This is a genomic window from Vreelandella malpeensis (assembly GCF_020622355.1).
In the GTDB taxonomy this organism is placed as follows: Bacteria; Pseudomonadota; Gammaproteobacteria; order Pseudomonadales; family Halomonadaceae; genus Vreelandella; species Vreelandella malpeensis.
The window spans coordinates 227903-282231 of record NZ_WHVL01000003.1 but is presented as its reverse complement, the minus strand read 5'-3'; the positions used below and the strand labels follow the sequence as shown (position 1 = coordinate 282231).

General features: G+C 65.0%; 53 protein-coding genes (2 of these 53 running past the window's edge). 20 read left to right on the top strand and 33 right to left on the bottom strand.

Annotated elements, in window-relative coordinates; all coding sequences use genetic code 11:
• Positions 1-528, bottom strand: the 5' portion of a protein-coding gene (locus GEV37_RS09555; RefSeq protein WP_227390006.1) for a thiazole synthase. Its footprint begins 267 nt before the window's first position; 528 of the gene's 795 nt are visible here — the first part of the coding sequence; it begins with the start codon at positions 526-528; its stop codon lies off the left edge, out of view.
• Positions 529-554: 26 nt separating this feature from the next.
• Complete coding sequence (gene thiS, locus GEV37_RS09550) at positions 555-776, bottom strand: sulfur carrier protein ThiS (protein WP_227390005.1); 222 nt, start codon at positions 774-776, stop codon at positions 555-557.
• 93 nt (positions 777-869) lie between these two features.
• Between thiS and GEV37_RS09545 the strand changes: the two genes are divergently transcribed.
• Positions 870-1277: a DUF423 domain-containing protein gene (locus GEV37_RS09545; RefSeq protein ID WP_264477740.1), complete on the top strand. Its 408-nt coding sequence runs from the start codon at positions 870-872 to the stop codon at positions 1275-1277.
• On the opposite strand, the gene GEV37_RS09540 is transcribed toward GEV37_RS09545, so the two are convergent.
• The gene (locus GEV37_RS09540) at positions 1274-2281 is read right to left on the bottom strand and encodes a LacI family DNA-binding transcriptional regulator (protein ID WP_227390004.1); all 1008 of its coding nucleotides are present in this window, start codon (positions 2279-2281) and stop codon (positions 1274-1276) included. The genes GEV37_RS09545 and GEV37_RS09540 overlap by 4 nt on opposite strands.
• Before the next feature lie 391 nt (positions 2282-2672).
• Between GEV37_RS09540 and GEV37_RS09535 the strand changes: the two genes are divergently transcribed.
• The 5 genes from GEV37_RS09535 to GEV37_RS09515 all read left to right on the top strand — a co-directional run bounded on the left by GEV37_RS09535 (position 2673) and on the right by GEV37_RS09515 (position 8486).
• Positions 2673-3761 (top strand): sugar phosphate isomerase/epimerase family protein, encoded by a 1089-nt coding sequence (locus GEV37_RS09535; protein WP_227390003.1) that lies wholly within the window; start codon positions 2673-2675, stop codon positions 3759-3761.
• Positions 3754-4920 (top strand): Gfo/Idh/MocA family protein, encoded by a 1167-nt coding sequence (locus tag GEV37_RS09530; RefSeq protein WP_227390002.1) that lies wholly within the window; start codon positions 3754-3756, stop codon positions 4918-4920. Before GEV37_RS09535 ends, GEV37_RS09530 begins: the two co-directional genes overlap by 8 nt.
• Entirely contained in the window at positions 4913-6460 is a 1548-nt protein-coding gene (locus GEV37_RS09525; RefSeq protein WP_227390001.1) for a sugar ABC transporter ATP-binding protein, read from the top strand. The genes GEV37_RS09530 and GEV37_RS09525 overlap by 8 nt, the downstream gene beginning before the upstream one ends.
• A complete protein-coding gene (locus tag GEV37_RS09520) occupies positions 6457-7443 on the top strand; it encodes an ABC transporter permease (protein ID WP_227390000.1) in 987 nt (328 codons plus the stop codon). The genes GEV37_RS09525 and GEV37_RS09520 overlap by 4 nt, the downstream gene beginning before the upstream one ends.
• 74 nt (positions 7444-7517) lie before the next feature.
• Positions 7518-8486, top strand: coding sequence for a substrate-binding domain-containing protein (locus GEV37_RS09515; protein WP_227389999.1), 969 nt, complete (start codon positions 7518-7520; stop codon positions 8484-8486).
• Between the two features lie 57 nt (positions 8487-8543).
• On the opposite strand, the gene GEV37_RS09510 is transcribed toward GEV37_RS09515, so the two are convergent.
• Together GEV37_RS09510 and GEV37_RS09505 are read right to left on the bottom strand one after the other, a co-directional pair.
• Positions 8544-9119: a nucleotidyltransferase family protein gene (locus GEV37_RS09510; RefSeq protein WP_227389998.1), complete on the bottom strand. Its 576-nt coding sequence runs from the start codon at positions 9117-9119 to the stop codon at positions 8544-8546.
• A complete protein-coding gene (locus tag GEV37_RS09505) occupies positions 9109-10080 on the bottom strand; it encodes an XdhC family protein (protein WP_227389997.1) in 972 nt (323 codons plus the stop codon). The genes GEV37_RS09510 and GEV37_RS09505 overlap by 11 nt, the downstream gene beginning before the upstream one ends.
• A gap of 181 nt (positions 10081-10261) precedes the next feature.
• Here GEV37_RS09505 and GEV37_RS09500 point away from each other — a divergent pair, with 181 nt between their 5' ends.
• From GEV37_RS09500 to paoC, 3 genes are read left to right on the top strand one after another with little or no spacing between them, the layout of a single operon-like run.
• Positions 10262-10819, top strand: coding sequence for a 2Fe-2S iron-sulfur cluster-binding protein (locus GEV37_RS09500; RefSeq protein WP_227389996.1), 558 nt, complete (start codon positions 10262-10264; stop codon positions 10817-10819).
• The gene (locus GEV37_RS09495) at positions 10816-11766 is read left to right on the top strand and encodes an FAD binding domain-containing protein (protein ID WP_227389995.1); all 951 of its coding nucleotides are present in this window, start codon (positions 10816-10818) and stop codon (positions 11764-11766) included. The genes GEV37_RS09500 and GEV37_RS09495 overlap by 4 nt, the downstream gene beginning before the upstream one ends.
• 3 nt (positions 11767-11769) lie before the next feature.
• Complete coding sequence (gene paoC, locus GEV37_RS09490) at positions 11770-13947, top strand: aldehyde oxidoreductase molybdenum-binding subunit PaoC (RefSeq protein WP_227389994.1); 2178 nt, start codon at positions 11770-11772, stop codon at positions 13945-13947.
• Here paoC and GEV37_RS09485 read toward each other — a convergent pair.
• Together GEV37_RS09485 and GEV37_RS09480 are read right to left on the bottom strand one after the other, a co-directional pair.
• Positions 13944-14360 carry a PaaI family thioesterase gene (locus GEV37_RS09485; RefSeq protein ID WP_227389993.1) on the bottom strand — a complete coding sequence of 139 codons (417 nt, stop codon included), beginning with the start codon at positions 14358-14360 and terminating at the stop codon, positions 13944-13946. The genes paoC and GEV37_RS09485 overlap by 4 nt on opposite strands.
• An 86-nt stretch (positions 14361-14446) precedes the next feature.
• A complete protein-coding gene (locus GEV37_RS09480; RefSeq protein WP_227389992.1) occupies positions 14447-16621 on the bottom strand; it encodes a malate synthase G in 2175 nt (724 codons plus the stop codon).
• Between the two features lie 190 nt (positions 16622-16811).
• Here GEV37_RS09480 and GEV37_RS09475 point away from each other — a divergent pair, with 190 nt between their 5' ends.
• Both GEV37_RS09475 and GEV37_RS09470 read left to right on the top strand, forming a co-directional pair.
• A complete protein-coding gene (locus GEV37_RS09475) occupies positions 16812-17852 on the top strand; it encodes an alpha/beta hydrolase (RefSeq protein ID WP_227389991.1) in 1041 nt (346 codons plus the stop codon).
• Positions 17833-19074, top strand: a complete 1242-nt coding sequence (locus tag GEV37_RS09470) for an MFS transporter (RefSeq protein ID WP_227389990.1) — start codon at positions 17833-17835, stop codon at positions 19072-19074. The genes GEV37_RS09475 and GEV37_RS09470 overlap by 20 nt, the downstream gene beginning before the upstream one ends.
• Before the next feature lie 9 nt (positions 19075-19083).
• Here GEV37_RS09470 and GEV37_RS09465 read toward each other — a convergent pair whose 3' ends face one another.
• A complete protein-coding gene (locus GEV37_RS09465; protein WP_227389989.1) occupies positions 19084-20247 on the bottom strand; it encodes an MFS transporter in 1164 nt (387 codons plus the stop codon).
• Between the two features lie 110 nt (positions 20248-20357).
• Here GEV37_RS09465 and GEV37_RS09460 point away from each other — a divergent pair, with 110 nt between their 5' ends.
• Positions 20358-21188 (top strand): sulfurtransferase, encoded by an 831-nt coding sequence (locus GEV37_RS09460; protein ID WP_227389988.1) that lies wholly within the window; start codon positions 20358-20360, stop codon positions 21186-21188.
• A gap of 9 nt (positions 21189-21197) precedes the next feature.
• On the opposite strand, the gene GEV37_RS09455 is transcribed toward GEV37_RS09460, so the two are convergent.
• The gene (locus GEV37_RS09455) at positions 21198-22709 is read right to left on the bottom strand and encodes a YifB family Mg chelatase-like AAA ATPase (RefSeq protein ID WP_227389987.1); all 1512 of its coding nucleotides are present in this window, start codon (positions 22707-22709) and stop codon (positions 21198-21200) included.
• 156 nt (positions 22710-22865) lie between these two features.
• On the opposite strand from GEV37_RS09455, the gene GEV37_RS09450 reads away from it, so the two are divergent.
• Positions 22866-24914, top strand: coding sequence for a TonB-dependent siderophore receptor (locus tag GEV37_RS09450; RefSeq protein ID WP_227389986.1), 2049 nt, complete (start codon positions 22866-22868; stop codon positions 24912-24914).
• Here the strand turns inward: GEV37_RS09450 and GEV37_RS09445 are convergent.
• The 4 genes from GEV37_RS09445 to GEV37_RS09430 all read right to left on the bottom strand — a co-directional run bounded on the left by GEV37_RS09445 (position 24898) and on the right by GEV37_RS09430 (position 29546).
• Positions 24898-25782, bottom strand: a complete 885-nt coding sequence (locus GEV37_RS09445; RefSeq protein ID WP_227389985.1) for an ABC transporter substrate-binding protein — start codon at positions 25780-25782, stop codon at positions 24898-24900. The two genes, GEV37_RS09450 and GEV37_RS09445, sit on opposite strands and share 17 nt — an antisense overlap.
• A 118-nt stretch (positions 25783-25900) precedes the next feature.
• Complete coding sequence (locus GEV37_RS09440; protein ID WP_227389984.1) at positions 25901-28003, bottom strand: TonB-dependent siderophore receptor; 2103 nt, start codon at positions 28001-28003, stop codon at positions 25901-25903.
• A gap of 156 nt (positions 28004-28159) precedes the next feature.
• The gene (locus GEV37_RS09435; RefSeq protein WP_227389983.1) at positions 28160-29062 is read right to left on the bottom strand and encodes a helix-turn-helix transcriptional regulator; all 903 of its coding nucleotides are present in this window, start codon (positions 29060-29062) and stop codon (positions 28160-28162) included.
• Between the two features lie 97 nt (positions 29063-29159).
• Entirely contained in the window at positions 29160-29546 is a 387-nt protein-coding gene (locus GEV37_RS09430; RefSeq protein WP_227389982.1) for an accessory factor UbiK family protein, read from the bottom strand.
• 328 nt (positions 29547-29874) lie between these two features.
• Here GEV37_RS09430 and GEV37_RS09425 point away from each other — a divergent pair, with 328 nt between their 5' ends.
• From GEV37_RS09425 to glnK, 3 genes are all read left to right on the top strand, one after another.
• Positions 29875-30213: a P-II family nitrogen regulator gene (locus GEV37_RS09425; protein WP_227389981.1), complete on the top strand. Its 339-nt coding sequence runs from the start codon at positions 29875-29877 to the stop codon at positions 30211-30213.
• Positions 30214-30307: 94 nt separating this feature from the next.
• Positions 30308-31555: an ammonium transporter gene (locus GEV37_RS09420; RefSeq protein ID WP_227389980.1), complete on the top strand. Its 1248-nt coding sequence runs from the start codon at positions 30308-30310 to the stop codon at positions 31553-31555.
• Between the two features lie 161 nt (positions 31556-31716).
• Positions 31717-32055 (top strand): P-II family nitrogen regulator, encoded by a 339-nt coding sequence (gene glnK, locus GEV37_RS09415; RefSeq protein WP_227389979.1) that lies wholly within the window; start codon positions 31717-31719, stop codon positions 32053-32055.
• A gap of 73 nt (positions 32056-32128) precedes the next feature.
• Here glnK and GEV37_RS09410 read toward each other — a convergent pair whose 3' ends face one another.
• A complete protein-coding gene (locus tag GEV37_RS09410; RefSeq protein WP_227389978.1) occupies positions 32129-32905 on the bottom strand; it encodes a ferredoxin--NADP reductase in 777 nt (258 codons plus the stop codon).
• A 188-nt stretch (positions 32906-33093) separates the two neighbouring features.
• Here GEV37_RS09410 and GEV37_RS09405 point away from each other — a divergent pair, with 188 nt between their 5' ends.
• The gene (locus tag GEV37_RS09405) at positions 33094-34020 is read left to right on the top strand and encodes a LysR family transcriptional regulator (protein ID WP_227389977.1); all 927 of its coding nucleotides are present in this window, start codon (positions 33094-33096) and stop codon (positions 34018-34020) included.
• Between the two features lie 101 nt (positions 34021-34121).
• Here the strand turns inward: GEV37_RS09405 and GEV37_RS09400 are convergent, their stop codons facing one another.
• The 5 genes from GEV37_RS09400 to phnD form a co-directional block, all read right to left on the bottom strand.
• The gene (locus GEV37_RS09400; RefSeq protein ID WP_227389976.1) at positions 34122-34553 is read right to left on the bottom strand and encodes a host attachment protein; all 432 of its coding nucleotides are present in this window, start codon (positions 34551-34553) and stop codon (positions 34122-34124) included.
• An 89-nt stretch (positions 34554-34642) separates the two neighbouring features.
• On the bottom strand, positions 34643-35452 hold the full coding sequence (gene phnE / locus GEV37_RS09395) for a phosphonate ABC transporter, permease protein PhnE (RefSeq protein WP_227389975.1): 810 nt from the start codon (positions 35450-35452) through the stop codon (positions 34643-34645).
• On the bottom strand, positions 35446-36252 hold the full coding sequence (gene phnE, locus GEV37_RS09390) for a phosphonate ABC transporter, permease protein PhnE (RefSeq protein ID WP_227389974.1): 807 nt from the start codon (positions 36250-36252) through the stop codon (positions 35446-35448). Before phnE (GEV37_RS09390) ends, phnE (GEV37_RS09395) begins: the two co-directional genes overlap by 7 nt.
• Positions 36239-37036 (bottom strand): phosphonate ABC transporter ATP-binding protein, encoded by a 798-nt coding sequence (gene phnC, locus GEV37_RS09385; RefSeq protein WP_227389973.1) that lies wholly within the window; start codon positions 37034-37036, stop codon positions 36239-36241. Before phnC ends, phnE (GEV37_RS09390) begins: the two co-directional genes overlap by 14 nt.
• A gap of 55 nt (positions 37037-37091) precedes the next feature.
• Positions 37092-38084, bottom strand: coding sequence for a phosphate/phosphite/phosphonate ABC transporter substrate-binding protein (gene phnD, locus GEV37_RS09380; RefSeq protein WP_227389972.1), 993 nt, complete (start codon positions 38082-38084; stop codon positions 37092-37094).
• A 150-nt stretch (positions 38085-38234) separates the two neighbouring features.
• Between phnD and GEV37_RS09375 the strand changes: the two genes are divergently transcribed.
• Positions 38235-38825 carry a histidine phosphatase family protein gene (locus GEV37_RS09375; RefSeq protein ID WP_227389971.1) on the top strand — a complete coding sequence of 197 codons (591 nt, stop codon included), beginning with the start codon at positions 38235-38237 and terminating at the stop codon, positions 38823-38825.
• On the opposite strand, the gene GEV37_RS09370 is transcribed toward GEV37_RS09375, so the two are convergent.
• From GEV37_RS09370 to GEV37_RS09310, 13 genes are all read right to left on the bottom strand, one after another.
• Positions 38822-39550, bottom strand: coding sequence for an amino acid ABC transporter ATP-binding protein (locus tag GEV37_RS09370; RefSeq protein WP_227390135.1), 729 nt, complete (start codon positions 39548-39550; stop codon positions 38822-38824). The two genes, GEV37_RS09375 and GEV37_RS09370, sit on opposite strands and share 4 nt — an antisense overlap.
• Before the next feature lie 61 nt (positions 39551-39611).
• Positions 39612-40712 carry an amino acid ABC transporter permease gene (locus GEV37_RS09365; protein ID WP_227389970.1) on the bottom strand — a complete coding sequence of 367 codons (1101 nt, stop codon included), beginning with the start codon at positions 40710-40712 and terminating at the stop codon, positions 39612-39614.
• 19 nt (positions 40713-40731) lie between these two features.
• Positions 40732-41922, bottom strand: coding sequence for an amino acid ABC transporter permease (locus GEV37_RS09360; protein WP_227389969.1), 1191 nt, complete (start codon positions 41920-41922; stop codon positions 40732-40734).
• Between the two features lie 98 nt (positions 41923-42020).
• Entirely contained in the window at positions 42021-43046 is a 1026-nt protein-coding gene (locus GEV37_RS09355) for an amino acid ABC transporter substrate-binding protein (RefSeq protein ID WP_227389968.1), read from the bottom strand.
• A 253-nt stretch (positions 43047-43299) separates the two neighbouring features.
• Entirely contained in the window at positions 43300-44325 is a 1026-nt protein-coding gene (locus GEV37_RS09350) for an amino acid ABC transporter substrate-binding protein (protein ID WP_386111342.1), read from the bottom strand.
• Between the two features lie 101 nt (positions 44326-44426).
• Complete coding sequence (speE, locus tag GEV37_RS09345; protein ID WP_227389966.1) at positions 44427-45287, bottom strand: polyamine aminopropyltransferase; 861 nt, start codon at positions 45285-45287, stop codon at positions 44427-44429.
• Positions 45284-46390, bottom strand: a complete 1107-nt coding sequence (gene hemE / locus GEV37_RS09340) for a uroporphyrinogen decarboxylase (protein WP_227389965.1) — start codon at positions 46388-46390, stop codon at positions 45284-45286. Before hemE ends, speE begins: the two co-directional genes overlap by 4 nt.
• Positions 46391-46505: 115 nt before the next feature.
• Positions 46506-46919: a monovalent cation/H(+) antiporter subunit G gene (mnhG, locus tag GEV37_RS09335; protein ID WP_227389964.1), complete on the bottom strand. Its 414-nt coding sequence runs from the start codon at positions 46917-46919 to the stop codon at positions 46506-46508.
• Complete coding sequence (locus GEV37_RS09330) at positions 46916-47194, bottom strand: K+/H+ antiporter subunit F (RefSeq protein WP_301282930.1); 279 nt, start codon at positions 47192-47194, stop codon at positions 46916-46918. Before GEV37_RS09330 ends, mnhG begins: the two co-directional genes overlap by 4 nt.
• Positions 47195-47206: 12 nt before the next feature.
• Positions 47207-47701 carry a Na+/H+ antiporter subunit E gene (locus tag GEV37_RS09325; RefSeq protein WP_227389963.1) on the bottom strand — a complete coding sequence of 165 codons (495 nt, stop codon included), beginning with the start codon at positions 47699-47701 and terminating at the stop codon, positions 47207-47209.
• A complete protein-coding gene (locus GEV37_RS09320) occupies positions 47698-49317 on the bottom strand; it encodes a monovalent cation/H+ antiporter subunit D (protein ID WP_227389962.1) in 1620 nt (539 codons plus the stop codon). The genes GEV37_RS09325 and GEV37_RS09320 overlap by 4 nt, the downstream gene beginning before the upstream one ends.
• Positions 49317-49658, bottom strand: a complete 342-nt coding sequence (locus tag GEV37_RS09315) for a Na+/H+ antiporter subunit C (RefSeq protein ID WP_227389961.1) — start codon at positions 49656-49658, stop codon at positions 49317-49319. The genes GEV37_RS09320 and GEV37_RS09315 overlap by 1 nt, the downstream gene beginning before the upstream one ends.
• The gene (locus tag GEV37_RS09310; RefSeq protein ID WP_227389960.1) at positions 49658-52564 is read right to left on the bottom strand and encodes a monovalent cation/H+ antiporter subunit A; all 2907 of its coding nucleotides are present in this window, start codon (positions 52562-52564) and stop codon (positions 49658-49660) included. The genes GEV37_RS09315 and GEV37_RS09310 overlap by 1 nt, the downstream gene beginning before the upstream one ends.
• Before the next feature lie 215 nt (positions 52565-52779).
• On the opposite strand from GEV37_RS09310, the gene ribA reads away from it, so the two are divergent.
• Positions 52780-53415, top strand: a complete 636-nt coding sequence (gene ribA, locus GEV37_RS09305; protein WP_227389959.1) for a GTP cyclohydrolase II — start codon at positions 52780-52782, stop codon at positions 53413-53415.
• Here the strand turns inward: ribA and GEV37_RS09300 are convergent.
• On the bottom strand, positions 53412-54044 hold the full coding sequence (locus GEV37_RS09300; RefSeq protein ID WP_227389958.1) for a glutathione S-transferase family protein: 633 nt from the start codon (positions 54042-54044) through the stop codon (positions 53412-53414). The genes ribA and GEV37_RS09300 overlap by 4 nt on opposite strands.
• A gap of 183 nt (positions 54045-54227) precedes the next feature.
• Between GEV37_RS09300 and GEV37_RS09295 the strand changes: the two genes are divergently transcribed.
• Positions 54228-54329: the 5' end (the start) of an FdhF/YdeP family oxidoreductase gene (locus GEV37_RS09295; protein ID WP_227389957.1), read on the top strand. 2223 nt of this gene lie beyond the right edge of the window; the window shows 102 of its 2325 coding nt (coding positions 1-102); it begins with the start codon at positions 54228-54230; the stop codon falls past the right edge of the window.

Genomic DNA, 54329 nt, shown 5'->3' with positions numbered 1-54329 from the left:
GTTGTAGGGGTTCTGGATGCCGTGGCCGGAACCGATCAAGGACCCCAGCGGCATGATCGCGCAGCAGCCGATCGCCTCGAGCTCGCGGGCGACGATCGGGTCGTCGCTGGTGTAGACCATCACGTCGAAGCCGTCGTCGACCAGCGTCTTCGCCGCGCTCAGGGTCTCGACCACGTTGGGGTAGAGCGTGGCGTCGTCGCCCAGCACCTCGAGCTTGACCAGGTTGTGGCCATCGAGAAGCTCCCGGGCGAGCCGGCAGGTGCGTACCGCGTCGCGGGCGTTGTAGCAGCCGGCGGTGTTGGGCAAGAGCGTATAGCGGCTGGGCGGAATCACGTCCAGCAGATTCGGCTCGTCCGCGTTCTGGCCAAGGTTGGTGCGGCGCACGGCGAAGGTGACCACCTCGGCGCCGCTTTCAGCCACGGCTTGGCCGGTTTCGGTCATGTCCTTGTACTTGCCGGTGCCGACCAGAAGGCGCGAGGCGAAGGTGCGTCCGGCCACGGTAAAGGGCGTATCATGCGATGTTGTCATAAGAAAATCCTCAAGCGAAGGCGGCGCTAGCCGCCGCCGATGGCGTGAACCACTTCGATCTGGTCGCCGTCATGGAGCGCGGTGGCGCCGAGCTGGCTCTTGGGTACGATCTGCTCGTTGATCTCCACGGCGATGCGCCGCTCGGTCAGGCCGAGCTGGTCGATCAGATCCGCCGCCGTCAGCCCTTGGGTGATGGCGTAAGGTTCGCCGTTGAGCCTAAGCTCTATGGAGACGTGGGGAGTCGACATGGGCGATGAGTATCCCTGATAAAGGTAAACAGCCCCCATTGTAGCGGTTTCGCGCCTCGCGAGGTATGTCACCTGATGGCAAGGGGGCATGAGATGCCCACACGACTCAAGGAGCGCAACGTGCAGCAAGCCGATAAAGGATGGTGGAGTTGGGTGGCGCTTTCCGGCGCCTCGATGGTCGCACTCGGCGCCTACGCCGCCCACGGCCTGCCCGCGCGGGTGAGCGCCGACTTGGTCAGCGCGGTGGAGACCGGCGTGCGCTACCAGGCCTGGCATACGCTAGCCATGCTGGCGCTGCTGGTTTGGCGCACCCAGCGCGCGCGAGCGGGCCAGCGCCTGGTACTGGCGCTGTGGCTTCTGGGTACGCTCGCCTTTTCCGGATCGCTCTACGCCATGGCGCTTCTGGGGCTGAACCTGGGCATCGTCACCCCCATCGGTGGGGTGGCGCTGATCGGCGGGTGGCTATCGCTTCTGCTGGTGGTGGTGCTGGCGCGCGATTAGCGGGGTTCGGGCTGTCCGGTGCTCTGGCGCACGATCAGCCGGGTTTCCAGCACCTGCTGGCGCTCGACCGGCTCATCGTGGATCAGCCCCAAGAGCAGGCGCATCGCGGCCTGGCCGATCTGCGCCCGGGGCTGGCTGATGGTGGTCAGCTCCGGGTCGCAGTACTCGCTCAGGCGAATGTTGTCGAAGCCGATGATCGATACGTCGCGTGGTACCTCGAGCCCGAGCTGGCGCGCGGCCTTGATTACGCCGATGGCCATTTCGTCGCTGTGGCAGAAGATCGCCGTCGGGCGGCTGTGCAACGGCGTCAGAAGCGCAAGCCCTTGAACGTAGCCGGAGTGGACGCCGAAGTCGCCGGCCAGGGTTTGCGCGCCGCCCGCCAGGCCATGGGCGGTGAGCGTGTCGCTCACACCGCGCTCGCGTTCGCGGCAGATCGGGTTGTGGACCGGCCCTGTGAGCGTGGCGATGCGACGATGGCCGAGGGCGACCAGGTAGTCGATCGCCTGACAAGCGGCGCGGTAGTTGTCCACCGTGACCGTGGGCAGGTCCCGGTCATCGAAGAACTCGCAGGCCATGACCAGCGGAAAGCGCCCGCGGCGGCGGGCGTCGTCGAGCAGGGCGCGCGGCACGTCGGCGGTGAGCAGCAGCATGCCATCGGCCTGGTTGGCGGGCAGCAGGTCGAAGTAGGCGCCGGCACGCTGCGGGTCGCGTTCGCAGTCGCCGATCAGCACCCGGTAGCCGGCCTGGTGAGCGACGTCCTCGATGCCGTTGATGATCTCGGAGAAGAACGGGTTCGAGATATCCGGCAGCAGCGCCACGATGGTGCGCGATTCGCGCCGGCGCAGGCTGCGTGCGGCGCCGTTGGGGGTATAGCCCACCTCGGCGATGGCGCGGGCGACGCGGGCGCGGGTCGCCTCGCTCACCTTGTCCGGGGTGGCCAGTGCGCGCGATACCGTGGCGGTGGAGCAGCCGGCAGCGCTTGCGACTTCCTTGATCGTACTCATGGCAGGGCATCTGGGTTGAAGAGGCGCTAGCTTAGCGCGGGGAGGCGACGACGGTAACGCCTGTGTGGCGCGAGTCGCTGCCCTCATTATTGTAAACGATTACACCATCGGGTCGAAAAAGACAGGGCCACGTATCAGAAACACCCGTCGGTGGCCGCTTTTGGAAGCTTTGTCGTCATACTTTGGTCGCTGGGCCCTGTTGGCGGCTTGCCATATATTCTCATTAAATCATTTGCTTGTCGGTTTTTAGGCAAATCGGGAACGCACTGGGTCCGCTTGACCGTTTCTCGTCGCTTTGCTGCAATGTAATCCATTACATTGGCCTCTCGGGTCTGGCTTTCATAACGACAATCACAACGACGATTACAACGACAATGTGTCAGGATATCCCATGAAGACCATCAAGGGCCCCGCCCTCTTTCTAGCGCAGTACGCAAGCGACGAGCCGCCTTTTGATACCCTCGACGCCATCGCCGGCTGGGCGGCATCCCTGGGGTTCAAGGCGGTGCAGATTCCGAGCTGGGACACGCGGCTGATCGATCTCGAGCGCGCTGCCCGTGAGCCCGACTACTGCCGCGAAATCAAGGCGACGCTTGCCCGCCACGGTCTCTCGATCAGCGAGCTTTCGTGTCATCTGCAGGGGCAGCTGGTGGCGGCGCACCCCACCTACGATAGCCTCTTCGACGGCTTCGCCCCCGCGCACCTGCACGGCGACCCGCACGCCCGCCAGGCCTGGGCGGTGGAACAACTCATGCTGGCCGCCCGCGCCAGCGCCAACCTGGGACTCACCGCCGTGGGCACGTTTTCCGGGGCGCTTCTGTGGCCGTTTCTCTACCCCTGGCCGCAGCGCCCGCCGGGGCTGGTAGAGGAGGGCTTTACCGAGCTCGCCCGCCGCTGGCGGCCGATCCTCGACGCTTATGAGGCGGCCGGGGTGGATCTATGTTTCGAGATCCACCCGGGGGAGGATCTGCACGACGGCGCCACCTTCGAGCGCTTTCTGGCGGCGGTCGATCACCATCCGCGCTGCCATATCCTGTACGACCCGTCGCACCTGCTGCTCCAGCAGCTCGACTATCTCGGCTTTCTCGACCGCTACCGCGAGCGCATCCGCATGTTTCACGTCAAGGATGCCGAGTTCACCCCGTCGGCGAGCCAGGGTGTCTACGGTGGCTACGCGTCCTGGGCCGAGCGCGCCGGGCGCTTTCGTTCGCTGGGCGATGGTCAGGTCGACTTCAAGGCGATTTTCTCGAAGTTCGCCCAGTACGACTTCGAGGGCTGGGCGGTGCTCGAGTGGGAGTGCGCGCTGAAGCACCCGGAGCAGGGGGCACGCGAGGGCGCGCGCTTCATCGCCGAGCACATCATCTTCGTCACCGACCGGGCGTTTGATGACTTCGCCGACGCCAGGACCGACTGCCACGCCAACCGCACGCTGCTGGGGCTTGCGCCCTTGGCGCCCCACGCCGGAGCCCGCCATGAGTGATTCGCCCATTTCACGACGCCTGCGCGTGGCCATGGTCGGCGGCGGCCAGGGAGCGTTCATCGGCGCGGTACACCGGATGGCGCTGCGCCTGGACGACCGCTTCGAGCTGCTCGCCGGTGTCTTTTCCTCGCAGCCCGAGCGCAACCGGCAAAGCGCCCGCGAGCTGCATGTCGCGCCCGAGCGCTGCTACGCCGACGTGGCCGCGCTGATCGAAGGCGAGGCGGTGCGCGAGGACGCCATCGAGGCGCTGATCATCGTCACGCCCAACCACCTGCACTTCGACGCCGCGCTCGAAGGGCTAAAGGCGGGGCTTCACGTGGTGTGCGAAAAGCCCATGACCCTGACCGCCGCCGAGGCAGAGCGGTTGAAAGCTGCGGCGGCACGAAGCGCCGGACATTTTCTGCTTACCCACACCTACGCCGGCTACCCGATGATCCAGCACGCCCGCGAGCTGGTCGCGAAGGGCGAGCTCGGCGCGCTTCGCCATGTGCAGGTGGAGTACGTGCAGGAGTGGCTGAGCGTCGCCCAGAATGACGACAACCGTCAGGCCGCCTGGCGCACCGACCCGACGAAGGCCGGCGCCGCCGGGTGTCTCGGTGATATCGGCGTGCACGCCTTTCAACTGGCGCAGTTCGTCACCGGCCAGAAGGTGGCCCGGGTGAGTGCTTCGCTTTCCACCGCCGTGGCGGGGCGCGCGCTCGATGACAGCGTGCAGGCGCTGTTGCGCTTTCAGGGCGGCGCCAGCGGCATGCTCTGGGCCAGCCAGTGCGCCCCGGGGTTCGAAAACGAATTGACCCTGCGCATCGTGGGCGAGAAGGCGAGCCTGTCCTGGGCCCAAGAGCACCCCAACGAGCTCTGGCTCAAGCCGCTCGACGCCCCGAGCCAGCGCCTGACCCGCCGCAGCGATGCGGTAAGCGAGGCGGTGGCGCGCAGCATACGCCTGCCCGGCGGCCATCCGGAGGGCTACATCGAAAGTTTCGCCAACCTCTACCGCGCCTTCGCCGACGACGTTCAGGGCGATGGACAGGCATGGCTGCCCGGCATCGAGGATGGCGTCGACGGCATGCGCTTCATCGAGGCGGCGATCGCCTCCAGCGCTGGCGACGGCGTCTGGACGGCGCTCGATGGCGATGAACGTAAGGGTGGGCGCAATGGCTGAGCCGCTGCTGCGCCTCGAGGGCATCGGCAAGTCCTTCGGCCCGGTGACGGTGCTCGAGGGGATCACGCTCGATATCGCCCAGGGCGAGGTGCTGGGCGTGCTGGGCGAGAACGGCGCCGGCAAGTCGACGCTTCTCAAGATCATCAGCGGTATCTACACGCCGAGCACCGGGCGCATTCTCATCGACGGCCAGCCGTTTGCCGCACTGGACCCGATTGGCGCGCGGCGCCTGGGCATCGCGATGATTCCCCAAGAGTTCAACCTGGTGGCCTCGCTCAAGGTGTACGAGAACGTCTTTCTCGGCCAGGAGCTTCGTCGCGGCGGCTTTCTCGACCATGCCCGCATGCGCGAGCAGACCCGGAAGCTTCTCGATTCGCTCGAGGTGCATCTCGACCCCAACCAGACCATCGAGCGCTTGAGCGTGGCGCAAAAGCAGATGGTCGAGGTGGCCCGGGTGCTGGTCAACGACGCGCGCATCGTGATCCTCGACGAGCCGACCACGGTGCTGACAAGTCACGAGACCGCGGTGCTGTTTCGCGTGGTGAAGGCGCTAGTCGCCCGGGGCGTCACCGTGCTGTTCATCTCCCACAAGCTGAAGGAGGTGAGGGAGCTCTGCGATCGCCTGCTGATCCTGCGCGATGGGCAGCTGGTCGAACACTGCGCGGTGGCCGGGATGAACGAGGAGGCGATGGCGCGCAAGATGGTGGGCCGGGAGCTTTCGCGGATATTTCCCGACAAGCCCGAGGCGCCCGTCACGCGCGGAACGCCTGCGCTCGAGGTGCGCGGGCTGTGCCTGACGAATGTGCTCCACGATATCGACTTCGCGGTGCATCGCGGCGAGGTGCTGGGTCTGGCCGGGCTGGTCGGCGCCGGACGCACCGAGATCGCCGAGACCCTCATGGGCCTGCGGCGCAGGAGCGCCGGCGAGATTCTCGTCGACGGTGAGCCGGTCGCCTTCACCTCGCCTCGCCAGGCGCACGCAAGAGGACTTGCCTATCTCTCCGAGGATCGTCAGGGCAAGGGCCTTCAGCTTTCGTTCAACGTGATGCAGAACGTCACCGACCTGAGCCTTGCGCGCTACGTGCGCGGGCTGATTCGCCACGGCCAGGAGCGCCGGCGCGCCGAGGAGTACCAGGCCAGGCTTTCGATCAAGGCCGCGCATCTCACCGCCCCGGTGGGGCTTCTGAGCGGCGGCAATCAGCAGAAGGTCTATTTCGCCAAGCTGCTCGACATCGAGCCGGAGATTCTGTTGCTCGACGAGCCTACTCGCGGCATCGACATCAGCGCCAAGCAGCAGATCTATCGCCTGATCCGCGAGCTGACCGCCCAGGGCAAGGCGGTGGTAGTGATCTCCTCGGAGCTCGAGGAGATCATCGGCCTGGCCGACCGGACGCTGGTGATCCGTCAGGGGCGCGTGGCGGCCACGCTCGAAGGCGACGACATCAATGAAGAGTGCATCATGCTCTACGCCGCCGGCGCCTGGGAGGCGGGCACCGAGCCCGCGACAGCGCACGAACCATCACAAGGAGCGCGCCCATGAGTCCGTTGTCCCAACGCACCACGCCGCTGGCCCAGCGGTTTCGCAACCTGCCGATCAGCGGGGCGATTCTCGCGCCGCTGTTGGCGCTGATCGTGCTGTTCGTCATCTCGTCGCTGGCAAGCGAATACTTTCTCAACACGCGCAATCTCTCCAACGTGCTGCGCCAGGTCTCCTACACCGGCATCATCGCCATCGGCATGACCTTCGTGATCATCGCCGGCGGCATCGATCTCTCCGTGGGCTCGATGTTGGCGCTGGTCGGCGTGGTCGTGCTCTACGTGCTCAACACCATCACCGACCCCTTCCAGGCGGTGATTCTCGCCATGCTCGCCGCGCTGGTGGGCGGGGCGCTGTTGGGGCTCTTCAACGGACTGCTGGTCACGCGCGGGCGCATCGCCGCCTTCGTGGTGACGCTGGCCACCATGTCGATCTTTCGCTCGCTGGCGCTCTACTTCACCGATGCCGCCGAGGTCAGCACCCGCAATCCGCTGTTCCAGGGCGTGGGTGGTGGCTTTGTGCTCGGCCTGCCGATTCCGGTGTGGACGTTTTTCGCTCTGGCGGTCGTCTCCCACGTGGTGCTGTTTCATACCGCTTACGGGCGCCACGTCTGCGCGGTAGGGGCCAACGCCCAAGTGGCGCGCTACTCGGGGATTCGCGTCGAGCGCGTGGTGCTCTCCACCTTCCTGATCGCCGGGGTGTGCGTGGGGCTTTCCGCCATCATGCTCACTTCAAGGCTCAACTCGGTCAGCCCGAGCGATGCGGGCTACTTCTTCGAGCTCGACGCGATCGCCGCGGTGGTGATCGGCGGCACCGCGCTTTCCGGCGGGCGCGGCACCGTGTGGGGCACGGTGATCGGCGCTTTGATTCTCGGCATCATCAACAACATGCTCAATCTGACCGGCGTTTCGCCCTACCTGCAGGGGTTGGTGAAAGGCGCAGTGATCCTGCTGGCAGTGCTCTTGCAGTACAAGCGCGCGCCTTGAACCAGGGCCGGCACGCCGGCCATCGCGGGCAAGGCGGGGCCTTGCCCATTACGCACGCAAACGGGGTAACAACAATGACACTCAAACGCGTATTGCAAAAGACGGCGCTGGGCGCGGCACTGATGGGCACCGCGCTCACCGCCAGCGCCCAGGAGTACACCATCGGGGTGACCGTACCCGCCGCCGAGCACGGCTGGACCGCAGGGCTTTCCTGGTGGGCCCAACAGGCCACCGAAGAACTCGCCGAGAAGCACCCGGACGTGAACTTCACGGTGCTTTCCGCCAACTCCGGTACCGCCCAGGTCGCCAACGTCGAGGACCTGATGATCCGCAACCTCGATGCGCTGGTGATTTTGCCCTACAACCCGGCCACGCTGCAGGCGGTGATCAGTGAGGCGTACGAAGAGGGCATCTACACCGTGGTGGTGGACCGTGAGCTCGAGACCCCGGCCCAGAACGTCTTCATCGCCGGCGACAACCCGGGGCTTGGCGAGCAGGCGGCGCGCTATATCGCCGAGGAACTCGGCGGCGAGGGCAATATCTTGGTGCTCGAAGGCCCGCCGATCCCGATCAACAGCCAGCGCGTCGATGCCTTCAACCGGGTGATGGAGAACTATCCGGGCATCAACATCCTCGCCTCGCAGAACACCGACTGGAACGCCCAGCAGGCGCTGAGCGTGACCGAGGACCTGCTCGGCAGCAACCCCGAGGTCGACGCGATCTGGGCCGGCGATGACGATGTGCTGGTCGCCGCCCTGCAGGCGATCGAGGAGAACAACCGCGACGACATCCAGCTCGTGGTGGGCGGCGGCGGCTCCCAGCGGGTGATCGAGATGATTCGCAGCGATCACCCTATCGTTAAGGGCACCGTGACCTACCCGCCGAGCATGATCGCCTCGGCGATCGCGCTGGCCGTGCACGGCGTGAAGGGCGAGCGGCTGGGCGACATGTACCACGGCGTGCCGTCGCGCATGATCCTCGCTGCCGACCTGATCACCGCCGACAACGTCGAGGAGTATTTTGAACCCGACGCGGCCTACTGAGCGCTATCCTCGCAACGCCCCCGAAACGCCCCGTGCGCTCGCGCGTACGGAGCGTTTTCACGCCAGGTCCTCAGGCCGGTCGATATCCAGGTGCACGCCCGGGTCGTCGACAGGCATCCGGTAGCGGTGCGCGGCGTGGGCCGCGAGCACTGCCCGGGCGCCTTCACCACCGCAAAGCGCGGCAAGTTCCGCCCAGAAGGCGCGCCCGAAAATCACCGGATGCCCTGGCGCCTCACGATAGAACGGAACGACGATCCGGTCGAACGCGGCCTGCTGACAAAGGGTGTTCAGCGTCTCTAGACGCAGGTAGGGCATGTCGCCGAGCAGCACGGCGGCGGCCTCGACGCCTTCGAAGGCGGGGTCGCGCGCAAGCTGCGTGAACGCCTCGCCGATGCTCGCCCCCAGCCCGTTTCGGGCACCCTTGACGCGGATCAGCTCGCGCTCGTCGAAGCCTTCCATGGTATCGTCGCTGCGCACCGCGATCCGTACCACGGGAAAGGCCCGCCGGGCGCTATCGACGCTTTGCGCCAGCAGCGTACTAGCGCAAAGCGGCGCCAGGCGCTTGTCCGCGGCGCCGAAGCGCCGCGAATAGCCCGCCGCCATCACCAGCGCGACGACCGGCTCACAGCTCATCGAGCGCTTTGCCATGCTGCACGCGCACGATGTCCGCCATCACCGCCAGCGCGATTTCCGCCGGGGTCTTGCTGCCGAGCGCAAGGCCAATCGGCATGTGGATGCGCGCGATGTCCGCCTCGCTCAAGCCTCCGGAGCGCGCGAGCCGCTCGGCCCGGGCTTTTGATGTGCGCTGCGATCCCATCACGCCGATGTAGAACGCCTTCGTGCACACCGCTTCCATCATCGCCAGGTCATCGATGCGCGGGTCGTGGGTGAGGGCCACCACGGCGGTGGCGCCGTGGCAGGTGCGATCCGAAATGAAAGCCGAGGGCAGGGTGGCGTGGACTTCAACGCCGGGCACATCAAAGGCCTGGCAGGTGGCCTCACTCGGGTCGCAGACGATCACTTCGAAGCCGAGCGTCACCGCAAAGGCCGCACAGGGCGCGGTGATCGGCGAGATGCCGGCGATCACCAGTCGGTGGGCCGGCGAGACGCGAAGCTCGATGACATCACCCTCGATCTCTACGCGCGGCCCGGTGGGCGGAGCGGGGATGAAGGCGCGCTCGCCGCTTACCGTATCGATTCGGCGAATCAGCGGCTCGCGGCCCTTAAGTGCTGCGAGAATCTCGCTCAGGTGGGTGCGGGTGGCGGGGGTGGACGGCAGGCGCTCGACAAGCACGTCGAGCACGCCACCGCAGGGCAGCGCCACGTTGGCCACGGCCCCTTCGCCCTCGCCGTAGCGGGTCTGGGTGATCGGCGCCTCAAAAGCGCCGCGCCCCAGGCGCGCGAGGAAATCTTCCTCCACGCAGCCGCCGGAGAGCGAGCCGACGTGCTCGCCGCGCGCGTTGGCACACAGCCACGCCCCTGGCGCTCGGGGCGAGGAGCCGAAGGTTTCCAGCACCGTGCACAGCCAGACCGTCTCGCCCTGGTCGCACCAGGCAAGCGAGCGCTCGATGACTTTCAGATCCAGATGTTGCATGACATTACGCGTTCCTCGTTGGGCGCCGGGGCGGTCGAGCCGGGCTGCTCCTCCAGCGTAGACCAGTCGATGAGTCTTGATGCAGGTTATCGGATACGCCGGGCCGAGCCTTCCATTCGCGTCTATGCTTAACCCGTCATGACCGTGACCCGGTACCGCATCATAATTAAAGGCAATGAAAATGACCTCAACGACGACGTTCGAGAAGCATCGCGAGAGCGCTCAAACGCGCTCAAGCGTTGCCTTGACCATCAACGGCCAGCGCCACGAGCTGACGCTTGATAATCGCACCACGCTGCTCGATGCCCTGCGCGAGCACCTGAACCTGACCGGCTCCAAGAAAGGCTGCGACCACGGCCAGTGCGGCGCCTGCACGGTGTTCATCGACGGCCAGCGGGTCAACGCCTGCCTGACCCTGGCCGTCATGCACCAGGACGACGAGATCACCACCATCGAAGGTGTCGGCGGCGTCGAGCACCTGGACCCGATGCAGCAGGCCTTCATCGACCACGATGCCTTCCAGTGCGGCTACTGCACGCCGGGCCAGATCTGCTCGGCGAAGGCGACCCTCGAGGAGATCCGTGCCGGCATCCCGAGCCACGTGACCAAGGAGCTCACGGGCCCGATCGAACTGAGCGACGAGGAAATTCGCGAGCGCATGTCCGGCAACCTCTGCCGCTGCGGTGCCTACGCCAACATTCTCGAGGCCATCCGGCAGGTCGCCAAGGAGCGCGCATGAAAGCCTTCTCGTTCGAGCGCGCTATTGATGCCGCCCAGGCGGCCAAGCGCGCCTTTGAAATGCCGGGCAGCAAGTTCATCGCCGGCGGCACCAACCTCTTGGATCTGATGAAACACGAGATCGAAGTGCCGCCGCACCTGATCGACGTCACCCACATCGGCCTCGACGAGATCACCGCCACCGACGACGGCGGACTCAGAATCGGCGCGCTGGTCAGCAATACCGCCCTCGGTGCAGACGAGCGCATCCGGCGCGACTACCCGGTGCTCAGCCGGGCGCTGTTCGCCGGCGCCTCTAGCCAGCTGCGCAACAAGGCCTCGACCGGCGGCAATCTTCTGCAGCGCACCCGCTGCCCCTACTTCTTCGATCCGAAGATGCCCTGCAACAAGCGCGAGCCAGGCGCGGGCTGCGCCGCCCTCGACGAGGGCGCCGACACCCGTCAGCTCGGCGTGATCGGCACCTCGGATCACTGCATCGCCACGCACCCGTCGGACATGGCGGTGGCGCTGCGTGTGCTCGACGCCGAGGTGGAGACCATCGACCCGGAAGGGCGCACCCGCCGGCTCACCCTCGACGAGTTCTACCTGTTGCCCGACGATACCCCGGAAGTTGAAAACGCGCTGTCGCCGGGCGAGATCATCACCGCCGTGGTACTGCCGGCCCCGGTAGGCGGAACCCAGCGCTACTTCAAGGTGCGCGACCGCGCCTCCTACGCCTTCGCGCTGGTCTCGGTGGCGCTGATCGAACAGGAGAACGGCGAGGGCCGCGTCGCGCTGGGGGGTGTTGCTCCCCGGCCCTGGCGGCGCGACGATGCCGACGCCGAGCTCGCCAATGGTGCCACGGCGGTCATGGCCAAGCTGCTTGACGGCGCCCGCCCCACCCCCGACAACGCCTACAAGCTGGTGCTGGCCGAACGCACGCTGGCGGCCCTTCTGGCCAAGGAGTGACTCATGGATTTCAATCAGTCAGCGGATGAGAACCTGTTCGACCGCGCCCGGATCATCGGTAAACCCCATAAGCGCATCGACGGCGCGCTGAAGGTTACCGGCACCGCCCCCTATGCCTACGAGCGCAACGACGTGGTGGAGAATCACCTGGTCGGCTACCCGCTGGGTGCGAGCATCGCCAAGGGGCGCATCACGCGCATGGACGCCGCAGCGGCGCGCAACGCCGAGGGCGTGGCGGCGGTGATCACGGCGCTGGACATCGACGAGCTGCCGCGCGCCGACAGCAACGTCGCCAAGCTGTTCGGCGGCGACCTCGTCGAGCACTATCATCAGGCGATCGCCGTGGTGGTGGCCGAAACGCTAGAGCAGGCCCGCGCGGCCACCTCGCTCATCGAGGTGGAGTACGAGGAGACGCCGGGCGAGTTCGACCTGGACGATGCCTGGAAGCGCCTGCAGGATCGTGACGTGATCAACGAGGTGGGCGATGTGGACGCGGCGTTCGAGCGCGCCGAGGTAAGCATCGACGAGATCTACCACACCGCCTCGCAAAGCCACGCCATGATGGAGCCCCACGCCTCCATCGCCGACTGGTGTGACGGCAAGCACCTGACGCTCTGGACCTCCAACCAGATGATCGCCTGGAGCAAGAAGGCGCTGGCCACCACGCTGGAGCTCGACGAGGCGGACATTCGCCTGGAAAGCCCGTTCGTGGGCGGCGGCTTCGGCGGCAAGCTGTGGCTGCGCGCCGATGCGGTGCTGGCGGCCCTCGGCTCTCGCGAAACCGGCCGGCCGGTGAAGGTCGCGCTGCCGCGTCCGTTCATCTTCAACAACGCCACCCACCGATCCGGCACCGTGCAGCGCCTGCGCATCGCCGCGAACAAGGATGGCCGCATCACCGCCTTCGATCATTCGGCGATCTCCCACACGCTGCCCGGCGGCAGCGGCGAGGACGCGGTGAACCAGACCCGCTGCTTCTACGCCGGCGAGAATCGCCGCGTGGCGCACCACGCCATCGACATGAACCTGCCGGAAGCCGCCGACATGCGCGCCCCCGGCGAGGCCTCGGGCCTGGCGGTGCTGGAGATCGCCATGGACGAGATGGCCGAGAAGCTCGGCCTCGACCCGGTGGAGTTCCGCATTCTCAACGACACCCAGGTCAATCCCGAAGAGCCGCATAAGCGCTACAGCGATCGCCACTTCGTCGAGTGCCTGCAAAAGGGTTCTGAGGCGTTCGGCTGGCGCGAGCGCAACAAGGTGCCGGGAAGCCGGCGTGAGGGGCAGTGGCTGATCGGCCAGGGCGTGGCCGGCGCCTATCGCGGCGCGATCACCATGGACTCCGGCGCCCGGGTGCGTTTGAGTCAGGGCAAGCTGGTCGTCGAGACCGACATGACCGACATCGGCACCGGCTCCTACACCATCATCGCGCAAACCGTGGCGGAAACCATGGGTGTCACGATGGACGAGGTGGAGGTGCGCCTGGGTAACAGCGCCTACCCGGTGTCGTCGGGCTCCGGCGGCCAGTTCGGCGCGGCCAGCTCCACGGCGGGCGTCTACGCGGCGTGCCTGGCGCTGCAAGAAGAGATCGGCAAGCGCTTGAGCATCGAATCGCCGCGCTTCGAGAATGGCCGGGTAGTGTCAGGTGATCAGGACCTGGGGCTTTTCGAGATCGAAGGCGAGGAGCTCGTCGGCGAGGATACGCTGCACTTCGGCGACTTCCAGGATGAGATCGAACTTGGCACCTTCGGCGCACACTTCGTCGAGGTGGCGGTCAACGCCTACACCGGCGAGACACGCCTTCGCCGGATGCTCTCGGTGTGCGACGCCGGGCGCATTCTCAACCCGATCACCGCGCGCAGCCAGGTGCTCGGCGGCATGGTCATGTCGATCGGCGCGGCGCTGTCGGAAAGCCTCAGCATCGACACCGCCCGGGGCTTTTTCGCCAACCACGACTTGGCGGGCTACGAGATCGCGGTGCACGCGGACATTCCCGAGCAGGAGGTGATCTTCCTCGATACGCTGGACGGCGCCTCGACACCGCTCAAGGCCAAGGGCGTGGGCGAGCTGGGCATTTGCGGCGGCGCGGCGGCGGTGGCCAACGCCATGTACAACGCCACCGGCATCCGCCTTCGCGACTACCCGCTCACACTGGATCGCATGCTCGACCGGCTACCCGCGATCTAGTCCTTGATCGGCAGGGCGTAGCTTGCAACGACGTGCGCCACCGGGCGCGCGTCGTCGCTCGTCGAATACACCTGCACTTCCCCCACGCCCATGCGCCGACCGAGCTTGATCAGCCGGGCGTGGGCGATAATGTCGTGATCTCCCGAGGCAGCGCGCAGAAAGTGGCAGTTCAGGTCGCAGGTCACCGCCATTGGCTCCGGGCCGATCTGCGCCAGAATCGCCACGTACAGCGCCACATCGGCAAAGCCCATCATCGTCGGCCCGCTCACCCGGGGGCCGGGGCGCAGGTGCTCGTGGCCTATTTTCAAGCGCATCGTCGCGCGCATCTCCCCTACGCTCTCTATCCGGCCCATGCGCTGGGGAAATACCTCGTCCAGAAAACGTTCGATCTCGTCGACGGTCATGACGGTCATTGTTGTTGTCTCCACGTGAGTAGACGCTCTTTCACGATGCCACAAAAAAGCCCCGAGTGGCTCGGGGCTTGTGTTGCTACCTGTGCTTACTTGGCTTTATCCACCTGGCGCCACTCGTGCAAAAGCGGCTCGGTGTAGCCCGACGGCTGCTCGCGGCCCTTGAAGATCAAATCCGATGCTGCCTTGAAGGCACTGGAATCCTCGAAGTGGCTGCTCATGGCGGTGTAGCTCGCGTCACCGGCGTTCTGCTCGTCGACCACCTTCGCCATGCGCGTGAGCGTCTCCTTCACGCGCGCCTCGTCGACGATACCGTGGTGCAGCCAGTTGGCGATGTGCTGGCTGGAGATGCGCAGTGTGGCGCGGTCTTCCATCAGGCCAACATCGTGGATGTCCGGCACCTTGGAGCAGCCCACGCCGTGCTCGACCCAGCGCACCACGTAGCCCAGGATGCCCTGGCAGTTGTTGTCGAGCTCCTGCTGGATCTCCTCACTAGACCAGTGGGCGTTCTCGGCCACCGGCACGCTGAGCAGATCCTCCAGCAGGTCGGATTCGCCGGCGCTCTCCATGTCGCGCTGGATGTCGGCCACCTTCACCTGGTGGTAGTGCAGCGCGTGAAGCGTCGCGGCGGTGGGCGAGGGCACCCAGGCGGTGTTGGCGCCGGCTTTCGGGTGACCGATCTTCTGCTCGAGCATGGCGTGCATCAGATCCGGCATCGCCCACATGCCCTTGCCGATCTGGGCGCGGCCGCGCAGGCCACAGGCAAGGCCCACCTCGACGTTGTTCTTTTCATAAGCGGTGATCCACTTGGCGGCCTTCATGTCGCCCTTGCGCACCATCGGGCCCGCTTCCATGGCGGTGTGCATCTCGTCGCCGGTGCGGTCGAGAAAGCCGGTGTTGATGAACACCACGCGCGAGGTTGCCTCGGCAATGCATGCTTTCAGGTTGACCGTGGTGCGACGCTCTTCGTCCATGATGCCCATCTTCAGGGTATCGCGACTCATGCCGAGGATGTCTTCCACGCGCGAGAAGAGCTCGTTGGCAAACGCCACTTCCTTCGGGCCGTGCATCTTCGGCTTGACGATGTAGACGGAGCCGGCACGCGAGTTGCGCGGCTGGTCGGCGTCCTTCTTCAGGTCATACAGCGCGATCAGCGAGGTGACCACGGCATCCAGAATGCCTTCCGGCAACTCATGGCCATTCTCGTCGAGGATCGCCGGCGTGGTCATCAGGTGGCCCACGTTGCGCACGAACATCAAGGAGCGCCCGGGAAGGGTGACGCTGCCGCCGTCCGTGGTCTTCCAGGTGCGATCGGCGCCCAGTTTACGCGTGGTGGTCTTGCCGCCTTTCTCGATCTGCTCTTCCAGGTCGCCGCGCATCAGGCCGAGCCAGTTCTGGTAGACGCCGACCTTGTCCTCGGCGTCCACCGCGGCCACGGAGTCTTCGCAGTCCATGATAGTGGTCAGTGCGGCCTCGACGACGACGTCCTTCACGCCCGCCGGGTCGGTCTTGCCGATGGCATCGGTGGCGTCGATCTGGATCTCGAGGTGCAGGTCGTTGTTGGCGAGCAGGATCGCGCTCGGCGCGCTTTCGTCGCCGTCGAAGCCGATCAGCTTGTCCGGATCTTTTAATCCGGTCTCGCGACCGCCTTCCAGGCGCACTACCAGGTGGCCGTCGCGCAAACGATAACCTTCGGCATCCGCGTGGGAGCCGGTGGCCAGGGGCGCTGCGCGGTCCAGCACCTCGCGGGCGTAGGCCACGACCTTCTCGCCACGCTTGGGGTTGAAGCTCTTGCCCTTCTCGGCCCCGTCTTCCTCGGAGATGACGTCGGTGCCGTAGAGCGCGTCGTACAGGCTGCCCCAGCGAGCGTTGGCGGCGTTCAGCGCGTAGCGGGCGTTGCTCACCGGGACCACCAGCTGCGGGCCGGCCTGAACGGCGACTTCACGGTCGACGTTGGCCGTTGTCACATTGACGCTGGTCGGTGCATCGACCAGATAGCCTTGCTCTTTAAGAAAGCGCTGGTAGGCGGCCATGTCGGTCACCGCGCCCGGGTGCGCCTTGTGCCAGCCGTCGAGCGCCTGTTGCAGCGTGTCGCGCTCTTCCAGCAGGCGCTGGTTTTTCGGAGTAAGATCATGGAACAGGGCATCGACGCCGGCCCAGAAAGCCTGTTCGTCGACGCCGGTGCCCGGCAGAGCCTGTTCGTTGATGAAACGGTCCAGCTCGGCGGCCACCTGCAGACGGTGACGCGTGATACGCTCGCTCATGGGTCTCTCCTCGAGAAGTGCCCGTGGGTGGATGAGGCTGCCACGGCCAGGATGAAAACGATTTATGGAAAATACTTCCATAAAGGTTGGGGCATGTAAACAGCCTAAACGCCAAAGCGCCGCCATGCTCGACTAAATGATAATAAAGGCGCGCCAACGCCAGGGATGTTCCTGACGACAGGGAGACGCAATGCACGAGTTTCAGCATCTATCAGAGGTGTTCGAGCAGGCGCCGGACGCGCCGGCGCTGCACTATCTTGCCCCGGGCACGGCCATGACCCGGGCGGTCGAGGCGTATTTCCACCACTACCGGCTCGATGCGCTGTTTTCGAGCACCCCGTCGGTCTACGCCGGGTTCATCGATACCGGGCGCTTCAACCTGTGGTGCCAGGTGTGGAGCCCCATCGCGCCCAAGGGCACGGTGTTCGTGGTGCACGGCTACTTCGATCACCTGGGGCTCTACCGCCATCTTTTGAAGAGCCTGCTGGAGAAGGGTTGGCTCGTGGTGCTGTGGGACCTGCCGGGACACGGGCTCTCCAGCGGCCCGCGAGCGGAAATCGGTGAGTTCGACGACTATCAGCACTGTTTCAGCCACGTCAAGCGGACGCTCGACGCGGCGGACCTGGCCCCGGCCCCCTGGCTCGGCATCGGCCAGAGCACCGGGGCGGCGATCCTGGCCACCGACGCCCTGGAGCAGCGCGAGGCGGCGCGCTGGGCGGGCATCGTGCTGCTGGCGCCGCTGGTGCGCCCCTGGCGCTGGGGGCAGGCGAGCTGGGTGCATCTGATCGCCAGCCCCTTCGTCAAGGAGCTGCCGCGCAAGTACCGGCCCAACTCCACCGACGAGACCTTCACCGCCTTTCTGCGCGACCAGGACCCGCTGCAGCCTGAACGCTTGAGCGTTGTCTGGATCTCGGCCATGCGCCGCTGGATTCCCAAGCTGCTGGCCTTCGAGCCGCTGGCGCTGCCGACATTGATCCTGCAAGGCGAGCAGGACACCACGGTGGACTGGGAACGCAATCTCGAGATCCTGACCGCGAAATTCCCCGCGGCGACGGTGTATCGCCATCCCCAGGCGCGCCATCATCTGGTCAACGAGTCGCCGGCCATTCGCCAGGCGCTGTTCGCGCAGCTGGAGGCGTTCGTCGACGCGGTGGACACCGACCTTCCCGCACCGCCGGCCTCGCGGGCGACCAGCGGTGAGCCGGCCGCGAATGCGCTGGTCTCCAAGTAGCCGCCCGCCCGTGATACCCACGCCTTCTTCCTCTCGGCCGGCAGGGCTTGCCCGCCACGCGGTCGCCGTGATCGCCCTGGCCCAGCTGCTAGGCACCTCGCTGTGGTTCAGCGCCAACAGCGCCATGCAGGAGCTTGCCCGCGAGTGGGGCGTCAGCGCCGTCGAGATCGGCTGGCTGACCGGCGCGGTGCAGGGCGGCTTCATTCTTGGCACGCTCACGCTGGCGCTGACCGGGCTCGCCGACCGCTTCCGTGCAAGCCATCTGTTCGTGGCCAGCGCCCTGGCGGGAGCGCTGTTCAACGGCCTGTTCGCCTGGGCCGCCCAAGGCCTGGCCGACGGCCTTGTGTGGCGGTTTCTGGTCGGGCTTTGCCTTGCCGGCATCTACCCGGTGGGCATGAAGCTGGTGGTGAGCTTCGCCCCCGAGCGCACCGGCCAGGCGCTGGCCCAGCTGGTGGCGATGCTCACGCTCGGCACTGCCTTGCCCCACGGGCTCAGGGAGCTGGGTGCGGCGCTGCCCTGGCCGCTCGTCATCAGCGCCTCTTCACTGCTTGCACTGATCGGGGCGGCGCTGATCTGGCGGCTGGGTGACGGGCCGCATCTGCCAGTGCAGCGCACCTCCTCTCATCCACGAACCGGGCTTCGCGAGGCCTTCGCGGTGCGCCGTTTTCGGGCTGCCGCCTGGGGCTATTTCGGCCACATGTGGGAGCTCTACGCCTTCTGGACGGTAGTGCCGCTGCTGGTGGCGAACTCCCCGCTCGCCGCCGCCTACCCGGGGCTGGGCGTCTCGGGCATGGCTTTTGCCGTGATCGGCGTGGGGGCGATGGGTTGCCTGCTGGGCGGAGCGCTGTCGCGGCGTTTCGGCAGCGCCGCCGTGGCGCTTTCGGCGCTGGCGCTCTCAGGGCTCTGCGCGGTGGCGTTCGCGCTTTTCTGGAGCGCGCTGCCGCCGGCGGGGCTGGCGCTTCTGCTGCTGGTCTGGGGGGCGGCGGTGGTCGCGGACTCGCCGCAGTTCTCGGCGTTGGCGTCGAAAACCTGCCCGCCGACGGCGGTAGGGGCGTCACTGGCCATCCTGAATGCCATCGGCTTCGCCATCACCGTGGTCGCTATCGCTTTCGTCACCGCGCTGTTCGAGCGCATCGGCCTCGACGCCGCCTGGTTGCTGGTGCCGGGGCCCGTGCTCGGGCTGATCGGCTATGGGCTGGCTTCGCGGCGGCGTTTGAGTTGAATGCCGGAATCACGCCTTGTTTGAGGGTCGCCGACGTTTTCCTGCTCCCAGGGTTGAAGCGAATATCATGCCCACCGCCGCCAGCTGCACCGCCGCCACTAGCCCCAGCACCCCCGCGAAGCCCGCGCGGCTGAAGATCGCAGCGGAGAGAATCGCTCCCAGCGCCCCGCCGGCGTAGTAGAAGCCAAGGTACATGCCACTGGCGAACGCCGCGGGCACGCGCTCGGCGCGACTGACCAGGCGCGTGGTCAAGGTCTGCAGCAGGTAGGTGCCGACCGAGAAGAGGATCACGCCAGCGATGATCGAGGCATACCCCTGCCCGATGATGGCAAGCGACAGCCACACGAGCCCGGCGAACGCGGCGAAGAAGGGCGTCTCCCGACGGTTCTGGTAGAGCCGGGGGCTTGCCAGCACCGCCGCGATGGCGGGCAGGCTCGCCAGATAGACGAGCCCGATCTGCGCGGCACTCTGCATGAAAGGCGGCTGGGCGAGCTTGAGCCCCAGGGCGGTGAAGATGGCACTCTGGGTGAAGAGCAGGCTGAAGCCGACGATGAAGGCAAGCCGCAGCCGCGTCTCGACGAGCGCCTTTTTCAGGAGTTCGCGAAAGGGCGGCTGGGCGGCGGGCGCTGCGTAGTCAGGAGTATGCCGGCGCTGGCGAAGAAGGAGCAGCCACGCCACGCCGAGAAGCCCTGCGGCGCTGCCGAACCCGCCGGCCCAGCCCAGCGTATCGAGCGCCCAGGCGGGGTAGAAACGGCTCAAGGTGCTGCCGGCGATGGTGCCGGTCACGAACAGCCCCACCCACTGCGCGCGCTGGCGCTCGCTCTTGGCGCCGGCCAGGAGCGCCACGCAGGCGGTGAGCACGCAGGGCAGCACGACCCCCTGGACCAGACGAACGAGCCAAAGACCCGTGAGCGTGGCGCTCGCCGCCAGCAGGGCGTTCAATACGACCAGCAGCCCGATACCGGCGAGAATGGCGTTGGCCGGCGCCAGATGGCGCGTCCAGCGGCTGGCGAAGGGAGCGGTGAACATCATGCCGAGCAGCGTGGCCATGTTGAGCCAACCCGCCTGGGTGAGCGTTGCCTCGAAGCGCGCGGCGAGCCACGGGTAGAGCGCCTGGAGCTGGTAGAGGTTGAAGAATGCCCCGGTCGAGGTGGCGAGGATCAAAAGACGCACGCAGGGTTCCTTTCTGTGGCGAGGCGGCTAGAGTAAGCCGAGGACCTGCCCAGTGTCAGCTTGCGACTGCTCGTACCACCGTCATTTTCAGATCCATGGGAGTTCATCACGTGTCACATATTCTAATCTCTGCTCAGGCGCTCGTGGAGCGTTTAGCGTCCCCTTTGCCGCCCAAGATACTGGACGCCTCGCTGCCCAATAGCCCCATCGCCCCTTTCGTTGCCGAGGATGGCCGCACGCTACCCGGCGCGCTCGCGTTCGATATCGAGCGGGTCTTCTCCGACCCGAGCGCGCCCTTCCCGCACACGCTGCCGGCGCTCGCCTCCTTGCGGGAGGCGTGCCGGCAGCTCGGGCTTTCGATCGATGACGAGATCGTGGTGTTCGACAACCGCGGTATATTTTCGGCCCCGCGTGCCTACTGGCTGCTGACCCAGGCGGGCTTCACGAACGTACGGCTGCTCGACGGCGGCCTGCCGGGGTGGCTTGCGCAGTCGCTGCCGGTGCAGCAGGGCTATAGCGCGCCGACGCCGCTTGCAACGCCGCCCGCCCTTTCGGCCAACGAGAGCGTGGTCAGCATCGATGACGTGGAGGCCAATATCGCCACGCCGCGCTTCACGCTGGTGGATGCCAGAAGCGCCGGGCGTTTTTCCGGCGAGGCCCCGGAACCCCGCCCGGAGCTTGCGAGCGGCCATATTCCCGGCGCCTGCAACCTGCCCTTTCCCGAGGTGCTGGAGAACGGCTACTTCAAAAGCCCCGAGGCGATTGCCCGGCTGCTGCACGAAAGAGGACTGTCGCCGGAGGATCACCTGACCTTCAGCTGCGGCTCCGGCATCACTGCGTGCATCCTGTGGGTGGCCGCCGAGCTTGCCGGGTACAAACGGCTTTCACTGTTCGACGGCTCCTGGACGGCCTGGGTGATGAGCGGGCGCCACGCCGGGTAGGAGGAGCGCTCACCCCTTGCCCAAGAGCCGATCCAGCTGGCGGTAGCCGATCGCCTCGATCAGGTGCGCCTGGGCGGGCTTGGGGGCGCCTTCCAGGTCACAAAGCGTCAGCGCCACCCGCAGCACGCGGTGGTAGGCGCGGGCCGAAAGCTTGAGTCTTTCCAGCACCCCGGCGAGCCAGGCGCGCTCCTCGTCGTCGAGGGCGCAGGCGGCTTCCAGCGCCTTGCCGCCGAGCTGGCTGTTGAGTGCGCCCCTTTCCATCTGGCGCTCGCGGGCGGCCATCACCCGCTCGCGCACCGCTTCAGAAGACTCGCCCGGCGTCTGGGCGGTGAGCTGCTCCGGCGGCAGCGCCGGGACTTCCACCTGCAGGTCGATACGGTCAAGTAGCGGCCCGGAGAGCCGCGCCTGGTAGCGCTGGATCTGGCTGGCCGTGCACTGGCAGCGGTTGCGCGGATCGCCCAGGTGACCGCAGGGGCAGGGGTTCATGGCCGCGACCAATTGAAAGCGCGCCGGGTAGCGGCGCTCGTGGCTGGCGCGCGACAGATGGATCTCGCCGGTTTCCAGGGGCTGGCGCAAGACCTCCAGCACGCTTCGGGAAAACTCCGGCAGCTCGTCGAGAAACAGCACGCCCATGTGGGCGAGCGAAATCTCGCCGGGTTTGGGCTTCGAGCCGCCGCCCACGAGTGCCGCCGCGCTGGCGCTGTGATGGGGCTGACGAAACGGGCGCTGGCCCCAGTCGGCTTCGAGCGCCAGCCCGCACACCGAGCGCACGGCGGCCACCTGCAGGGCATCGTCCTCGTCCAGTGGTGGCAGAATGCCCGGCAGGCGGCTCGCGAGCATCGTCTTGCCGGTGCCCGGGGGGCCGGCCAGCAGGAGGTTATGGCCCCCGGCAGCCGCGACTTCCAGCGCCCGGCGCGCCTGGTGCTGGCCGCGCACATCGGCAAGGTCCGGCGCCGGGTTGTGCGCCTTGGGCGGGGCGGGCAGCACGTGGGGGGCGATACGCTCCTGGTCAAGCAGGTGTGCCACCACCTCCCAGAGCGTGGCGGCGGGCAGCACGGTCAGGCCATTGCCGGCAAGCGCGGCTTCGTCGGCGCAGGCGTTGGGGACGATCAACCGGCGTCCGGCGGCCTTGGTGGCCAGGGCGAAGGGCAGCATGCCGGGAACCGGGCGCAGCTTGCCGTCGAGGGCCAACTCTCCCGCGCACTCGATGCTCTCCAGCGCGTCCACCGGCAGCTGGCCGGAGGCGGCGAGAATGCCCAGCGCGATCGGTAGATCGAACCGCCCACCCTCCTTGGGCAGATCCGCCGGCGCCAGATTGAGCGTGATGCGCCGGGTATTGGGGAAGTCGAAGCCGGCGTTGACCAGCGCACTGCGTACCCGCTCGCGGCTCTCCTTCACGGCGGCCTCCGGCAGGCCCACCAGCGTCAGCCCCGGCAGGCCGTTGGTCAGGTGCACCTCGACCTGCACGGCGGGGGCGTCGAGCCCCACCCCGGCGCGCGTGTTCACGATGGCAAGCGTCATTGTGTTCCCCCGAGCAGTGAAAGACTAATTTTGTTTTGTCTTTCAACGTAGCGCATTTACCGCACGCTTGATAGCCAGGCGAGGGCGTATTACGCTTGGCATCAATGACAATTATTCTCATTTTTTGCCTGCCTGCTTCCAACAGAGACTGCTTCCATGCTCCACCGTGATTTCTTTCCCCGGCGCCCGCTCGTCTGCGCCATTGCCCTTTCGATGCCTGCCGCCGCGGGAGCGCTGACGGCGCATGCCCAGGAGGTCGCCATCGAAAGCGCCCCGGTCGTGGTGGTAGGCACGGCGCTCAAGGTCGCGACTCCGTTGGTCGAGACGCCACGCCCGGTCTCGACGGTGGAGCGTGAAGAGCTCGAGCTGCGCAACGTCCAGCAGCTCGACGAGACCTTTCGCTACCGCTCCGGTGTACTTTCCGGTCACTACGGCAGCGACAACGACACCGACTGGCTGAAGGTGCGCGGCTTCGACCACTCCACCTACCAGGATGGGTTGCGCATCTACCGTGAAGGTTTCTATCAATGGCTGCCGGAGCCTTTCGGGCTCGACCGAGTGGAGGTCTTCAAGGGGCCGTCGTCGATCCTCTACGGCGAGGCGCCGCCCGGGGGGCTGATCAACGCGATCAGCAAGCGCCCTACCGATACCGCTCAGGGCGAGGTGAACCTGCAGGTGGGCAACCGCCAGCATCGCCAGATCGGTATCGACTCCAGCGGTCCGGTCACTGACACCGGCGACGTGCGCTACCGCCTGGTGGGGCTCTACAAGGAGCGCGACGGCGACCTGGATCACACCGACAACGAACGCTACTACTTCGCGCCGAGCCTGGCAGTGGATATCAGCGACGCTACCAGCGTGACCTTTCTTGCCAGCCTCCAGAAGGACGACGGCGTGCCGGTCAACGGCTTCAAGCTGCCCTACGGCACCGTGGAGAGCACACCCTTCGGCCGGGTGGGGCGCTCGGTGAACTACAGCGAGCCGGGTTACGATCGCAACCAGCGCACCCAGTGGGGCCTGGGATACGAGCTGCGCCACACCTTCGACGACACTTGGTCCTTCGAGCAGGATCTGCGCTACAGCGAGATGGATCTGAACTTGACGAGCACCTATGTGCTGTCCCAGCTCGACGAGCGCCGCGCTACCCGCGGGCTGACTTACCGCGACGGTACCGTGGACAGCTGGACCGTGGACAACCGCATGGTGGGCAACTGGTACACCGAGCGCACCGAGAACACCCTGCTGGTGGGCCTGGACTACCAGAACCTGGGCATTCGCGGTGACGAGGCGGACGACTACGCCTTCGGCGCGCCGATCGATCTGTTCGCGCCGCAGTACGGCAACTACACCCCGGTGGCCCCCGAGCAGATCATCCGTCGCGACATCGACAAGGAGCAGACCGGGGTCTACCTGCAGAACCAGCTGCGCATCGACGACCGCTGGGTGCTGCTCGGCGGGGTGCGCTACGACCGCGCCGAGACCGAGAACACCAACCGCACCGCCGGTACCCGCGAGCGCTCCGACGACAGCGAACTCTCCTGGTCCGGCGGGGCGATGTACCTGGGCGAGAACGGCCTCAACCCCTACATCAGCTACACCGAGTCCTTCCAGCCGGTGGGTCAGGTGGACGGCGCCGGGGCGCTCTACGACCCGCGCAAGGGCGAGCAGTGGGAAGTCGGCGTCAAGTACGCCCCCTTCGAGTGGGACGGCTACGTCACCGCCTCGGTCTTCGATCTGTCCGAGAACAATACCCTGGTCACCTCTCCCGCCGGGTTCCAGGTGCAGGAGGGCGAGCGCACCTCCCAGGGCTTCGAGCTCGAAGGCGTGGGCTATGTGACCGACGCCCTGCGCGCGACCATCGCTTACACCTATACCGATGCACGGCTCGAGGACGATGAGCGGGCGAGCCTGATTCCCCGCCACCAGGCGTCGTCCTGGCTCGACTACACCGCCGCCGGTGGCGCCTTCGACGGCGTGACCGTGGGCGGTGGGGTGCGCTACGTTGGCTCGAGCGTGGACGGCGACACGCGGGTGGGCGACTACACCCTGGTGGATGCGATGATCGGCTACGAGTTCGCCGACGGCTGGCAGGCCCAGGTCAATATCAACAACCTGACCGACAAGGAGTACGTGGCCAGCTGCGACTACTGGTGCTACTTCGGCGAGTCACGCAGCGTGATCGGCAGCCTCAGCTACCGCTGGTAGTCTCCTCGCCGCTGCGTGAATCCACCAGCGCGGCGGCGAGCTCCCGGGCGAAGCGCTGGGCCGAGGGTAATGCGCCGAAGCTCCACACTGGCGCCAGGCGAATGACGCGGTTCTCTTCGATGACCGGCAGGTGCTGCCATAGCCCGCTTCGGGCAAGCTCTTCTTCCACCCCGGCGGGAATGGGGTCGACGATCAGCAGCGTCGCCTCGTCGAAGCGCGCCAGCGCCTCGATCCCCGTCAGGGTGAAACCCCACTCGTTGGTGGGTGCCGTCCAGGCATTCTCGATCCCCAACCGATCCAGCACGGCACTGTAGAGGCTGTTCTGGCCGAATACCCGCACGTGGCGGGCATCCATGAACTGAATCATGACCAGCGCCGGGGGCTCGGCGGGCATGTCCTGGCGCAACCGGGCGAGCAGCGCATCGGTATCGTCGATCAGCGCTTCGGCTTCGGTTTGTCGCTGAGTGATATCGCCAAGCTTTCGGGTGAAGTCGAGCACCTCGCTCCAGGTCTGAGCGCCGGGCGAGTAGAGCGCAAGCGAGGTCACTGGCGCGATGCGCGAAAGCTTCGGGGCGAGTGCCGCGGCCATGGTGGAGATCAAAAAACCCTGGGGGGCGGCGCGGGCCATCAGTTCGAAGTTGGGCGACTGGCGAAGCCCCAGATCCGTCACCGTCTCGGGAATGCGCGGCTCGCCCACCCAGTCGTGATAGGCGGGAATCTGGGCCACCCCTTCGATCGGTGCGTCGATGGCCATGAGGGTTTCGGCGATGGTCCAGTCCAGCGTGGCCCATTGAGCCTGAGCGGCACTGAACGGCACGAGGCTGGTGGCCATCAGCAGGGCGCGGGCGAGAAGGGCGGTCAGGCGCATGAGGGAGCATCACTCGAGAAGTCAGCCGATATTTAAACGATAATCTTTATTGTTTGCAAACGTGGCAACGCCCAACGCTCGAGCGCGGCGGCTCGAGCGTTGGGCGCGGGGCGCGGGGTCAGAAACGGTAGTGGACGCTGGCGGTCACGCTGCGCTCTGCGCCGAAGTAGCAGTAGTCGAGCGAGTTGCAGGTGGCGACGTACTCCTTGTCCAGCACGTTGTTGACGTTGAGGCGGGTCTCAACGCCTTCGAAGCCCTGCTGGCCCCAGTCGTAGCCCACCGTGGCGTCGACCAAGGTGTAGTCGGGTACCTTCTCGGTGTTGGCGCGGTCGGCGGCGATGTCGGCGTAGTGGCGAACGCCCAGGCCTGCGTCCATGCCGCTCAGCAGGCCATCGGTGGGTGCGTAGTGGCCCCAGGCCTGAAGCTGATGACGTGGCGCGTAGATGGCATTGTTGCCTTCGTTGCCGTCGTCGCTCTTGGCATAAGTGATATCGGTGAAGCTGTAACCCGCCTGCAGCGACAGCGTGTCGGTGAGCCGGGTCTGCGCTTCGAGCTCCAAGCCCCGGGACTCGATCTCGCCGACGGCGCGGTAGGGGTCGGTCGGCTGTTCCTTGGTCGCCACGTTCTCCTGGCGGATGTGGAAAACGGCGGCGCTGAACTGGCTTTGGCTGCCCTCGGGCTGGACCTTGACGCCGGCCTCCCACTGCTCGCCTTCCATGGGGGCGAGCAAATCGCCACGCTCGTCAACGAAGCTGGTGGGCGTGAAGGCGGTGGAGTAGCTCACGTAGGGCGCCACGCCGTTGTCGAACAGGTAAACCACGCCGGCGCGGCCGCTGAGCTGGGTATCGCTGAGCGAGCTGTTATCGTTGGTGTCGCGGTTGGTGTTGTCGATGCTGACCCAGTCGTAGCGCCCGCCCAGGGTGAAGCGCCAGCTGTCCAAAGCGATCTGATCCTGCAGGTAGATGCCGGTCTGCTCGATTTGGTGACGCTCGCGAACCGGCGCGTAGAAGGTGACCTCGCTCGGGTCGACGCCATAGATCGGATCGAAGGCGTTCAGCGATGGAAACGCGCCCGAGGGCCAGGCGACATCGTTCTCGCGGCGCTGGTAATCCACGCCGAAGAGCAGTGTATGCGCCATGGCCCCACTGTCGAGGTGGGCTTCGAGCTGGTTATCGACGGTCCAGGCCTCCAGCGACTCCTCGGCCCCCGAGTAGTAGCGCGTCAGTTCGTCGGACGTGGGCGATGTCCAGCCGAATCCATAGGGCTGGTTGAGGAGCACGTCCGAGTTCAGGTAGCGCAGCAGCTGACGACCGGTGACCTGCTCGTTGAAGCGATGCTCCAACGAGTAGCCGAACATCCGCTGGGTACGCTCGTAGGCGTCGTATGCCGGCTCGCCATCGAAGAAGTTGTTGCTGATCCTGCGTCCATTGCGGGGTACCACGGCTCCCTCGAAGGGCACGCCGGAGTGGTAGCCGCCTTCGGGCTCGTCCTGTAGATACGCTTCGAGCGTCAGGCTGGTGGCATCGGTCATGTCCCAGGTCAGGCGCGGGGCGATGGCGTAACGCTCTTCTTCGGCGGGGTCGAACTGAGTATCGGCGGCGTGAGCGATACCGGTCAGGCGGAACGCCACGCGCTGCGTGTCGCCCAGCGGCCCGGTCACATCGAACGCGGCGCTGCGCTGGTTATTATTTCCGACCCGAAAGCGCAGCTCGCCGCCTGGCTCGAATTCGGGGCGCTTGCTGTTGAGCGCCACCACCCCGCCCGGTGAGGCGCGCCCGTAAAGTACCGAGGCCGGGCCGCGCACCACTTCGATACTGTCCAGAAACCAGGGATCGATTCTCATGGTGCTGTGGGAGTTGGCGTCGCCCATCAGTTTCAGGCCGTCGAGAAACGTGTTGCTCAGGCTGCCGTCGGAAAAGCCGCGCAGCACGAGGTAGTCGAAGCGGTTGGAGGCGCCGACCTGATTGGTGTACACCCCGGGGGTGTAGTCGGCGGCGCGCTGAACGGTATCGACGCCACGGCGTTGCATCTGCTCGTCGGTGATGGTCGAGACGCTCTGGGGTGTTTCCAGAAAGGGGGTGGCGACCTTGGTGGCCGCCTGCTGGGCGGTCACCGTGACGGTCGCAAGCTTGCTCGAGGCGGTTTGAGCCTGGGCACCAAACGATGCCAGAAGAACGGCGAGGGTGACAGGCGCGAGCGTGAGGGAGCGGGTGGGCAGCATGATGGGTCCTGATGGCAAGGCGAAACGCTGTTTTAGGTAATGAGAATTATTACCTTTTGTGCCTCGGAAAAGGTATGCGTAGCGCCAGATTTGCTATGCGTGATGTCACAAGGCAGGGAGGCGAGGAACCGTTGGCGACGAGCGCGCCGATAGCGCTCAGGGCGGAAGGCTTGAGATGTGGGGAGTGACACCGAAGGCCCGCTTGAAGGCGGTGGCGAAGTTGGTCGCATGCTTGAAACCGCAGGCGTGGGCGACTTGCTGCACGCTGTGCCCCTGGGCGAGAAGGCGGCGGGCCTGCTCCAGCCGGCAGCGTCGAATATGCTCGAAAAGCGTGTAGCCGTAGAGTCGGCGAAACTTCTGGCGCAGGCTGCTCGTACTCATGGCGGCGTCGCTGGCAAGGGTCGCCAGACGATACTCTGCGCCGGGGTGATGGCGAATGCGTTCGTGCAGCGCGGTCAACCGCGCCCGCTCGGGCGGTGAAAGCCCCGGCACGGGAGCGGTTGCATGGCCCTCGGGAAGAGCGATGCCAAGCAGTTGCAGGGCGAGCCCCTGCCAGGTCAGCCGCTGGCGCCAGCTACCGGCGGACAGGTGGGCCATATCGCACAGCGTGCGATGCAGGGCGGTGGGCAGGGCCCAGGTATGCAGCATGTCCTGGCTCGATGGCGCGGGGAGTTCCAGCGGCGCCGTATCCAGCACCGCGAGGTTCACGGTTTGCAGCTGGCGCTGGCGGGGTTGATGAACGACCAGTGGCCGGTCGGCCGCCAGTGATGCGCAGAATCCTTCGCCGGGGCCCAGGCGACGGGCCTGTTCGCCCAGCGTCAGCGATACGCCGCCTGACAGCACCACGCTGATGAACCACGGCACGCTCTGACAGGACGACGAGGTATAACCGCGCTCGATGTCGAGGTTCGAGAGCGTCAGGTGCAGCGAATCGAGCAGGCGTACATCGTGGACCTGCCCGCTCGCCACCCACGCCCCTGCCGGGGTGTCGTCGAGGCAGTAGCGAATGCCGAACCGTTGTCCCCATTGGTTCAGGGTCTGGTGGGTAATGGCGTTCAAGAGTGCTGCCCCGTATTGGTGCGCCGCGGCGGGGCGACATCGAGCCTTGGCCGTCAGCCCAGCGCGGCCCTCGAACCGCCCTCGGCGCCTTGCAGTTTCACTCGCCGAGGTCGGGATTTATTCCGGTGGCGTCTTTGGTGGCCTTGGTGGCGCGCGGCTTGGGCGCTTTCTTGGCGGGCTCGGCCGGGGCAGGCGTTGCCTGCGCTTCGGCTTCCATCGCCGGTGCCTGGGTTGCCTGGGCGGCATCGATGGAGGCTTCCAGGTTGGCCACCTGGCGCTCCAGCGCCTCGACCCGCGAGCGTGTGCGCTGGAGCACGTCCATCAGAATGTCGAAGTCTTCCCGCGACACCAGCTCCAGCCGGTCGAAGGCGCCGCGCATGACCTGCTGCACGCCTTTCTGGATATCCTCCGGGGTGTGGGAGGCATTCTGCAAGCGGTCGCCGATCTGCTGCGCGAGTCGGCTGATGCGGTCTTGGGTCGCCATGGCTATCTCCTGGTACGAACGCATAGAAGTGAACTGCTTGTTCACAAGGATACGCAACGCGGACGAAATACGCATGTTTCCTCGCCGCGGGGGCGCGAAATTTTGCTGCATCAAAATGATGCGAGGCATTTTTCTTTCCGCACCCGGCTGGTGCAAGCCCTTGGGGCCGGTCTCCAGGCTTCGCTCGTCGAGACGGCCAGGAAAGGCCGTTTAGCGTTCAAGTGGCTGATTTAAATGGCCATGAGGGTGAGTGGCACGGTATGCGCATTAGCGAGGCAGTGCATTCGTTCAGGCGGCGCGCCGCTACCCATCCAGCAGGAGAACCGGGATGAAACTCATCACCGCTATCATCAAGCCCTTCAAGCTCGACGATGTCCGCGAAGCACTCGCCGACAACGGCGTGCAGGGCATCACGGTCACCGAGGTCAAGGGCTTCGGGCGTCAGAAGGGGCATACCGAACTCTATCGCGGCGCCGAGTACGTCGTCGACTTTCTGCCCAAGGTGAAGGTGGAAGTGGCGGTGGACGACTCGCGCCTCGACGGCGTGCTCGACGCCATCTGCAGCGCGGCCAACAGCGGCAAGATCGGTGACGGCAAGGTGTTCGTCACGCCGCTCGAGGACGTCATCCGTATCCGGACCGGAGAACGCGGTGCTGACGCGGTATAACGCTCCAGCGGTGCTATCCGTCCATCGTTTTCGATCCTCTTTCACCGACTGCCTCTCTAAAAAGACAACGTTATTCGTACACGGGGAATGACTCATGAATGAAGTAACCGATCTGAGCTATGCGCTCGATACGTTTTACTTTCTGATCTGCGGCGCGCTGGTCATGTGGATGGCCGCCGGCTTCTCGATGCTGGAAGCCGGCATGGTGCGCGGCAAGAACACCGCCGAGATCCTGACCAAGAATATCGCGCTGTTCGCCATCGCCTGCACCATGTACCTGCTGGTGGGATACGCCATCATGTACTCGAGCGGCGAGGGCGGCTTTCTGCCGAGCCTGAGCTTTCTGATCGGCGGTGAGAACAGTGTCGAGGCGGCACTGGGCGGCGGCGAAGACGCGCCTTACTACGCCATGCGTGCCGACTTCTTCTTCCAGGTGGTGTTCGTGGCCACGGCCATGTCCATTGTCTCCGGGGCCGTGGCCGAGCGCATGAAGCTCTGGGCATTTCTGGCCTTTGCCGTGGTGATGACTAGCGTCATCTATCCGGTTTCCGGCTACTGGACCTGGGGCGGCGGCTGGCTCGACGCCGTCGGCTACTCCGACTATGCCGGCTCCGGTATCGTGCACATGGCTGGCGCTGCCGCGGCGCTTGCCGGTGTACTGATTCTGGGTCCGCGTCGGGGCAAGTACGGCAAGGACGGGGCGATCCACGCCATCCCCGGTGCCAACATGCCGCTGGCGACCCTGGGTACCTTCATCCTGTGGATGGGCTGGTTCGGCTTCAACGGCGGCTCCGAGCTCAAGCTCTCCGATGTCGCCTCGGCCAACAACGTCGCCCAGGTGTTCGTGAACACCAACGCTGCTGCCGCTGCCGGGGTCATCGCTGCGCTGGTACTGGCCAAGCTGTGGTTCCGCAAGGCGGATTTGACCATGGCCCTCAACGGCGCACTTGCCGGGCTCGTGGCCATCACTGCCGACCCGCTTTCACCCACTGCCCAAGGGGCAGCCTTGATCGGCGCCATTGGCGGGGTAATCGTTGTGGGCTCCATCGTCATGCTCGACAAGATGAAACTCGATGACCCGGTGGGCGCGATTTCGGTGCACGGCGTAGTGGGTATCTGGGGCGTGCTGGCGGTTCCCTTCAACAATGCCGATGCCTCTTTCGGTGCGCAGTTGATCGGTATTGCCGGTATCTTCGCCTGGGTCTTCCTGGCGAGCCTTGTGGTCTGGCTGGTACTCAAGGCCATCATGGGCATTCGTGTCAGCGAAGAAGAGGAGTACGAGGGCGTGGACATCGCCGAGTGTGGCCTCGAGGCCTACCCGGAGTTCAGCGTCAAGAAATAAGCATTCTGGGCACCTGTCAGCGCCCCTGGCCTCCCCTTTGCGGGAGGCCTTTTTATTCTCCGGCAGGAGCGGTGTATGCTTAAGGGGAACAGGGCGCGTTTGGCCTCCAGTGACCTTCGCTTACCCAGATAATAACGGGCTACAAGTTAAAGGATGTCGCAATGAAACTGATCTCAGCCATTATCAAGCCGTTCAAGCTTGATGACGTACGCGAATCCCTGTCGGACATCGGCGTGCAGGGCATCACCGTGACGGAAGTTAAGGGCTTTGGCCGCCAGAAGGGGCACACCGAGCTCTACCGAGGTGCCGAGTACGTGGTCGATTTCCTGCCCAAGGTGAAGCTCGAGGTCGCCGTCGACGACGAACTGGCCGAGCAGGTGATCGAGGCGATCACCCAGGTCGCCAACACCGGCAAGATCGGCGATGGCAAGATCTTCGTCATGCCGCTGGAGCAGGTGATCCGTATCCGTACCGGCGAGACCGGCAAGGATGCCGTCTGAGTCGCACGCGTTTCTGGTGCGCCAATAAAAAGCCCCGTACTCGCCGAGTACGGGGCTTTTTGCATGAAAGCGTCTATTTCTCAACGAAGGCGCGCTCGATCACGTAGTCGCCGGGTTCACCCATGCGTGGCGAGATGTTCATGCCGAGTTCGTCGAGCAGGGCGCTGGTGTCGTCGAGCATCGCCGGGCTTCCGCAGATCATCGCGCGGTCCTGGCGCGGATCGATCGGCGCAAGGCCGGTATCCTCGAAAATTTTGCCGGTACGAATGTGATCCGTCAGCCGGCCCATGGTGTGAAACTCTTCACGGGTGACCGTCGGGTAGTAGACGAGCTTTTGGGCAACGTCTTCGCCCAGGTACTCGTGGGCGGGCAGCTCCTTCGTGATGAAGTCGGCGTAAGCCAGCTCCGATACTTCACGCACGCCGTGCACCAGCACCACTTTCTCGTAGCGCTCGTAGACCTCCGGGTCCTGGATCAGGCTCATGAAGGGGGCCAAGCCAGTGCCGGTGGAGAGCATGTAGAGATTGCGTCCGGGCAGCAGGTCGTCGCACACGAGCGTTCCGGTCGGCTTTCTGCTGACCATGATCTGATCGCCCACCTTCAGGTGCTGCAGGCGCGAAGTGAGCGGGCCGTCCGGCACCTTGATGCTGAAGAACTCGAGGTGATCCTCGTAGTTAGGGCTGGCGATGGAGTAGGCGCGCATCAAGGGCTTGCCGTCGACCTCCAGGCCGATCATCACGAACTGGCCGGTCTTGAAGCGCAGGCTGCGCTCGCGGGTGGTGCGAAAGCTGAACAGCGTGTCGTTCCAATGATGAACGCTCAGCACTTCTTCCAGGGCAAACTTGCTCATGACGGCTCCTTGGGGTGCGAATGTCCTGTCAATAGAAAGGTATTCAATGGAAAGGCATTCGCATTCAATATTCTTGAAAAGAATAAAAGAACGTTGACGTTGATGTGAGTAAGTCTAAATAGTCGCGTCTTATCTGTTAAGCCAATTATACTGATAATCCTTATCTGTAAAATCGATATAGGCCTTGCATGCATTACACCCTGCGCCAGCTCGAGGTCTTCGTCGCCGTGGCCCAGCACGAAAGCGTCTCCCAGGCGGCGCGCTCGCTCGCCATGTCGCAGTCCGCCACCAGCACCGCGCTGACCGAGCTCGAGCGCCAGTTCGACTGCCAGTTGCTCGACCGCCTCGGCAAGCGCTTGAAGCTCAACGCCTTGGGCTTTCAACTGCTGCCCAAGGCGGTGGCGCTTCTCGATCGCGCCGAGGAGATCGAGGAGCTTCTGCGCGGACAAAATGGCGTGGGGGCGCTGGAGGTCGGAGCGACCCTGACCATCGGCAACTACCTGGCCACGCTTCTGATCAGCGACTTCATGCAGCGCTACCCGGGCAGCCGCGTGCGGCTTGCGGTGCGCAACACGCGCCACATCATCGATGGCGTGCGCCAGCATGCGCTGGACCTGGGCCTGATCGAGGGTCAGTGCGACGACGAGATGATCGTCAGTCAGCCCTGGGTCGAGGACGAGCTGTGCGTGTTCTGCTCGCCGCGCCACCCCTTGGCCGGGCGCGCGCATCTCGAGCTCGAAGAGCTGCTGCGCGAGGACTGGATCATGCGCGAGGAGGGCTCCGGCACGCGCATGACGCTCGAGCATGCCGCGCGCCATCGCCGAAGCCGCTTCAACATGCTTCTGGAACTCGAGCACACCGAGGGCATCAAGCGCGCGGTGGAGTCGGGCCTGGGTATCGGCTGCGTCTCGAAACTGGCGCTGCGCGACGCCTTCCGGCGCGGGAGCCTCGTCGCACTTCCCACACCGGAGCTGGATTTGAAACGCCAGTTCACCTTCATCTGGCACCGCCACAAGTACCTGACCACCGGCGTGCGCGAATTCCTGCGGCTATGTCGCGAGATGACCGCCGGCGCCAGCAAGAGCGACGATATCGCGCTGCCGCCGGTGCCTTGATCAATGCATGGCGGGCCGCCAGCGCGGCAAGAACGTCAAAGGCCGCTCGACATGAGCGGCCTTTGACGTGAGGGAAGGATGAGTGACGGCACCTTCATTGCTCAGTCGAGCCTGCTGATCGCCTGCTCGATCTCATCGGCGGTGGCCTTGCTCAGGTCCTTGGCCAGGGTATGGGTTACCAGCTTCTGGGTGGGCCCATCGAGCTTGTCTCGCAGAAGCCCGAGAAACGTCGGCGGCGCCACGAGCACGAGCGCGTCCATCTGATGGTTCACCCGGGCGTCGTAGAGCCGTTGGGTGACTGCCTTGGCGAACAGCTCGTTCTCGTGTTGCAGGGCCTTACCCCCTTCCGCCGAGGAACGGGTCGCCCCGGCGGACGAGGTATGGACATCCCCGCCGGGGCTATCGGTGACCAAGTCACCCTCGTGCATGCGTCCTTCGGCGTGCACCAGGCTCTGCGTCTCCGTGAGCGTGCCTGCGGCGTGGGTAAAGATCCGCGCTCGGCCCGCATCGGCAACCACGATATAGGTCGGCATGAGTAACGTCCTCCGTGTCGTCAGTGTCCATTAAACATGGCAAGCCTTGCGTGTGGGGTCAACTGAGTCACCTGCCCGTTCGGCAACGCCTAGAGCACCTTGCGCCTCAGAAGGCTCGTCACCGCCTCGCCAATCAATACCAGCACGATGATCGCCAGCAGGATCGTGGCCACCGTTGGCCAGGCGAAGGTGTCGATGGAACCCTGGAGGATGACACCGATACCGCCGGCCCCGACCAGCCCGAGCACCGTGGATTCGCGGATGTTGATGTCCCAGCGCAGAATCACGATGGCAAAAAACGCCGGCATCACTTGGGGCACGATAGCGTAGGCGATCACCTTGGCTTTCGAGGCGCCGGTGGCTTCCATCGCCTCCACCGGACGGCGGTCGATCTCCTCGATGGCCTCGCCCATGAGCTTGCCGATGAAGCCGACGGAGCGGAACACGATGGCGAGAATGCCCGCCAGCACCCCGGGGCCGAAGATCGCCACGAACAGCAGCGCCCAGATGATGGTGTTCACCGAGCGGCTGGCCACCAGGATGAAGCGTCCGATCCACAGGCACACCCGGTTGGGGGTGGTGTTTTGAGCCGCGATGTAGGCCACCGGCAGGGCGAGGAAGATCGTCAGGAAGGTGGCCAGGGTGGCGATATGCACGGTTTCGAGCAGCGCACTCAGGATGTTGGCCAGCCCCGCCGGGCTGGGTGGCCACATGCGCCCGGCAAGGCCCGAGATCTGGTTGGGGGCGTCCCACACCCAGGGCCAGAAGATGTCGATGTCCCGCAGCGCCCAGACCACCAGCATCAAGGTGAGCAGCAGCACGGCGTAGCGGATCAGACGCTCCTTGCGGTCATAGCGTTGCCAGACGCGGTCGGCGAGTCGTTCGGCGTGATCTACCATATCTTTTTCCTTACCCAGCCGCTCACGCCTTCGCTCAGTAGAATCACCGCGATGATCACCAGCAGGATCGCGAAGGCGAAGTCATAGTCGTAGCGCCCGAAGGCATTCATCAAGGTGCCGCCGATACCGCCGGCCCCCACGATCCCCACCACGGCGGAGGCGCGCAGGTTGCTGTCGAGCTGGTACATGGAAAGCCCCACCTGGCGCGGCAGGATCTGCGGGAACACCGCGTAGAAGAGGGTCGCCAGATACCCCGCCCCCGCCGCGCGCATGGCCTCCACCTGGCCCCAGTCGATCTCCTCGATCTCCTCGGCCAGAAGCTTCCCGACGAAGCCGATCGAGTAGAGCGTCAGGGTCAGGATGCCCGCCAGCGGGCCAAAGCCCACGGCGGCGACGAACAGGATCGCCACGATGACCGGGTGAAAGCTTCGGGAGACGATGATGATCGCGCGGCCCACCAGGTAAATGGGCATTGGCGCGATGTTGCGCGCCGCCATCACCGCGAAGGGGATCGACAGCAGTACCCCCAGAAGCGTTGCCAGAAGGGCGATCTGGAAGCTCTCCTTGAACCCGGTGAGCAGGAGCCCGTAGCGGTCGAAGTTCGGCGGGAAGCCGCCGCTGAAGATGCGTGCCGCCCGGGGCAGGCCCTCGCTGATCCGCGCCCAGTTGAACGGCAGCGAGCCGAAGGCCCAGATCAGGTACGCCGCAGCCAGGACCAGAAGGCCATAGCGCAGCAGCGGATTGGCGATGAACGGGGGCTTCTTCCAGTGCCGGACCGGCGCGGTGTCAGGAGACGCCATGGGAGGCCTCCTTCGGCGGCGGTGGCGCCAGTTCCTCGTCCGGCGCTTCGATACCGCCGTAGATCGCCTCCAGAGCCTCCTTGTTGAAATCCACCGGCGCACCGTCGAAGATCATCTTGCCGTGACGCAGGCCGACGACCCGCTCGGTATAGGTCTTCGCCTGGGCGACATTGTGGATGTTGATCAGTACCGGCAGCGACAGCTCCGCCGCCAGGCTCTGAAGCAGCATCATGATCTGCTCGGAGGTACGCGGGTCGAGCGAGGCGGTGGGTTCGTCCGCCAGCAGCACTTCCGGGTCCTGCATCAGCGCGCGCACCACCCCCACCCGCTGGCGTTCGCCGCCGGAGAGCTCATCGGCGCGCTTGTTGGCGTAGTGGGCAATGCCGACCCGCTCCATCAGATAGAAGGCGCGGTCGATGTCCGCCTGGGGGTAGCGTCGGGAAATGGCCTGGAACAGATTCACGTAACCGAGCCTTCCGGCCAGCACGTTCTCCATCACCGTGAGCCGGTCGAGCAGATTGAACCCCTGGAACACCATGCCGATCTTGCGCCGGGCGCGCCGGAGCTCTCCTCCCTTGAGGTTGACGAGCTCGGTACCGTTGAGGGTGATCGAGCCGGAGGTAGGCTCCACCAGCCGGTTGATGCAGCGAAGCATGGTGCTTTTACCCGCTCCGGAGGCGCCCACGATCGAGACCACGGTGTTGCCTTCGACGCTCAGGTTCAAACCCTTGAGCACCGCTTCGCCATGGCCGTACTGCTTGACCAGATCCTTGATTACTAACATGTCATCGTACTCATTCGCGAAAGAGTGTCGCACCGCGTGAGCGGTGCGACCAGGGTTACTCCAGGTTTTCCTGGGTATAGCTCACGCCGTTGGCGGCCTGGATGGTACGGATGACCTGCCAGTTATCCTTGTAATTGATCGGAATGAATTTCTCCACGCCCTCGAACTCCTCGCCAAGCTCGGTGCCGGCGAAATCGAAGCTGAAGAACGCCTCTTCGATCTTCTCGACCAGATCCGGATGCAGGTTGTAGGCGTAGTTGTAGGAGGTGGTGGGGAAACGGTCGGACTCGTAGATCATGCGCACGTCGTCGGTATCATAGAGCCCGCGCGCGGCCATGCGATCCACAACCTCCGAGGCTACCGGTGCGGCGTCGTAGTCGCGAGCGACCACGCCCAGCATCGACTGGTCGTGGCTGCCGGAGTAGACGACCTCGTAGTCCTCGTCCGGGGTGATGCCGAGTTCCGGCAACAGCGCCCGAGGCGCCAGGTTGCCGGAGTTGGAGGTGGGCGAGGTGTGGGCCACGCGCTTGCCCTTGAGGTCCTCCAGGTCCTGGATGTCGGAATCCACGTGGGTGAACATCTGCAGCGTGTAGCCGAACTGGCCGTCGTCGGAGCCCATCAGTGCGAAGGGCACGGCCCCGGCCAGGTTCACGGCGAAGGGGGTGGGGCCCGTCGAGAACCCGGCAATGTGCAGCCGGCCGCTGCGCATCGCTTCGACCTGGGCGGCGTTGGACTGGACGGCAAAAAAGCGCACGTCGCGCCCGGTTACCTCGGAAAGATGGTCAATGAAAGGCTGCCAGATGTCGGTATAGATGGCAGGATCTTCTACCGGGGTGTAGGCGAAGATCAGCGTGTCCGGATCGAGCCACTTAGACTCGTCCGTCGGACGGTCGGCGACCAGGTCGCCGTTTTCATCGCAGTACAGGGCGTCCAGGTCGCCGCGCTCACACTCGGCGAAGGCATGAGTGGACAAGAACGCTAGGGGGAGAACCGCACCCGCCAGCAGCGAACGCTTGAAGGCGCGCTTGGAAGCAGTGAACGTAGTCATGTGAACCTCGATTGTGGGGTTATTTTTATGAAGTTATGCGCAGTTTTGAGCGTCGTGTGGCAATGTAAGCGGCGTGAGTTTCGTTACTGCGCATAAAATGTTTGTTTTTCGAAAACGACACTTCTTCAACGTAGGGTTTGTGACAAACTTATGTCAAGCACTTTACAGGGCTCCTTATACCATTGGCGCAATCGCTATCTGCTGATGCGCCACGGCCATAGTCAGGCCAACGAACGTGGGCTGATCATAAGCTCTCCGGAGCGCGGGCTCGAGGCCTTCGGGCTTTCCGATACCGGCCAGCGTCAGCTCGATGACAGGATCGCGCACTGGACCTGGCCCAGGCCCACGAAGGTGGTCCATTCGGATTTCTTGCGCACTACCCATACCGCCCAACGCGTGGCCGAGGCCTTCGGCCTCTCCATGGCGGTGGATACTCGCCTGCGCGAGCGGGGGTTCGGTGAGTTCGAGGGGGGCGCCGACAGCGCCTATCCGACGGTCTGGGAGCAGGACGCCGCCAGTGCCGAGCACGATACCGGCGGGGTCGAACCCGTGAGTCGGGTGGCGGCGCGCATGCGCGAGGCGATCGAGGCGCTGGAGCAGCGCTACACGGGAGAGGTGATCCTGGTAGTGAGCCACGGCGACCCACTGCAGATACTGCTCACTGCGCTGGCCGGCCGGCCGCTCACGAGACATCGCGAGCAGCCGGCGCTTTTGCCTGCCAGCATCACCGAGTGGGGCTAGTGGCCGAGGATCTGGCTCAGGAAGAGCTGGGTGCGCTCGGACTGGGGGTTGTTGAAGAACGGCTCCGGCGCGTTCTCCTCGATGATCTGGCCCTGGTCCATGAAGATGACTCGGTCCGCCACGGTCTTGGCGAAGCCCATTTCGTGGGTTACGCAGAGCATGGTCATGCCTTCGTTGGCGAGCTCGATCATGACGTCCAGCACTTCCTTGATCATTTCCGGGTCAAGCGCCGAGGTGGGCTCGTCGAACAGCATCACGTCCGGGTGCATGCATAGCGAGCGGGCGATGGCCACGCGCTGCTGCTGACCGCCAGAGAGCTGGCCTGGATACTTCTTGGCCTGTTCGGCGATTCGCACCCGTTCCAGGTACTTCATCGCCTGGGCCTCGGCTTCGCGGCGGGGTTTCTTCTGCACCCACATCGGCGCGATACAGCAGTTCTCCAGCACGGAGAGGTGGGGAAACAGGTTGAAATGCTGAAATACCATGCCGACGCTTCGGCGCACCTGCTCGATGCGCTTGACGTCCTGGGTGAGCGGCACGCCGCCCACCACGATCTCGCCCTGCTGATGTTCTTCCAGGTGGTTGATGCAGCGGATCATGGTCGACTTGCCCGAGCCTGAGGGCCCGCAGATCACGATACGCTCGCCACGTTTCACTTCAAAGTCGATATCGCGCAACACGTGAAAGTCGCCGTACCACTTGTTGACGCCGCGCATCTCGACCATCAGGTCTTGGGGTTTCAAAGCTGCTTCGCTCATGAGGGGGTCCTTGAATCAAATAGCGGCGTTAGCGCTTGTGGCCGGTGTTGAGGCGGCGTTCGAGATACTGGCTGTAGCGCGACATGCTGAAACAGAAGATCCAGAACATGAACGCGGCGAACACATAGCCTTCCAGCGAGAAACCCAGCCAGCGGGAGTCGGAAAGCGCGGCCTGGACGATACCCAGAAGATCGAAGAGCCCGATGATCATCACCAGCGTCGTGTCCTTGAACAGTGAAATGAAGGTATTTACGATGCCGGGAATCATCATCTTGAGCGCCTGAGGCATGACGATCAGCCCCATGCGTTTCCAGTAGGTCATGCCCAGGGCCGCGGCGGCCTCCTCCTGGCCCTTGGGAATCGCCTGAAGCCCGCCGCGAATCACCTCGGCCATATAGGCGCTCTGAAACAGCGTGATGCCGATCAGCGCTCGCACCAGCCGGTCCACGGTGATGCCCGTGGGGAGAAACAGCGGCAGCATGACCGAGGCCATGAACAGTACCGTGATCAACGGCACGCCGCGCCAGAATTCGATGAACACCACCGAGAAGCTCTTGACGATGGGCATGTTCGAGCGCCGGCCCAGCGCCAGCACGATGCCGATGGGCAGGGCCCCCACCATGCCGACAGTGGCCAGCAGCAGCGTGAGCATCAGCCCGCCCCAGCGGTGGGTGGGTACCCGGGGCAGGTCGAAGTAGCCGCCGTACAGCAGCACGAAGGCGATCACCGGGAACACCAGCAGCGCGAAGGCCGCTACCCAGCGCTTGAAGGGCAGGCGCGGAATGGCGAGCCAGGCGATCAGCGTGAAGAAGCCTGCGAAGACGATGTTGGCCCGCCAGATCTCCGAGCGGGGGTAGAGCCCGTAGATGAACTGAGTGAAGCGCGCATTGATGAACACCCAGCACGCGCCCTCCCGGGAGCAGTCGTCCCGGGTGGTGCCCACCCAGTCGGCGTCGATGAACGCCCACTGCACCGTGGGCACCACCAGCAGGTAGAGCACGTACAGGCCGATCAACGTGAACAGCGTGTTGATGGGGCCGTTGAAGAGGTGGGTGCGCAGCCACGCCACGGGGCCGAGGGTGTTTCTCGGGGCCGGGCGCGGGTCGATCATGGTGCGATTATGGATCATGGTTTGTTTCCACCCTTGCCTAGCGTTCGACCAGCGCCACGCGGGCGTTGAACCAGTTCATGAACATGGAGACCGTGAGGCTGATACTCAGATAGACCGCCATGGTCATGGCGATGACCTCGATGGCCTGGCCGGTCTGGTTCAGCGTGGTACCGGCGAACACCGACACGAGATCCGGGTAGCCGATGGCGGTTGCCAGCGACGAGTTCTTGATCAGGTTCAGGTACTGGCTGGTCAGTGGCGGAATGATCACGCGCATGGCCTGGGGAATGACCACCAGTCGCAGGATCAGGTTACGCGGCAGGCTCAAGGCCTGGGCGGCCTCGGTCTGGCCGTGGGAGATCGCCTGAATGCCCGAGCGCACGATCTCGGCGATGAACGAGGCGGTGTAGATCGAAAGCGCGAGCCACAGCGCCAGAAACTCCGGAATCACCGTCACGCCGCCGCGAAAGTTGAAGCCTCTGAGCTCGGGCACGTCCCAGGTGATCGGCACCCCCGAGGCCACCAGCACCAGAAGCGGCAGGCCGAGGATCAGCGCAAACGACAGCCAGTAGGCCGGCAGGCGCTTGCCGGTAGCCTCGTGACGGCGCTTGTTCCAGACGATCAGCGCGATGCTCGCAGCGATCGCCACCCCGAAGGCCAGCGGAATCAGCCCGAAGCCGGATTCGAACAGGGGCTCGGGCAGGTAGAGCCCGCGCACGTTCAAGAAAAACACTTCACCGAAGGAGAGGCTGTCCCGGGCCCCGGGCAGCGTGCGCAGCACGGCGAAGTACCAGAAGAAGATCTGCAGCAGCAGAGGAATGTTACGAAAGGTCTCGATGTAGGCGGCGGCCAGCTTGGCGATGAGCCAGTTGGGCGAGAGCCTGGCAATGCCGACGATGAAACCGATGAGGGTGGCGGCGAGCACACCGAGCCCGCCCACCAGCAACGTATTGAGCAGCCCCACGAAGAAGGTGCGCCCGTAGGTGCTTTGAGACGAATAGTCGATCAGGCTCTGGACGATGCCGAAGCCTGCGGTGTTGTCGAGAAAGCCGAAGCCCGTGGTGATGCCACGGGAGGCCAGGTTCTGCTGGGTATTGCCCACGATGTAGAGCAGGAAGGCGGCCACCGCCGCAATCACCAGCACCTGGAAGATGAGGGCGCGCTTGGCGCGGTCTCGCCAGAAAGGGGGCTTGTGGCCCATCGGACGAGCGTTGGGTCTTACGGACATGAAAAGCGTCTCCGCTGATACGGCAGAATCGATCGAAGGGCCCGCTGCCCCGCTTGTGGATTGTTGTCGGAGCGGCGGGCCGGGGTTCTACGAGACGCTTAGCGAATCGGCGGGGCGTAGTGGAAGCCGCCCTGGTTCCACAGCGCGTTGACGCCGCGCTCGATCTGAAGCGGTGAGTCCATGCCCACGTTGCGCTCGAAGCTTTCACCGTAGTTGCCGACCTGGCTTACGATGTTGTAGGCCCAGTCCGCTTCCAGCCCCATGCCTTCACCGTAGTTGCCGTCCTGACCGAGAATACGCGCCACGTCCGGGTTCTCGCTATCCATCATGTCGTCGACGTTTTCCGAGGTGATGCCGTACTCCTCGGCATTGAGCATGGCGAACAGCGACCACTTGACGATGTTGAGCCAGTTGTCATCGCCTTGGCGCACGACCGGCCCCAGAGGCTCCTTGGAGATGATCTCCGGCAGGATCATGGCGCTGTCCGGATCGTCGAGCTGGATGCGCAGCGCCGCCAACTGAGAGGTGTCAGAGGTCAGCACGTCGCAACGCCCGGCCTGGAAGCCGCCCACGGTCTGCTCGGAGGTGTCGAACACGATCGGGTCGAAGGCCATGTCGTTGGCACGGAAGTAGTCCGCCACGTTGAGCTCGGTGGTGGTGCCGGACTGGATGCAGATCGCCGCCCCGTCGAGCTCGTCGGCGCCGCTGATGCCCAGGTCGCGGTTGATCATGAAGCCGATGCCGTCGTAGAAGGTCACGCCGGTGAAGTTGAGACCGAGGGTAGTATCGCGGGTGGTGGTCCAGGTGGTGTTACGAGAAAGGACGTCGATTTCGCCGGACTGCAGCGCCGTGAAGCGCTCAACGGCGTTGAGCGAGACGTAGTTCACCGCGTTCGCGTCTCCCAGCACCGCCGCCGCGACCGCCCGGCACACGTCGACGTCGAGACCCTGCCATTCGCCGCTGTCGTCCGGCGCGGAGAAGCCCGGCAGACCATCGCTCACACCACACTGTACGGCGCCTCGTGAGCGCGTCTCTTCCAGCGTATCCGCCTGAACGTTCGCCATACCAGATAGGGTGATGGCGCCGGCGGAGGCCAGCAGTACCACGTGTTTCTTGTTAAGCATGGTTGTTTCCCTTCCTCGTTTTATACGTATCGTTGTACATGTCAGCGCATGTCACCCATAACGCTAGCAAGGAAGATGCCAGAAGCGGCACGGGGACTCATTCAGCGCTTTTCAACGCTAAAGGGCCGACGTTGGGACCAAAGTTGTGCTGTAAAATGGAGCGGGATCGACTAGCGGGAGCACCCTTTTGGTGCGCTGGCCGAAGAAAGATGACTCATTCGGCCAGCAAAAACAGTCGGCTAGTGCGCGGAGGTCAGCGAATCGGGGGCGCGTAGTGCAACCCGCCGTCGCGCCATAGCGCGTTCAGCCCGCGGCCGATATTAAACGGTGAGCCTGCCCCAACGCTGCGTTCGAATACCTCGGCGTAATTGCCGACCTGCTTGACGATCTGGTAGGCCCAGTCCGCCGCAAGCCCCATGCCTTCGCCGTAATCTCCGTCGCGACCCAGAAGGCGCATCACGTCCGGGGAGTCGTCGTCGAGCATGTCGTCCACGTTGGCCTGGGTCACCCCGAGCTCCTCGGCATTGAGCAGCGCATAAAGCGACCACTTGACGATGTTGAACCACTGATCGTCCCCCTGGCGCACCGCCGGGCCCAGCGGCTCCTTCGAGATGATCTCCGGCAGCACCACCGCCATGTCCGGATCAGCAAGCTGCACGCGCTGCGCATAGAGCTGGGAGGCGTCGGTACTCAACACGTCGCAGCGCCCCTCCTCGAAGCCGACGATCGACTGCTCCGGCGCATCGAAGACGACGGGATCGAAGCTCATGCCATTGAGGCGAAAGTAGTCGGAAAGATTGAGCTCGCTGGTGGTGCCGGACTGGGTGCAGACCGCCGCGCCGTCGAGTTCCTTGGCGCTCTGCACGCCGAGATCGCTTGCCACCATGAATGCCTGGCCATCAAAATAGCTCACCCCGACGAAGTGCAGCCCGAGCGTGGTGTCTCGGGTGGAGGTCCAGGTGGTGGTGCGCGAGAGCACGTCGACCTCGCCGGACTGCAGGGCCGCGAAGCGCTCGACGGAATCGAGCGGCACGAAGTCGACCCGAGCGCCTTCGCCGAGCGCGGCGGCGGCCACCGCCCGGCAGATGTCGGTATCGAGCCCCTGGTAGGTGTCCTCGTCGTCCAACGCCGAGAAGCCCGGCTGGGCGGCGTTGACCCCGCAGCGCAGCGCCCCGCGCTCCTTGACCGTCTCGAGGGTGCTGGCCAGCGCCAGACCCGGCAGTAGAAGCGCCGCCGCCAGCACGCCGGTCACTCTGTTTGATCGATGCACGTTATTCATTGTTGTTTCCCCTTGTGAAGAGGGATCGCGTGATCCGTGAAAAGGACGAAAAAAAGGCCGGGCAGTGCCCGGCCTCGTCGATACTGCAGCCTGATCCGTCGCTAGGCGAATGCGGCGCGCATGAACGGCGGCAGCGCCAGGGCGCCACGGTGGGCCTCCACCGTATAGTACTGTAGCGGCATTTCGTGGCCCGTGGCGGCCTCTTCACGAAAGCGTTCAACGCTTGCACCCTTGCCGGCGAGCGTCACGCTCCACCAGCCGGAGGGATAGACCGGCTGCGGGAAGGGCAGGGTGGCCACGCTTTCAAAGCCCGCCGCCTGCATGTCGCTGCGCAGTTCGCGAATGATCGAGCCCGAGTGGTAGAGCGGCGACTCGCTCTGCTGCACCAGCACGCCGCCGGGCTTGAGAATCCGGTGACAGCGCTTGAGGAAATCGGTCTTGAATAGCCCCTCCGCCGGCCCCACCGGGTCGGTGGAGTCGATGATCAATACATCGATGCTCTCGTCCTCGGCGTCATCGACCCACTTCACCCCGTCGGCGAACAGAAGCTCGGCGCGCGGATCATTATTGGACTCGACCAGGCTCGGAAAGAAGCGCTCGGCGGCCTTGGTGACTTCCTCGTCGATGTCGATCTGGGTGACCTTCTCCACGCCTTCATGGCGTAGCACCTCTTTCAGCGTGCCGCAGTCGCCGCCGCCGATGATCACTACCCGCTTGGGGTCTTCGTGGGTAAAGAGCGCCGGGTGGGCGATCATCTCGTGATACAGGAAGTTGTCCCGGTCGGTGAGCATGACGCAGCCGTCGAGCACCATCAGGTTGCCGTAGGTCTCGGTGGCGTACACCTCGAGGTGCTGATAGTCGCTCTGCACGTCGAGCAGTTTCTCGCTGATCCTGAGCGCGAAGGCACTGCCGTGGCTGTCGAATACTTCGGTAAACCACTGATCCTGATTCAAATCGCTCATCGAGCGTCTCCGTCGTTCTGGTTCTGATGCTGATTCTGATGGTACTGAGGGCTGAGCTCGTGCAGCGCGTCCATGAAGGCGCTGACGTTGTTCGGGTGGGTGAACTGACTGATGCCGTGGCCCAGGTTGAAGACGTGGCCGGGGCCCGCGCCGTAGCTCTCCAGCACCCGGGCGACCTCGGCGCGAATCGCGGACGGGCGGGCGAAGAGCACGTTGGGGTCCAGGTTGCCCTGCAGCGCTACCTTGTGACCGATGCGGGCGCGGGCGTCTGAAAGCTCCGTGGTCCAGTCGAGACCCACCGCATCGGCACCGGCGCAGGCGATGTGCTCGAGCCACTGACCGCCGTTCTTGGTGAACAGGATCACCGGCACGCGGCGGCCGTCGTGCTCGCGAATCAGGCCGGAGACGATCTGCTCCATGTAGCGCAGCGAGAACTCCAGATACGCGGGTGTCGACAGCGACCCGCCCCAGGTGTCGAAGATCTGCACCGCCTGGGCGCCGGCGCGAATCTGGGCGTTCAGGTAGTCGGTCACCGCCTGGGCCAGGATGTCGAGCAGCTGGTGCATGGCGTCCGGGGTGTCGTAGAGCATGGTTTTCAGGTGGCGAAAATCCTTGCTCGAGCCGCCTTCGACCATGTAAGTGGCCAGCGTCCAGGGGCTGCCCGAAAAGCCGATCAGCGGCACGCGGCCATTGAGCTCGCGGCGAATGGTGGAGACGGCGCGCATCACGTAGTCCAGGTCACGCTCGGCGTCGGGGGCGGCCAGTGCCGCCACGTCCTGCGGAGTGCGCACGGTCTTTCTGAATTTCGGCCCCTCTCCGGTCTCGAAGTAGAGCCCCAGGCCCATGGCGTCGGGAATCGTCAGGATGTCGGAAAACAGGATCGCCGCGTCGAGCGGAAAGCGCTCCAGGGGCTGCAGGGTCACTTCGCAGGCCAGGTCGTGGTTGCGGCACAGGTCCATGAAGCTACCCGCGTGGGCGCGGCGCTCGCGGTATTCCGGCAGGTAGCGCCCGGCCTGGCGCATCATCCAGACCGGGGTGCGGTCCACGGGCTGGCGCGCCAGCGCGCGAAGGAAGCGGTCGTTGTGCAGGGGAGTCGTGGTCATGACAAGGCTCTTGGACAGTGGGCGGGCCGCGCTCGAAAGGCGGCCAGTATACGTCAGATCCCGGCAGGCGTCTGGGGCGGCGAAGACCGGCGGTCGTGGGCGCCTCGCCGCCGCATCACTTCTTCGCCGACAAGGACTTTTTCGTCGAGAAAGGATAGACCTCGCTGGCCTCGCCGTCCTTGACCGCGGGGGGCGTCTTGCCCCGCTCCCGGGCACGCAGGTCACGGTACACGGCGGTGCGCATGATCAGCATGGCGACCACCGGCGCGGTCAGCATGATGAACGCGGTGATCAGCACCTCATGGATCACCAACCGGGACTGGAGCGCCGAGAAGTAGATCATGGAGGCCACGAGAATGGCGCCGGTACCGAGGGTGATGGTGATGGCAGGCCCGTGGATGCGCTGGAAAAAGTGCGGCAACTTTACCAAACCTAACGCGCCGATCAAGACGATGGCGCTTCCCAGCAGCAGCAGAAGCGTCACCGGCAGGCTGACCCAGACCGGGAGGGTGTCGAGTTCCGGGGTCATTCGATCACCTCGCCGCGCATCAGGAACTTGGTCAGGGCGACGGTGGAGACGAAGCCCGTCAGGGCGATCAGCATCGCCGCTTCGAAATAGATGATGCTGGCAAAGCGCAGGCCGAGGGCCAGGGCCAGCAGCATGGCGCACATCCAAAGGGTGTCGAGGGCGAGCACCCGGTCCTGGGCGGTGGGCCCCAGCAGCAGCCGGATCATGCACAACAGCATCGCCAGGATGACGCTCAGCAGCGTGATGTCGATGGCTAAAGAGAGCAGTGCCGTCATGGGAAACGCTCCTTATTCATGGTCGAAGATCTCGATCAATGGCTGTTCGTAGCGGGTCTTGATGGTGTCGATCCACCACTGCTCGTCGTGAAGATCGAAGACGTGCAGGGCCAGGTCGTTCGAGCCGGGCAGCTGCTCGACCCAGACCGTCCCCGGGGTCGAGTTGATCAGACACGACAGCAGCGCAAGCCCGTAGGGATCCTTGAGGTCGAGGGGGATGCGAATGAACTGGGACTCCACCCCCCTGGACTTGAACAAGATGATGCGGCTGACGTTGAAGCACGAGCGCACGATCTCCACCATCGACATGAACAGCAGCCGAGCCAGCACCCAGGGCTTGCGAAAGGGCGCCGGGGCGAGCGGGCGCAGCGGCCTGGCCAGAAGCGGCGCGGCCAGGGCGATCGCGGCGCCGAGCAGGATCTGGGCGGGGGCGATGCTCTGGCTCAGCAGAAGCCACATCACCAGCAGCGCCGCGGACAGGACTGGGGAGGGGAGCCAGCGGGTCATAGTGCGGCCTCCGTCATGGAATCACCCACCGCCTGAGACGCTTCCAGGCGCTCGAGATAGAGCGCGGGCTGACTCAGCGGCTCGGCGCTGCGTTCGAGATAGGCCAGGGTCGGTCCCGCCTGAGCGGTGAGCAGCACGCACACCAGCAAGAGTGCCGTGATCGGCATGACTTCTGAGCGCTGCAGGTGCGGGGCCACCGGGTTCTGGGCCGCCCAGAAGGTACGCACGCCAAAGCGCATCAGCGAGACGATGCCGGCGAGCCCCGACAGCACCACCAACACGATCATGACCCAGGTGGTCAGGTCGATGCCGGTGCCGGCAGGGCCTGCGTTGAGCAGGGTATGGAACAGCCCGAACTTGGCAATGAACCCGGACAGCGGCGGAAGCCCCGTGATGATCAGGGCGCAGCAGGCGAACGCCAGCCCGAGAAAGGCCAGCGCCCCGGGAATGGCCTTGCCCACGGGCTCGCCGGGCTTGTCCTCCAGGCCGAAGGCCTCCATGGTCAGCGCCAGCATGGCCGCCCCCGGCACGCGAATGCGCTCGACGAGTTCGATCAACAGCAAGAAGGCCGCCACGGCGATGGTCGAGCTGATCATGTAGAACAGCGCCACGTTGATCAGGGCCGGCTCGCCGTAGCCCACCGCCGCCAGCAGCGTGCCGGAGGAGATGACCGCGGCGTAGCCCGCCATTCGCCCGGGCTCCTGGCTCGCCAGTATGCCGATGGTGCCGAAGGCCAGGGTCGCGAGCCCGCCGACGAGCAGCAGGTCGAAGCCGAAGCCCGCCGCCGGGCCTTCGGAGAACAGCAAAAGCCAAAGGCGAATCAGCACGTAGACGCCGATCTTGGTCATCAGCACCATCATCGCCGCCACCGGGGGCGAAGCGGCGGAGTAGGTGGTCGGCAGCCAGAAGCCCAGCGGCCACATGGCGCTCTTGGTCAGAAACGCCAGGGCCAGGATGACCACGCCGATCTTCAACAGCACCAGGTCCTCCGGGTTCAGCCCTTCGAGGCGCCCGGCCAGGTCGGTCATGTTCAGCGTGCCGGCGGTGGCGTAGATCAAGGCCACCCCGATCAAGAAGAAGAACGACGCCAAGAGGTTCACCACGATGTACTGCATCCCCGCCCGGATGCGGGTGGTGTTGTAGCCGTGCAGCACCAGGCCGTAAGAAGCTGCCAGCATGACCTCGAAGAACACGAACAGGTTGAACAGGTCGTTGGTCAGAAAAGCCCCGTTGATGCCCATCATCAGAAACTGGAACAGCGAATGGAAGTGGACCCCGATCCGGCTCCAGCGGGTCATGGCGAAGATCAAAGAGGCGCTCGCCAGCACCGAGGAGAGCAGCAGCATCACTGCCGTCAGCCGGTCGACCAGCAGCACCACGCCGAACGGCGCCGCCCAGTTGGCGGACAGATACACCCCGATACCCGACGGCCAGTGCTCCTGGTCCGTCAGCAGCAGAAGGGCCACGGCGGTGCCCAGCATCGACAGGGTCGCCGCCAGGTTGATCAGGAACTTGCGCTGGTGATGGCGCTCGTTGATCAGCACGAGCCCGGCGCCGACGATCAGGGGCACCAGGATCGGTGCCAGGATCAGGTGTTGAACCCAGGAAAGACTCATCAGTGGGTCTCCTTGCCGTCGACGTGGTCGGTGCCGGTCAGACCCCGAGCGCCGATCATCACCACCAGGTACAGCGCCGTGGTGGCAAAGCCGATGACGATGGCGGTCAGCACCAGCGCCTGGGGCATCGGATCGGCATAGAGCGCCGGGTCGATGGTCCCTTCCGCCAGGGTCAGCGGCGGCCGGTTGAGGGTGAGCCGGCCCATGATGAAGATGAACAGGTTGACCGCATAGGACACCAGCAACAGGCCGGTGATGACCTGGAACGTTCGCGGGCGCAGCAGTAGCCAGACCCCGGCGCCGAACATGATGCCCATGGCGATGGCGATCACGGCTTCCATCAGAAGATCTCCTTGTGAGCGGCTGCGGCAGGCGCCGCCGTGGTGGCCGGTAAGCGGTGGCTGCGCACGGACTGGTGCGCGAGGGCGGTGAGGATGAGCAGCGTGGCCCCGACCACCACGCCGAAGACCCCCAGGTCGAAGACAAAGGCGCTGGGCAGGTGAATCTCGCCCAATACCGGCAGCGTGTAGTGGGCGGTATGGCTGGTCAGGAACGGATAGCCCAGCAGCCAGGCCCCCATGCCCGTCACGCAGGCGATCCAGAGCCCGAAGGCGATCCAGCGGTGGGGTTGCAGGCGCAGGTGGCTCTCCACCCACTGGGTACCGGCCAGCATGTACTGCACGATGATGGCGACGGAGAAGGTCAACCCGGCCACGAAGCCGCCACCGGGCAGGTTATGTCCGCGAATGAAGAAGTAGGCGGCGATGACCCCCATGATCGGCAGCAGCAGGCGCAGGTAGACGCTGGGCACCTTCAGGTAGCCGGTCTCCACCTGCTGAATCGGTGTCTGCCCTGCCGCGGGGTCGACGCTGTTGGTCTGCTGGGCGGGAATCGGCAGGCTTTCCGGGGCCGGGCGAAAGCGCCGCAGCAGGGCGTAGACTGTCAGAGCAACGATGGCCAGCACCGCGATCTCGCCCAGAGTGTCGATGCTCCGGAAATCCACCAGCAGCACGTTGACCACATTGCTGCCGCCGCCTTCGCTCAGGGCGCGGGTCAGGAAGAAGTCGGAAATCCCCCCGGTGGAGGGGCCGCGCAGCAGCGCGACGTAGCTGACCAGCGCCATGGCGAGGCCCGCGCAGACCGCCACCACCATGTCCCGGGCGCGGCGCAGCCGCGCGCGCCGGGACGTGGTGATGTTCAGCTCCCGCGGGGTGATCCGCGGCGGCAGCCAGCGCAGACCCAGCAGGATCAGCACCGTCGTGATGGTCTCCACCATGAGCTGGGTCAGCGCCAGGTCCGGCGCCGAGAGCCACAGGAAGGCCAGACTCACGGTGATCCCGACGCCCCCGACCAGGCTCAACGCTGCCAGGCGGTGGTACTTGGCCTGCCAGGCCGCCCCGAGGGCGCAGACGGCGCCAATCACCCAGAGCCCGGCGAACAACCAGGAGAACTCGCCGTTGGCGGGCAGAGCGAGAAGGGATACCGGGCGCACGATCAGCGTCGGCACCGCCAGCAGCAGCACAATCATCAGCAGAAGCTGGGGCTGCAGGCGACGGGTACCCAGCAGTTTCTCCAGAAGCGAAGCGCTGGCGGACAAGCGAAGCATGGTGTCCTCGTAGGCCTGCTTGCCGTTGAAGCGCCCGAGAAAGGGCACGTAGGTGGACTGGATCAATCCGTAGCGTGTTCGCAGCCACACGTACAGCGCCACGCCCCCGACCAGGGCGAGAAGACTCATCGCCAGCGGCAGATTGAAGCCGTGCCATACCGCCAGACTGTAGTAGGGGGTGTCCTCGCCGAGCACCGATGTGACGGCAGCGCTCAGAAACGGACCGATGCTCAGGCCCGGAATGATGCCCACGATCAAACAGCACAGCACCAGAAACTCCACGGGGAAGCGCATCCAGCGCGGCGGCTCGTGGGGTTGCCTGGGCAGATCCTGGGGCTGACGGCCGAAGAAAACATAGATGAAGCGTAGCGAGTAAGCCACCCCGAAGATACCCATCAAGACGGCGGCAATGGACATGCCCCAGTTGCGGGCCGAACCCACCGCCAGCGCCTCGGCAAAGAACATCTCCTTGGAGATGAAACCGTTGAGCAGAGGCACGCCGGCCATGGCGGCACTGGCGACGATCGCCAGGGTCGCGGTATAGGGCAGCGACGCATAGAGCCCGCGAAGATGGCGCATGTCCCGGGTGCCGGTCTCGTGATCGATGATGCCCGCCGCCATGAACAACGAGGCCTTGAATGTCGCGTGGTTGAAGGTATGAAAGACCGCGGCGACCAGCGCCAGCGGGGTGCCGATACCGAGCAGGACGGTGATCAGCCCGAGGTGGCTGATGGTCGAGTAGGCGAGCAGCCCCTTCAGGTCGTGCTGGAAGATGGCGGTGAAGGCACCGATCAGCATGGTGCAGGCCCCGGCTCCCATGATGATCCATGTCCACTCCGGCGTACCCGAGAGAGCCGGCCACAGGCGCATCAGCAAGAACACGCCGGCCTTGACCATGGTAGCGGAGTGCAGAAACGCCGAGACCGGGGTCGGTGCCGCCATGGCGTGAGGAAGCCAGAAGTGGAACGGGAACTGAGCGCTCTTGGTCAGCGCGCCGAGGGCGACCAGCACCAGCATGGGAAGGTACAGGTCGTGCTCGCGAATCAGGTCCCCGGAGGCCAGTACGACGTCCAGCGAGTAGCTGCCCACCATGTGCCCGAGCAGCAAGACCCCGATCAACAGACAAAGCCCGCCGCTGGCGGTGACGGTAAAGGCCATGCGTGCGCCGCGCCGGGCATCGGCGCGGTGGTGCCAGTAGCCGATGAGCAGAAACGAGGTCACGCTGGTCAACTCCCAGAACACGACCAGTTGGATGAGGTTGCCCGACAGCACCACCCCGAGCATCGAGCCCATGAAGGCGAGCAGAAAGGAGAAGAAGCGCGGTACCGGGTCCTTCGGCGACATGTAGTAGCGCGCATAGATGACCACGAGCAGCCCGATTCCCTGGATCAGCATGGCGAACAGCCACGCCAGCCCATCCATGCGCAGCACCAGGTTCAGCCCGAACGCCGGCAGCCAGCCGAACTCGCGCTGCACCACGCCGTTCGTGCCCAGCTGGGTGTACAGGTAGCTTGTAACCAGAAGCCCGGATAGCGCCACGATACCCGCCAGCCACGACTCGCGGTTACGGGCATCCGCCGGCAGCAAGGCGGCGACGAGACTGGCAATGAAAGGCCCTGCAATCAATGAAAGTAGCAGCATGGGAATCCAGAGTGATCGGTGACGTTATAGCGTGGAAAATACGTGATTGAAGGTAATATTACTTCAAGTGCGATGAAATTTTCATGTCCTCGTATTGCGACGACTCGTCGCAAGGCCCTCAAGGCCTGCCCGATCATCCCTCGTGAGACGCGCCCGGCTTCCTGTTAAACTAGGCCCCTGTTCCATACCGTTTTGGTTGATCCGTGGAGTAATACGTGACCATTCGCTTCATTGCCGCTTCCCGGCTGCCCACTCCCTGGGCCACATTCACCATGCACGGCTTCGAAGACGACGCGACGGGCAAGGACCATATTGCCCTGACCTTGGGGGATGTGACGGGCGAGGCTCCGGTGCTGGGGCGCGTGCACTCCGAGTGCCTGACCGGCGACGCGCTCTTCTCCATGCGCTGCGATTGCGGCTACCAGCTTCAGGAAGCGCTCAAGCGCATTGCCGAAGAGGGGCGCGGGGTACTCCTGTACCTGCGACAGGAAGGCCGCGGTATCGGGCTTTTGAACAAGATCCGTGCCTACCACCTGCAGGACCAGGGGGCAGACACCGTCGAGGCCAACGAGCGCCTGGGGTTTGGTGCCGACATGCGCCGCTATGATCTGTGCGTGCCCATGCTCGATCACCTGGGCATTCAGGCACTGAAACTGATGACCAACAACCCGCGCAAGGTGAGTGCACTTACCCAGGACGGTGTCAACGTTGTCGAACGCTTAGCGATCACCACCGGGCTCAACCCCCACAACGAGCAGTACCTGGCCACCAAGGCGGGCAAGCTCGGCCACATGATGGCGCTGGACGATTTCACTCAGGCCCAGGACGTCGACATCGAACGCAACTCCTAGGCCGGACGCTCGGCGGCGGCCTTTTCGCGCGCGATGGCACCGTGCAGTGCCGGGCGTTGGCGATGACGCGCGCGGTAGTCGAGCAGGGCCTGAGGCAAGCGGTGTTTCATGCTTTCGGCCCACTGCAGCGTATGAGTCAGGAAGATGTCTGCCAGGCTGAAGGCGTCGCCCACCAGATACTCGCCGCCGGTATAGCGGCGCTCGAGCGCTTTCAAGGCGCGCTCGAACTCCCAGGCGCAGGTCGGAATGACCGCCGGGATGCGCTTGTTCTCGGGCAGGGCGAAGGTGTGCTTGGCCTGATTCCACAAAGGCTGCTCCAGCTCGGTGACGATGAAGCTCAGCCACTGCTCCACCTGCGCGCGCTCGGCGGTGTCCTTGGACAGCAGCATGGCCTCATCATCGTAGCGCTCGGCCAGGTAGCGACAAATCGCCACGGACTCGAACAGCACCAGGGCGCCGTCTTCGAGCACCGGCAGCTTGCCGTCCGGGTGGCGTGCCAGGTGTGCAGGCGAGCGACCCTCGCCCTTGTCCAGCGCCACGTGTTCGCAGCGGTACTCGAGCCCCAGCTCCTCGAGCGTCCAGGTGGCGCGCAGCGAGCGGGAGTGAGGAAAGGTGTAAACCGTCAGCATGATCGATTCCTTGCGTTTGCGTGAGGAAGCTTAGACCTCGAAGATTAAGACGCCGAACAGAACATTGCCATGGCCGGCGTGTCCCATCGTCATGCCGCGGCGCTTTCGCTTTCGAAGATGACTGTTAGACTTTCAGCGATATCGCTGTCCGGCGCCCCGCCCCTGACCTCCTGGAGATGCATCATGGCCTCACCCAACCCCGATACGTCCGTCCGCAAGAAAGCGGTCGAGCACGACCCCGCCGTTGGCGAGTATCACAACCCGGCGGGCGGATGGGGAGCGCTC

What these genes read in the sequence shown, in the direction of transcription:
- phnE (WP_227389975.1), bottom strand. Translation starts at nt 35,452, where the DNA reads ATGGTAGATCACGCCGAACGACTCGCCGACCGCGTCTGGCAACGCTAT.
- GEV37_RS09360 (WP_227389969.1), bottom strand. Translation starts at nt 41,922, where the DNA reads ATGTCCGTAAGACCCAACGCTCGTCCGATGGGCCACAAGCCCCCTTTC.
- GEV37_RS09500 (WP_227389996.1), top strand. Translation starts at nt 10,262, where the DNA reads ATGACCTCAACGACGACGTTCGAGAAGCATCGCGAGAGCGCTCAAACG.
- GEV37_RS09540 (WP_227390004.1), bottom strand. Translation starts at nt 2,281, where the DNA reads ATGAGTACGATCAAGGAAGTCGCAAGCGCTGCCGGCTGCTCCACCGCC.
- GEV37_RS09455 (WP_227389987.1), bottom strand. Translation starts at nt 22,709, where the DNA reads ATGACGCTTGCCATCGTGAACACGCGCGCCGGGGTGGGGCTCGACGCC.
- GEV37_RS09485 (WP_227389993.1), bottom strand. Translation starts at nt 14,360, where the DNA reads ATGACCGTCATGACCGTCGACGAGATCGAACGTTTTCTGGACGAGGTA.
- phnE (WP_227389974.1), bottom strand. Translation starts at nt 36,252, where the DNA reads ATGGCGTCTCCTGACACCGCGCCGGTCCGGCACTGGAAGAAGCCCCCG.
- GEV37_RS09530 (WP_227390002.1), top strand. Translation starts at nt 3,754, where the DNA reads ATGAGTGATTCGCCCATTTCACGACGCCTGCGCGTGGCCATGGTCGGC.
- GEV37_RS09430 (WP_227389982.1), bottom strand. Translation starts at nt 29,546, where the DNA reads ATGGCGACCCAAGACCGCATCAGCCGACTCGCGCAGCAGATCGGCGAC.
- mnhG (WP_227389964.1), bottom strand. Translation starts at nt 46,919, where the DNA reads ATGACCCCGGAACTCGACACCCTCCCGGTCTGGGTCAGCCTGCCGGTG.
- GEV37_RS09520 (WP_227390000.1), top strand. Translation starts at nt 6,457, where the DNA reads ATGAGTCCGTTGTCCCAACGCACCACGCCGCTGGCCCAGCGGTTTCGC.
- GEV37_RS09545 (WP_264477740.1), top strand. Translation starts at nt 870, where the DNA reads ATGCCCACACGACTCAAGGAGCGCAACGTGCAGCAAGCCGATAAAGGA.
- GEV37_RS09400 (WP_227389976.1), bottom strand. Translation starts at nt 34,553, where the DNA reads ATGCCGACCTATATCGTGGTTGCCGATGCGGGCCGAGCGCGGATCTTT.
- GEV37_RS09375 (WP_227389971.1), top strand. Translation starts at nt 38,235, where the DNA reads ATGTCAAGCACTTTACAGGGCTCCTTATACCATTGGCGCAATCGCTAT.
- speE (WP_227389966.1), bottom strand. Translation starts at nt 45,287, where the DNA reads ATGAGCGATTTGAATCAGGATCAGTGGTTTACCGAAGTATTCGACAGC.
- GEV37_RS09365 (WP_227389970.1), bottom strand. Translation starts at nt 40,712, where the DNA reads ATGATCCATAATCGCACCATGATCGACCCGCGCCCGGCCCCGAGAAAC.
- GEV37_RS09330 (WP_301282930.1), bottom strand. Translation starts at nt 47,194, where the DNA reads ATGACGGCACTGCTCTCTTTAGCCATCGACATCACGCTGCTGAGCGTC.
- GEV37_RS09410 (WP_227389978.1), bottom strand. Translation starts at nt 32,905, where the DNA reads ATGAGCAAGTTTGCCCTGGAAGAAGTGCTGAGCGTTCATCATTGGAAC.
- GEV37_RS09300 (WP_227389958.1), bottom strand. Translation starts at nt 54,044, where the DNA reads ATGCTGACGGTTTACACCTTTCCTCACTCCCGCTCGCTGCGCGCCACC.
- hemE (WP_227389965.1), bottom strand. Translation starts at nt 46,390, where the DNA reads ATGACCACGACTCCCCTGCACAACGACCGCTTCCTTCGCGCGCTGGCG.
- GEV37_RS09370 (WP_227390135.1), bottom strand. Translation starts at nt 39,550, where the DNA reads ATGGTCGAGATGCGCGGCGTCAACAAGTGGTACGGCGACTTTCACGTG.
- GEV37_RS09515 (WP_227389999.1), top strand. Translation starts at nt 7,518, where the DNA reads ATGACACTCAAACGCGTATTGCAAAAGACGGCGCTGGGCGCGGCACTG.
- GEV37_RS09510 (WP_227389998.1), bottom strand. Translation starts at nt 9,119, where the DNA reads ATGAGCTGTGAGCCGGTCGTCGCGCTGGTGATGGCGGCGGGCTATTCG.
- phnC (WP_227389973.1), bottom strand. Translation starts at nt 37,036, where the DNA reads ATGTTAGTAATCAAGGATCTGGTCAAGCAGTACGGCCATGGCGAAGCG.
- GEV37_RS09405 (WP_227389977.1), top strand. Translation starts at nt 33,094, where the DNA reads ATGCATTACACCCTGCGCCAGCTCGAGGTCTTCGTCGCCGTGGCCCAG.
- thiS (WP_227390005.1), bottom strand. Translation starts at nt 776, where the DNA reads ATGTCGACTCCCCACGTCTCCATAGAGCTTAGGCTCAACGGCGAACCT.
- GEV37_RS09505 (WP_227389997.1), bottom strand. Translation starts at nt 10,080, where the DNA reads ATGCAACATCTGGATCTGAAAGTCATCGAGCGCTCGCTTGCCTGGTGC.
- GEV37_RS09325 (WP_227389963.1), bottom strand. Translation starts at nt 47,701, where the DNA reads ATGACCCGCTGGCTCCCCTCCCCAGTCCTGTCCGCGGCGCTGCTGGTG.
- phnD (WP_227389972.1), bottom strand. Translation starts at nt 38,084, where the DNA reads ATGACTACGTTCACTGCTTCCAAGCGCGCCTTCAAGCGTTCGCTGCTG.
- paoC (WP_227389994.1), top strand. Translation starts at nt 11,770, where the DNA reads ATGGATTTCAATCAGTCAGCGGATGAGAACCTGTTCGACCGCGCCCGG.
- GEV37_RS09525 (WP_227390001.1), top strand. Translation starts at nt 4,913, where the DNA reads ATGGCTGAGCCGCTGCTGCGCCTCGAGGGCATCGGCAAGTCCTTCGGC.
- GEV37_RS09450 (WP_227389986.1), top strand. Translation starts at nt 22,866, where the DNA reads ATGCTCCACCGTGATTTCTTTCCCCGGCGCCCGCTCGTCTGCGCCATT.
- GEV37_RS09535 (WP_227390003.1), top strand. Translation starts at nt 2,673, where the DNA reads ATGAAGACCATCAAGGGCCCCGCCCTCTTTCTAGCGCAGTACGCAAGC.
- GEV37_RS09420 (WP_227389980.1), top strand. Translation starts at nt 30,308, where the DNA reads ATGAATGAAGTAACCGATCTGAGCTATGCGCTCGATACGTTTTACTTT.
- GEV37_RS09470 (WP_227389990.1), top strand. Translation starts at nt 17,833, where the DNA reads ATGCGCTGGTCTCCAAGTAGCCGCCCGCCCGTGATACCCACGCCTTCT.
- GEV37_RS09315 (WP_227389961.1), bottom strand. Translation starts at nt 49,658, where the DNA reads ATGGAAGCCGTGATCGCCATCGCCATGGGCATCATGTTCGGCGCCGGG.
- GEV37_RS09475 (WP_227389991.1), top strand. Translation starts at nt 16,812, where the DNA reads ATGCACGAGTTTCAGCATCTATCAGAGGTGTTCGAGCAGGCGCCGGAC.
- GEV37_RS09310 (WP_227389960.1), bottom strand. Translation starts at nt 52,564, where the DNA reads ATGCTGCTACTTTCATTGATTGCAGGGCCTTTCATTGCCAGTCTCGTC.
- GEV37_RS09495 (WP_227389995.1), top strand. Translation starts at nt 10,816, where the DNA reads ATGAAAGCCTTCTCGTTCGAGCGCGCTATTGATGCCGCCCAGGCGGCC.
- GEV37_RS09425 (WP_227389981.1), top strand. Translation starts at nt 29,875, where the DNA reads ATGAAACTCATCACCGCTATCATCAAGCCCTTCAAGCTCGACGATGTC.
- GEV37_RS09320 (WP_227389962.1), bottom strand. Translation starts at nt 49,317, where the DNA reads ATGAGTCTTTCCTGGGTTCAACACCTGATCCTGGCACCGATCCTGGTG.
- GEV37_RS09350 (WP_386111342.1), bottom strand. Translation starts at nt 44,325, where the DNA reads ATGAATAACGTGCATCGATCAAACAGAGTGACCGGCGTGCTGGCGGCG.
- GEV37_RS09445 (WP_227389985.1), bottom strand. Translation starts at nt 25,782, where the DNA reads ATGCGCCTGACCGCCCTTCTCGCCCGCGCCCTGCTGATGGCCACCAGC.
- GEV37_RS09480 (WP_227389992.1), bottom strand. Translation starts at nt 16,621, where the DNA reads ATGAGCGAGCGTATCACGCGTCACCGTCTGCAGGTGGCCGCCGAGCTG.
- GEV37_RS09355 (WP_227389968.1), bottom strand. Translation starts at nt 43,046, where the DNA reads ATGCTTAACAAGAAACACGTGGTACTGCTGGCCTCCGCCGGCGCCATC.
- GEV37_RS09440 (WP_227389984.1), bottom strand. Translation starts at nt 28,003, where the DNA reads ATGCTGCCCACCCGCTCCCTCACGCTCGCGCCTGTCACCCTCGCCGTT.
- glnK (WP_227389979.1), top strand. Translation starts at nt 31,717, where the DNA reads ATGAAACTGATCTCAGCCATTATCAAGCCGTTCAAGCTTGATGACGTA.